66 protein-coding genes (2 of these 66 only partly in view) are annotated in these 53,169 nt (G+C 53.1%); 22 read left to right on the top strand and 44 right to left on the bottom strand.

Annotated elements, in window-relative coordinates; all coding sequences use genetic code 11:
* Together Q9J80_RS02165 and Q9J80_RS02160 are read right to left on the bottom strand one after the other, a co-directional pair.
* Positions 1-716 carry the 5' portion of a phage replication initiator YdaU family protein gene (locus tag Q9J80_RS02165; protein ID WP_301673837.1) on the bottom strand. The gene continues 103 nt to the left of window position 1, outside the view, so only the first 716 of its 819 coding nucleotides appear in the window; the start codon lies at positions 714-716; its stop codon lies beyond the left edge, outside the window.
* Entirely contained in the window at positions 713-940 is a 228-nt protein-coding gene (locus tag Q9J80_RS02160) for a helix-turn-helix domain-containing protein (protein WP_301673838.1), read from the bottom strand. Before Q9J80_RS02160 ends, Q9J80_RS02165 begins: the two co-directional genes overlap by 4 nt.
* Before the next feature lie 166 nt (positions 941-1,106).
* On the opposite strand from Q9J80_RS02160, the gene Q9J80_RS02155 reads away from it, so the two are divergent.
* Entirely contained in the window at positions 1,107-1,295 is a 189-nt protein-coding gene (locus Q9J80_RS02155; RefSeq protein WP_301673839.1) for a hypothetical protein, read from the top strand.
* Here the strand turns inward: Q9J80_RS02155 and Q9J80_RS02150 are convergent.
* Together Q9J80_RS02150 and Q9J80_RS02145 are read right to left on the bottom strand one after the other, a co-directional pair.
* Complete coding sequence (locus tag Q9J80_RS02150; RefSeq protein ID WP_301673840.1) at positions 1,281-1,427, bottom strand: hypothetical protein; 147 nt, start codon at positions 1,425-1,427, stop codon at positions 1,281-1,283. The two genes, Q9J80_RS02155 and Q9J80_RS02150, sit on opposite strands and share 15 nt — an antisense overlap.
* Positions 1,428-1,515: 88 nt before the next feature.
* A complete protein-coding gene (locus tag Q9J80_RS02145; protein WP_002238713.1) occupies positions 1,516-1,701 on the bottom strand; it encodes a Cro/CI family transcriptional regulator in 186 nt (61 codons plus the stop codon).
* 136 nt (positions 1,702-1,837) lie between these two features.
* Here Q9J80_RS02145 and Q9J80_RS02140 point away from each other — a divergent pair, with 136 nt between their 5' ends.
* The 4 genes from Q9J80_RS02140 (at position 1,838) to Q9J80_RS02125 (ending at position 5,316) form a co-directional block, all read left to right on the top strand.
* A complete protein-coding gene (locus Q9J80_RS02140; RefSeq protein WP_301673841.1) occupies positions 1,838-2,599 on the top strand; it encodes a LexA family transcriptional regulator in 762 nt (253 codons plus the stop codon).
* An 86-nt stretch (positions 2,600-2,685) separates the two neighbouring features.
* The gene (locus Q9J80_RS02135; protein ID WP_301673842.1) at positions 2,686-3,519 is read left to right on the top strand and encodes a KilA-N domain-containing protein; all 834 of its coding nucleotides are present in this window, start codon (positions 2,686-2,688) and stop codon (positions 3,517-3,519) included.
* A gap of 283 nt (positions 3,520-3,802) precedes the next feature.
* Positions 3,803-4,501, top strand: coding sequence for a HipA family kinase (locus Q9J80_RS02130; protein ID WP_304674143.1), 699 nt, complete (start codon positions 3,803-3,805; stop codon positions 4,499-4,501).
* Positions 4,498-5,316, top strand: a complete 819-nt coding sequence (locus Q9J80_RS02125; RefSeq protein WP_301673844.1) for a DUF3037 domain-containing protein — start codon at positions 4,498-4,500, stop codon at positions 5,314-5,316. Before Q9J80_RS02130 ends, Q9J80_RS02125 begins: the two co-directional genes overlap by 4 nt.
* 98 nt (positions 5,317-5,414) lie before the next feature.
* Here Q9J80_RS02125 and Q9J80_RS02120 read toward each other — a convergent pair whose 3' ends face one another.
* Positions 5,415-6,176, bottom strand: a complete 762-nt coding sequence (locus Q9J80_RS02120) for a hypothetical protein (protein WP_012503753.1) — start codon at positions 6,174-6,176, stop codon at positions 5,415-5,417.
* A 340-nt stretch (positions 6,177-6,516) separates the two neighbouring features.
* On the opposite strand from Q9J80_RS02120, the gene Q9J80_RS02115 reads away from it, so the two are divergent.
* The 6 genes from Q9J80_RS02115 to Q9J80_RS02090 all read left to right on the top strand — a co-directional run bounded on the left by Q9J80_RS02115 (position 6,517) and on the right by Q9J80_RS02090 (position 11,075).
* A complete protein-coding gene (locus Q9J80_RS02115) occupies positions 6,517-6,837 on the top strand; it encodes a hypothetical protein (RefSeq protein ID WP_301673845.1) in 321 nt (106 codons plus the stop codon).
* Between the two features lie 136 nt (positions 6,838-6,973).
* Positions 6,974-7,237 (top strand): NGO1622 family putative holin, encoded by a 264-nt coding sequence (locus Q9J80_RS02110; protein ID WP_439652345.1) that lies wholly within the window; start codon positions 6,974-6,976, stop codon positions 7,235-7,237.
* Entirely contained in the window at positions 7,234-7,872 is a 639-nt protein-coding gene (locus tag Q9J80_RS02105; RefSeq protein WP_301673847.1) for a translocation protein TolB precursor, read from the top strand. Before Q9J80_RS02110 ends, Q9J80_RS02105 begins: the two co-directional genes overlap by 4 nt.
* An 11-nt stretch (positions 7,873-7,883) precedes the next feature.
* Positions 7,884-8,729, top strand: a complete 846-nt coding sequence (gene bet, locus Q9J80_RS02100) for a phage recombination protein Bet (RefSeq protein ID WP_301673848.1) — start codon at positions 7,884-7,886, stop codon at positions 8,727-8,729.
* A 560-nt stretch (positions 8,730-9,289) separates the two neighbouring features.
* Positions 9,290-10,174 (top strand): KilA-N domain-containing protein, encoded by an 885-nt coding sequence (locus Q9J80_RS02095; protein WP_301673849.1) that lies wholly within the window; start codon positions 9,290-9,292, stop codon positions 10,172-10,174.
* Positions 10,175-10,418: 244 nt separating this feature from the next.
* Complete coding sequence (locus Q9J80_RS02090; protein WP_301673850.1) at positions 10,419-11,075, top strand: DUF3800 domain-containing protein; 657 nt, start codon at positions 10,419-10,421, stop codon at positions 11,073-11,075.
* Between the two features lie 216 nt (positions 11,076-11,291).
* Here Q9J80_RS02090 and Q9J80_RS02085 read toward each other — a convergent pair whose 3' ends face one another.
* The 9 genes from Q9J80_RS02085 to Q9J80_RS02045 form a co-directional block, all read right to left on the bottom strand.
* Complete coding sequence (locus Q9J80_RS02085; protein WP_301673851.1) at positions 11,292-11,831, bottom strand: NlpC/P60 family protein; 540 nt, start codon at positions 11,829-11,831, stop codon at positions 11,292-11,294.
* Positions 11,832-11,896: 65 nt separating this feature from the next.
* The gene (locus Q9J80_RS02080) at positions 11,897-12,160 is read right to left on the bottom strand and encodes a hypothetical protein (RefSeq protein WP_304678511.1); all 264 of its coding nucleotides are present in this window, start codon (positions 12,158-12,160) and stop codon (positions 11,897-11,899) included.
* Positions 12,161-12,164: 4 nt separating this feature from the next.
* The gene (locus Q9J80_RS02075; RefSeq protein WP_301673853.1) at positions 12,165-12,539 is read right to left on the bottom strand and encodes a hypothetical protein; all 375 of its coding nucleotides are present in this window, start codon (positions 12,537-12,539) and stop codon (positions 12,165-12,167) included.
* A gap of 19 nt (positions 12,540-12,558) precedes the next feature.
* Positions 12,559-13,032, bottom strand: a complete 474-nt coding sequence (locus Q9J80_RS02070; protein ID WP_301673854.1) for a hypothetical protein — start codon at positions 13,030-13,032, stop codon at positions 12,559-12,561.
* Positions 13,033-13,309: 277 nt separating this feature from the next.
* Positions 13,310-13,897 (bottom strand): DUF4376 domain-containing protein, encoded by a 588-nt coding sequence (locus Q9J80_RS02065; protein ID WP_304672845.1) that lies wholly within the window; start codon positions 13,895-13,897, stop codon positions 13,310-13,312.
* 189 nt (positions 13,898-14,086) lie between these two features.
* Positions 14,087-15,832 carry a phage tail protein gene (locus tag Q9J80_RS02060; protein WP_304674141.1) on the bottom strand — a complete coding sequence of 582 codons (1,746 nt, stop codon included), beginning with the start codon at positions 15,830-15,832 and terminating at the stop codon, positions 14,087-14,089.
* Between the two features lie 3 nt (positions 15,833-15,835).
* Positions 15,836-16,468 carry a DUF2612 domain-containing protein gene (locus tag Q9J80_RS02055; RefSeq protein ID WP_304674140.1) on the bottom strand — a complete coding sequence of 211 codons (633 nt, stop codon included), beginning with the start codon at positions 16,466-16,468 and terminating at the stop codon, positions 15,836-15,838.
* A complete protein-coding gene (locus Q9J80_RS02050) occupies positions 16,461-17,648 on the bottom strand; it encodes a baseplate J/gp47 family protein (protein WP_304674139.1) in 1,188 nt (395 codons plus the stop codon). Before Q9J80_RS02050 ends, Q9J80_RS02055 begins: the two co-directional genes overlap by 8 nt.
* Positions 17,645-17,998, bottom strand: a complete 354-nt coding sequence (locus tag Q9J80_RS02045) for a contractile injection system sheath initiator (protein WP_301673727.1) — start codon at positions 17,996-17,998, stop codon at positions 17,645-17,647. Before Q9J80_RS02045 ends, Q9J80_RS02050 begins: the two co-directional genes overlap by 4 nt.
* A gap of 510 nt (positions 17,999-18,508) precedes the next feature.
* Here Q9J80_RS02045 and Q9J80_RS02040 point away from each other — a divergent pair.
* On the top strand, positions 18,509-19,354 hold the full coding sequence (locus tag Q9J80_RS02040) for a BRO-N domain-containing protein (RefSeq protein WP_301673726.1): 846 nt from the start codon (positions 18,509-18,511) through the stop codon (positions 19,352-19,354).
* Between the two features lie 151 nt (positions 19,355-19,505).
* Here the strand turns inward: Q9J80_RS02040 and Q9J80_RS02035 are convergent, their stop codons facing one another.
* From Q9J80_RS02035 to Q9J80_RS01910, 26 genes are all read right to left on the bottom strand, one after another.
* Positions 19,506-20,210, bottom strand: coding sequence for a Gp138 family membrane-puncturing spike protein (locus tag Q9J80_RS02035; protein ID WP_301673725.1), 705 nt, complete (start codon positions 20,208-20,210; stop codon positions 19,506-19,508).
* Positions 20,191-21,075 (bottom strand): baseplate hub protein, encoded by an 885-nt coding sequence (locus Q9J80_RS02030; RefSeq protein WP_301673724.1) that lies wholly within the window; start codon positions 21,073-21,075, stop codon positions 20,191-20,193. The genes Q9J80_RS02035 and Q9J80_RS02030 overlap by 20 nt, the downstream gene beginning before the upstream one ends.
* The gene (locus tag Q9J80_RS02025) at positions 21,065-21,361 is read right to left on the bottom strand and encodes a phage baseplate plug family protein (RefSeq protein WP_301673723.1); all 297 of its coding nucleotides are present in this window, start codon (positions 21,359-21,361) and stop codon (positions 21,065-21,067) included. The genes Q9J80_RS02030 and Q9J80_RS02025 overlap by 11 nt, the downstream gene beginning before the upstream one ends.
* Positions 21,362-21,372: 11 nt before the next feature.
* Positions 21,373-21,537 carry a hypothetical protein gene (locus tag Q9J80_RS02020; RefSeq protein WP_200163827.1) on the bottom strand — a complete coding sequence of 55 codons (165 nt, stop codon included), beginning with the start codon at positions 21,535-21,537 and terminating at the stop codon, positions 21,373-21,375.
* A gap of 80 nt (positions 21,538-21,617) precedes the next feature.
* Complete coding sequence (locus tag Q9J80_RS02015) at positions 21,618-22,244, bottom strand: phage baseplate protein (RefSeq protein WP_301673722.1); 627 nt, start codon at positions 22,242-22,244, stop codon at positions 21,618-21,620.
* A gap of 199 nt (positions 22,245-22,443) precedes the next feature.
* A complete protein-coding gene (locus Q9J80_RS02010; protein ID WP_301673721.1) occupies positions 22,444-23,097 on the bottom strand; it encodes a BRO-N domain-containing protein in 654 nt (217 codons plus the stop codon).
* 36 nt (positions 23,098-23,133) lie between these two features.
* Entirely contained in the window at positions 23,134-23,313 is a 180-nt protein-coding gene (locus Q9J80_RS02005) for a BRO-N domain-containing protein (protein WP_301673720.1), read from the bottom strand.
* 400 nt (positions 23,314-23,713) lie between these two features.
* Entirely contained in the window at positions 23,714-24,067 is a 354-nt protein-coding gene (locus Q9J80_RS02000; RefSeq protein ID WP_301673719.1) for a HEPN domain-containing protein, read from the bottom strand.
* Positions 24,064-24,837, bottom strand: coding sequence for a hypothetical protein (locus Q9J80_RS01995; protein ID WP_301673718.1), 774 nt, complete (start codon positions 24,835-24,837; stop codon positions 24,064-24,066). Before Q9J80_RS01995 ends, Q9J80_RS02000 begins: the two co-directional genes overlap by 4 nt.
* Before the next feature lie 86 nt (positions 24,838-24,923).
* Positions 24,924-27,263 carry a hypothetical protein gene (locus Q9J80_RS01990; protein WP_304671762.1) on the bottom strand — a complete coding sequence of 780 codons (2,340 nt, stop codon included), beginning with the start codon at positions 27,261-27,263 and terminating at the stop codon, positions 24,924-24,926.
* 102 nt (positions 27,264-27,365) lie between these two features.
* Entirely contained in the window at positions 27,366-27,488 is a 123-nt protein-coding gene (locus tag Q9J80_RS01985; protein WP_301673716.1) for a hypothetical protein, read from the bottom strand.
* 273 nt (positions 27,489-27,761) lie between these two features.
* Positions 27,762-28,205: a hypothetical protein gene (locus tag Q9J80_RS01980; protein WP_301673715.1), complete on the bottom strand. Its 444-nt coding sequence runs from the start codon at positions 28,203-28,205 to the stop codon at positions 27,762-27,764.
* Position 28,206: 1 nt separating this feature from the next.
* Entirely contained in the window at positions 28,207-28,647 is a 441-nt protein-coding gene (locus Q9J80_RS01975) for a phage tail fiber protein (protein WP_301673714.1), read from the bottom strand.
* Between the two features lie 100 nt (positions 28,648-28,747).
* The gene (locus Q9J80_RS01970; protein ID WP_301673713.1) at positions 28,748-29,530 is read right to left on the bottom strand and encodes a KilA-N domain-containing protein; all 783 of its coding nucleotides are present in this window, start codon (positions 29,528-29,530) and stop codon (positions 28,748-28,750) included.
* A gap of 247 nt (positions 29,531-29,777) precedes the next feature.
* On the bottom strand, positions 29,778-30,086 hold the full coding sequence (locus Q9J80_RS01965) for a hypothetical protein (protein WP_301673712.1): 309 nt from the start codon (positions 30,084-30,086) through the stop codon (positions 29,778-29,780).
* Positions 30,087-30,130: 44 nt separating this feature from the next.
* On the bottom strand, positions 30,131-31,606 hold the full coding sequence (locus Q9J80_RS01960) for a DUF3383 domain-containing protein (RefSeq protein WP_301673711.1): 1,476 nt from the start codon (positions 31,604-31,606) through the stop codon (positions 30,131-30,133).
* An 11-nt stretch (positions 31,607-31,617) separates the two neighbouring features.
* Positions 31,618-32,097, bottom strand: a complete 480-nt coding sequence (locus Q9J80_RS01955; protein WP_407075245.1) for a phage neck terminator protein — start codon at positions 32,095-32,097, stop codon at positions 31,618-31,620.
* Entirely contained in the window at positions 32,082-32,462 is a 381-nt protein-coding gene (locus tag Q9J80_RS01950; RefSeq protein WP_118814041.1) for a hypothetical protein, read from the bottom strand. The genes Q9J80_RS01955 and Q9J80_RS01950 overlap by 16 nt, the downstream gene beginning before the upstream one ends.
* A gap of 149 nt (positions 32,463-32,611) precedes the next feature.
* Positions 32,612-33,190 carry an LPD3 domain-containing protein gene (locus tag Q9J80_RS01945; protein ID WP_304671764.1) on the bottom strand — a complete coding sequence of 193 codons (579 nt, stop codon included), beginning with the start codon at positions 33,188-33,190 and terminating at the stop codon, positions 32,612-32,614.
* Positions 33,183-33,620, bottom strand: coding sequence for a hypothetical protein (locus tag Q9J80_RS01940; protein WP_304671765.1), 438 nt, complete (start codon positions 33,618-33,620; stop codon positions 33,183-33,185). The genes Q9J80_RS01945 and Q9J80_RS01940 overlap by 8 nt, the downstream gene beginning before the upstream one ends.
* On the bottom strand, positions 33,604-34,002 hold the full coding sequence (locus Q9J80_RS01935; RefSeq protein ID WP_304671766.1) for a DUF4054 domain-containing protein: 399 nt from the start codon (positions 34,000-34,002) through the stop codon (positions 33,604-33,606). The genes Q9J80_RS01940 and Q9J80_RS01935 overlap by 17 nt, the downstream gene beginning before the upstream one ends.
* A gap of 1 nt (position 34,003) precedes the next feature.
* Entirely contained in the window at positions 34,004-34,336 is a 333-nt protein-coding gene (locus Q9J80_RS01930; RefSeq protein ID WP_304671767.1) for a hypothetical protein, read from the bottom strand.
* A gap of 58 nt (positions 34,337-34,394) precedes the next feature.
* The gene (locus Q9J80_RS01925) at positions 34,395-34,697 is read right to left on the bottom strand and encodes a hypothetical protein (RefSeq protein ID WP_301667728.1); all 303 of its coding nucleotides are present in this window, start codon (positions 34,695-34,697) and stop codon (positions 34,395-34,397) included.
* 17 nt (positions 34,698-34,714) lie between these two features.
* On the bottom strand, positions 34,715-34,963 hold the full coding sequence (locus tag Q9J80_RS01920; protein WP_304674138.1) for a hypothetical protein: 249 nt from the start codon (positions 34,961-34,963) through the stop codon (positions 34,715-34,717).
* A gap of 23 nt (positions 34,964-34,986) precedes the next feature.
* Entirely contained in the window at positions 34,987-35,229 is a 243-nt protein-coding gene (locus tag Q9J80_RS01915) for a hypothetical protein (RefSeq protein WP_045750109.1), read from the bottom strand.
* A gap of 17 nt (positions 35,230-35,246) precedes the next feature.
* Positions 35,247-35,597 carry a hypothetical protein gene (locus tag Q9J80_RS01910; RefSeq protein ID WP_301673704.1) on the bottom strand — a complete coding sequence of 117 codons (351 nt, stop codon included), beginning with the start codon at positions 35,595-35,597 and terminating at the stop codon, positions 35,247-35,249.
* A 419-nt stretch (positions 35,598-36,016) separates the two neighbouring features.
* Here Q9J80_RS01910 and Q9J80_RS01905 point away from each other — a divergent pair, with 419 nt between their 5' ends.
* The 6 genes from Q9J80_RS01905 to Q9J80_RS01880 all read left to right on the top strand — a co-directional run bounded on the left by Q9J80_RS01905 (position 36,017) and on the right by Q9J80_RS01880 (position 41,345).
* Entirely contained in the window at positions 36,017-36,688 is a 672-nt protein-coding gene (locus tag Q9J80_RS01905) for a CsgG/HfaB family protein (protein ID WP_301673703.1), read from the top strand.
* A 9-nt stretch (positions 36,689-36,697) separates the two neighbouring features.
* Positions 36,698-37,066: a DUF4810 domain-containing protein gene (locus Q9J80_RS01900; protein ID WP_301673758.1), complete on the top strand. Its 369-nt coding sequence runs from the start codon at positions 36,698-36,700 to the stop codon at positions 37,064-37,066.
* Complete coding sequence (locus Q9J80_RS01895) at positions 37,063-37,710, top strand: DUF799 domain-containing protein (RefSeq protein ID WP_301673702.1); 648 nt, start codon at positions 37,063-37,065, stop codon at positions 37,708-37,710. Before Q9J80_RS01900 ends, Q9J80_RS01895 begins: the two co-directional genes overlap by 4 nt.
* 288 nt (positions 37,711-37,998) lie before the next feature.
* Entirely contained in the window at positions 37,999-39,768 is a 1,770-nt protein-coding gene (locus tag Q9J80_RS01890) for an ABC transporter ATP-binding protein/permease (RefSeq protein ID WP_301673701.1), read from the top strand.
* Between the two features lie 104 nt (positions 39,769-39,872).
* Positions 39,873-40,565 carry a DnaA regulatory inactivator Hda gene (hda, locus tag Q9J80_RS01885; protein WP_107819344.1) on the top strand — a complete coding sequence of 231 codons (693 nt, stop codon included), beginning with the start codon at positions 39,873-39,875 and terminating at the stop codon, positions 40,563-40,565.
* Positions 40,566-40,676: 111 nt separating this feature from the next.
* Positions 40,677-41,345, top strand: a complete 669-nt coding sequence (locus tag Q9J80_RS01880; protein ID WP_301673700.1) for a histidinol-phosphatase — start codon at positions 40,677-40,679, stop codon at positions 41,343-41,345.
* 672 nt (positions 41,346-42,017) lie between these two features.
* Here Q9J80_RS01880 and argB read toward each other — a convergent pair.
* Entirely contained in the window at positions 42,018-42,914 is an 897-nt protein-coding gene (gene argB, locus Q9J80_RS01875) for an acetylglutamate kinase (RefSeq protein WP_301673698.1), read from the bottom strand.
* Positions 42,915-43,082: 168 nt separating this feature from the next.
* Here argB and Q9J80_RS01870 point away from each other — a divergent pair, with 168 nt between their 5' ends.
* A complete protein-coding gene (locus Q9J80_RS01870) occupies positions 43,083-44,213 on the top strand; it encodes a M14 family metallopeptidase (protein WP_301673697.1) in 1,131 nt (376 codons plus the stop codon).
* Positions 44,214-44,284: 71 nt separating this feature from the next.
* A complete protein-coding gene (gene lgt, locus Q9J80_RS01865; RefSeq protein ID WP_301673696.1) occupies positions 44,285-45,133 on the top strand; it encodes a prolipoprotein diacylglyceryl transferase in 849 nt (282 codons plus the stop codon).
* Between the two features lie 69 nt (positions 45,134-45,202).
* On the opposite strand, the gene Q9J80_RS01860 is transcribed toward lgt, so the two are convergent.
* Together Q9J80_RS01860 and Q9J80_RS01855 are read right to left on the bottom strand one after the other, a co-directional pair.
* Positions 45,203-45,865 (bottom strand): YecA/YgfB family protein, encoded by a 663-nt coding sequence (locus Q9J80_RS01860; RefSeq protein ID WP_301673757.1) that lies wholly within the window; start codon positions 45,863-45,865, stop codon positions 45,203-45,205.
* Between the two features lie 97 nt (positions 45,866-45,962).
* Entirely contained in the window at positions 45,963-47,756 is a 1,794-nt protein-coding gene (locus Q9J80_RS01855; protein ID WP_304671718.1) for a 2-isopropylmalate synthase, read from the bottom strand.
* 238 nt (positions 47,757-47,994) lie between these two features.
* On the opposite strand from Q9J80_RS01855, the gene proB reads away from it, so the two are divergent.
* Entirely contained in the window at positions 47,995-49,104 is a 1,110-nt protein-coding gene (gene proB / locus Q9J80_RS01850; RefSeq protein WP_301673694.1) for a glutamate 5-kinase, read from the top strand.
* 12 nt (positions 49,105-49,116) lie between these two features.
* The gene (locus tag Q9J80_RS01845; RefSeq protein WP_301673693.1) at positions 49,117-50,379 is read left to right on the top strand and encodes a glutamate-5-semialdehyde dehydrogenase; all 1,263 of its coding nucleotides are present in this window, start codon (positions 49,117-49,119) and stop codon (positions 50,377-50,379) included.
* Positions 50,380-50,449: 70 nt separating this feature from the next.
* Here the strand turns inward: Q9J80_RS01845 and Q9J80_RS01840 are convergent, their stop codons facing one another.
* Positions 50,450-53,169: the 3' portion of a DNA translocase FtsK gene (locus Q9J80_RS01840; RefSeq protein WP_301673692.1), read on the bottom strand. 325 nt of this gene lie beyond the right edge of the window; the window shows 2,720 of its 3,045 coding nt (coding positions 326-3,045); the start codon falls outside the window, past its right edge; it ends in the stop codon at positions 50,450-50,452.

Below are 53,169 nucleotides of genomic sequence, written 5' to 3'. Positions count from 1 at the left end.
TTGTTTTGCAGCCAGTCGGCGCGGAAGCTGGCCCAGCCGCTGGCGATGGCGTATTCCACCGCCTGCAGCGCCGTCATCCCGCATTTCTCCGCATCGGCGGCAAGCAGCTTCATCGCCGTTTCCGTCAGCGGCTGCCGTTTTGCTTTGCGGATTGTCAAAAAGTCTTCAGCGATTTGCCCGGCTATCCCATGCTCCGCCAACAGTGCCAAATCGGCTTCATGCTTGGTCGGTTTTTTCGCTGTTTTTTCGTGCGCTGTATTAATATCTACGTTAGTAGATATTTGTTTTTTGTATTTTGTATTTATGTGCCCCCCGTTTTTTGGGGGTGGTCCTACCCCATTTTTTGGGGGTGGTGTTACCCCTTTTTTCGGGGGTACCCCGTTTTCAGGGGGTACCCCGTTTTTTGGGGGTGGTGTTACCCCTTTTTTCGGGTCTGAAGTTAAAAAATATTCGTTCGGCAATCCGATCCTGCTTTGCTTGCCAATCAGCCCTAATTCGACCAGTTCGTTAATGGCTTTCTGAACCGTTTCTTCTTTCCTGATTCCGGTAAATTTTTGAATCTGAGAAATTGAGAGACTGTCATGCGTTTTCTGCCAACCCCTTGTTTTTCGGACAATCAAGACGTAGCATTTCCACGCGTTGCCGCTCATCTTCGACAGGTATTCATCGACAACCGAGTTTGCAATCTGAAAACTGTTTGGGATAAATTCATTCATGGTTTGATTCCTGACCTTGCTATCGAGTAATGGGCGACCGGATTTTTACAGTTGCCGACCTTGAATTTAGGCTTGTTGAAAACAAAGCCCCTGCTTTCCAAATCGGTTATTCGTGCCGCAAGCCGCGTTATCTTCAGATTCTGATAAGCCTCAAAGGATGTGATGTATCCCTTTTTACGGATGTAATCGACAATTTGTTTGCATTGGGTATTTTTATCGTTCATAATCTCGACTCCTTCAACGTGGCTAGAACAGCCACATTCCGCCCGTCATTTCCCGACGGGTTTTTCTTTATCGCTCGCCCGTCTGTCCGGGCAGTCAACCGTCTTTCCGATTTGTCATCACTCCGTTACAATCGAGTTTCCACACAACGACCGACGGAGTAAAAAAATGTCGTCCAACTTATCCTTCATACTCACCAAAGAGCTTATCCGCAGCGGTTCTATCCGCTTAAAAGGCAGTACGGCCAAAGGACAAGCCGAAGAATTGGCGGTATTCATCCAAACACTTCATCAAAAACTCGAAGAATCGGAGCTAAATACCGATAACGGCCATTTGATCGAGCTACTTTCCAAGTAATTTAAAGCCATCTTTCAAACCCAGCGCGATACTGTAAACATCATCGCTGCCTTTGGCGGCGGCTTTCAGCATCGCCTTTTTAATCAGCCGTCTGTCTTTCTTTGACAGGCGGTTTCTGTTCTGTTTCTTCATTTTTTTCCTTTCCGGTAAATTGCGAATGACTTCCGCTTCAATTCGGTTATATCAATTAACATCTGACCCGACGGGCTTTTTATTTGGGTTACAGACGTGTTGAGGGGAAAGCCCGCACTTCCTCTGCCTTCACTCTTTTGCCGTCTGAAAATAAAAAAATTGCCCGTCCAGACCTCAGTGCTTTTGAAATTGCTCCTTGGGTTACGCCGATTTCTTTGGCTGTTTTAGCCTGTCCGTGCTGTTCAACATACTCATTTAGCGGAATTTTTTTCATAAATTACTCCAAATAATAGACATATTATTACCGCAAGTAATCTAAAAGTAAATACTTGCGGTTATTTGATTATTATTACTTACAGTAATATATTTAAATTATTTAATATGTTTAAATTATTGAAGGAGGCGGCAAAATGAAAAAAAGAGAATTAAGTGAAATTGAGACGGCTGAATGTGCTGAACTAAAAAGAATTTTTAACTCAAAAAAAGAAGAACTTAAGCTAACTCAATACAAGCTGGCGGAAGCTGTAGGAGTTACTCAAAGCGCGGTGAACCATTATTTAAACGGCATCAACGCCTTAAACGCCTCCATTGCAAGCCAGTTTTCTAAAATCCTGCAAATCCCTGTTTCAGATTTCAGTCTCAGACTTGCCGAAGAAATAAGTAATATGTCCATCGGCATTGATGGAGATAAATTGCTGGCACTGCAAGCAGACAATCTCAACACCAACACCAACACCATTACCCTCAACCTATACGACGTGTCCGCCAGTTGCGGCCATGGGGTAGTCAACCCCGACTATCCGCAACTGCTGCGCTCGATTGAGATTCCCAATGACGCGCTATTCGAGCTTTTAGGGACAAACAATCTGACAAACGTGCAGCTTATGCCGCCGGACGGCGACAGCATGGAGCCGACCATCCCGCAAAAATCAATAACACTAATCAAAACGGATATTGGCGAGTTTCAGACCGGCGGCATCTACCTGTTTACCTTTGACGGCTATACCTACATCAAACGCCTATCCAGAGGCAAAGGAGGCGCGATACACGCTACCAGCGACAACAGGCATTACGCCCCGTCGGATTTCCTGATAAAGCCTGAAGAAGCCGACAAATTCCACGTTCACGGCAAATTTTGGAAAGTTTTGCCACTTGATTTTTTAGACCTTTGACCGCCCCTTTAGACAACCTGACCGTTATCGGTAGGGTATTTTGGTGGGGCGTGCTGGATTGAAATTAATTTGAAAAGAGAAAAAGAATGGGTAATGAAATGATTACCGTCCAAGGTACGGACATCAAAATTACGACCGTCAATCAAGAGGATTACATCAGCCTCACCGATATGGTTGCAAATTTTGAAGGCGGTAGCAGCCTTATTGAAGCTTGGTTAAGAAACAAAAATACCATTGACTTTTTAGGCGTTTGGGAGCGCATCAACAACCCGGATTTTAATTCCCCCGATTTCGAGGGAATTAAAAACCAAGCCGGCCTGAACCGATTTTCGCTGTCGGTCAAGCAATGGGCGCAGAAAGTAAACGGCATCGGCATTATTGCAAAACCGGGGAGATATGGCGGCACATATGCGCACAAAGACATCGCTTTCGAGTTTGGCGCATGGTTGAGCCCGGAATTTAAACTCTATCTGATTAAAGAGTTCCAACGCCTGAAAGAAGCCGAATCCAAATCGGCCAAGGCGGAATGGGATGTACGGCGCACATTGGCAAAAGCGCAATACAGGATTCACACCGATGCCATCAAAAACAACCTGATACCCGCCGAAATCAATGGCAGACAAGCAGGCATTATTTACGCAACCGAAGCCGACATACTCAATAAAGCCCTGTTCGGCTGTACGGCAAAGGAATGGAAGGCGGCAAATCCTGATAAAGCGGGCAATATCCGAGACTATGCCTCTATCGAACAGCTTGTCGTCTTGGCAAGCCTGGAAAGCCAAAACGCCTTATTGATTGAATTGGGGCAAACCCAACAACAACGGCTTGTAACACTGAATCAACAAGCACGCCGACAAATACAGTCCATTTTAAACAACCGGAGCATTCAACAGCTGGATTCGCCCTTATTGGATAAATAGGCCGACCGTAATCGGCCCGGTCTTCCGGCAGGGCGTACCGGATTGACAAATTCCTCCCGGGAAATATCAAAAAGTCAGATTTATAGATTTACACAAAGTGTAAATTTCATCGTATTTCCTTTTTGGTTGAAACCCCGCCCTTCAGGGCGGCAGGATCAGACTTTATTTGGGAGGGGGAGTAACCCCTTCCGAATCAGGGCAACACATAGGGCGGTGCTTTATGTGCCGTCCTGTGTGTTGAAACATAGGATAAAGAAAAGAAATGTTGCAGATACAGACAATAATGGACCGTGCGGAACAAGGCATTACCTCGCCATTCATCTGTATGGCGGAGAATAGTCTGGAATATTTCGTCAAAGGGCTGCACGCCACCCGCGCGAGCCAAATAAACGAATGGATAGGTGGAAACATGGCGCAGGCTTTAGGCTTGCCCGTTGCCCCGTTTGACCTGTTGGAAGTCGGAGAAGAGCTGTACGAAGAATTACCCGCAAGGATGAAGGAAATCGGCAAAGGCATCTGTTTCGGCTCGCAGGCACAAAAAGGCTACGCGTTGCTCGAGCCGGCGGACATCCCCCGAATCGATATAGTTATGCAGCGTCAAATCGCCGCTTTCGATTGGTTTATCCGCAATGAAGACAGAACAATCGGCAACCCTAACCTTTTGTATAGAAATTGCAACAATTCCTTGATTGTTATTGATCATAACTGCGCCTTCGACACCGGCTTCAATCCAAAAAACTTCCTGCAAAATCATATTTTCTCATCGGCATTTAAACAGGTTTTGGAAGACTGGGTGCTTCAGGAAGAGATGGAATTATGGCTGAAAAGCGCATTGCCAGCCTACAGAAAAGCGTGTGATAATCTGCCGCCGGAGTGGGCATGGGCAAACGAAGAGCGCGACCTGCCCGCCGCCTATAACCGCAGCCACACCGACGAAACCGTCCGCCGCATTGATAACGGAACACTTTGGAGCATCTCATGAACCAATATGCCATGCGTTTTGCCGTCATACGGTTTATGCCCTATGTCCAAACGCGCGAATTTGCCAACATCGGCATCATCATAACCCACCCACAAAGCGGCTACTTCGACTTTAAAATCGAACATCGCTACAGCAGATTGAGCCGTTTTTTCCGCCACTTCGAGCCATCCGTCTATAAAGCGGCAACCAATGCCTTTGAAAAAGAATTGCAGCGGATTAGAAACCTGGTGGCACACTCCGCGCCCGATCAGATACGCGCCATACTCGACCATCTAACCCGCCCGCGCGAAGCCCTGATTATGGCCACCCAACCGGGCGTAACCCTCGCCCCCGACAGGGAGCAGGAACTGAACCGCCTGTTTGATTATTTTGTCGCCCACAGCTTTGCTAAAAGCCAACCCGAAGCAGAGCTTACCCGCCAAATACAGGCAATGTTAAAGCCGCTTCAGACGGCATACCCCTTCAAAGAAAGCACAATCGGCGACCCGTCAGGCTTTCACGCCTCCATCCCCTTGGTGCAAAAGGCGGAAAACGGCGAAATACGGAAAATCATCAAACCGATATATTTCGGACAAAAAGACCCTGCCGACATCTATCACAAGTCGGATAAGTGGATTGCCAGCATAAACCGCTTGCGGCGCGGCGGATACATCGACCGCTCCGAAATATTGTTTGCCTACGAGCCCCCGGAGTATCCCGACAAGGCACAAGAAAAGGCACTGCTTGACGTATTGGGCGACCTGAAGGAGCAGAGCATACAGCTTGCCGATAACCGAAACGACGGCAAAATCATCATAAACTTTGCCTGCGGCTGACAGCCCTCAAGACCGCCCGCATAATGCGGGCTTTTTTCACGCCCCGCCAAACCTAAAAAACAACACAAAACCGACAAAGCCGCCTTAATAGGCGGTTTTTAATCGTCCCCATCGACTACCCCGTGATACCCGGTAACCTTATAGAGCCTGGGCTTGCCGCGTGCCGTCTGTACGCTGACGTCAACAATATAATATTTTTCAAAGGGATAAGGCTCTGCAAACATTTCACGCTTGATGTGTTCGGGAATCAGGATTTTGACCGGACGGCTGTATATCCCTTCAATAACCGCCTGATTGGTTTCCTTTGTCGGCGCGGCTTGTACGAAATACATCACCATCTGCCCGTAATCCCCTGATTCGGACGCTTCCGCCCGTTCGCCCAGTATCCGCCTTGCCTGATTCTGCACCGTGTTTGCCGCGAAATAGTTGTAGGTAATATTATTGACGACAGATCCGTTGTTGTCGTTCACGTTTATTTCAATCGACCCGTTTTTATCCGATGCGGCAGGCTGCATGATATTTGCAATATTGCGGATTTGGCTGTCCGTTACCCCTGCGGGTTCTTTGCCTTTACCCATCAGCCAATCGGTAATCTCAATGAAATTCTTGGCGTACGCCAATATCTGCCCCGCGCCTTCGAAAAGCGTACCCGCCAAAGGCAAGAGGGGTGCAAGCTCGGCAATAATGCTGCCCTGCCTGATTTCCTTAATATACAGCCGCGCATGACTGCCCGCGCTGCCGCACATAGATTCGTAATCATCGGCAAGGCTCATCATAGACTGCGCAAATACCGACAATTCCACCGGCTCGCTGTTTCTGACAACCACTGTCAATGTCTGTTTGTCCAATTGCATTTCCATAATAAGCCTCCTTAATTTCATCTGATTTTAATACGCCGCCCGAAATATCGGGCGGTTTTTTTGTGCCTGCAAAATCTCAAAAATAAATTCTTTTGAAAATCAAAGATAAATATAAATTACCGTAAATAATATTACTAGCGGTATTGCAATAATAGATTACTGGCGGTAATATACACCCATCGAAACAAACAACCCTTTGGAAAACAAACCGCCCGAAAGCTATATCTGCCAAGACGGGGATAGCACAAAGCGATGAAGTATCGAACTTCAAAGTGGGGCAACGGCACGGCGAAACAGTGAATGCTACGGGCGGTTTTCTCAAACAAAAAGGATGAAGCAAATGGGCATTATCGGTTACAGCTGCCCCGATTGGGGGATGGGCGGATATTACGCACGGGAGGATATGCGGCAGGCTTGGGACGATTGGGAAGCGGAAAACCGAAGCCTGCACGAATCTGAGTTGCTTGAGATTGCCAAGAAATCGGCACGGGAATTTATAAGAGATGCGGACGGAGAGCCTTATAAGCAGGAGGATTGGGAAACATATCTTAAGGAAGATTCCTGTTTCGATAAGGATACGAAGGCAGCGATGAATTACGCCATAGATGAAAAAGAATGGTTCACACGGGCGGAATATATAGACAGTTTGGCTAATGCCTGATAGCAGCCGCGCCGTTAGTCGGAGAGTGGGCGCGGCGGCGGTTTCCCAGATTTCAGCCGCAAATAACCCCGACAGCGCACGGCCTGCCCCATCCTTGGCAGGCGCGGTGCGCACCACACGGAGACATGACATGAAGATGATGAAGAACACAGCATTTGCCGTAATCGTAGCAGTGGCAATCGCAGCAGCTTATGCCTACGGTGCAAATACCGGAGACAAGGCGACAGAGCCGAAACACGACGAAATCACCGCCATGAGGCTGGAAGCGGCGAAGAAACAGGCGGAGCTTGAAGAGTTGAACGCACTTATCAGCCTGGAGGAACGTCAACGCATAGCTGAGGAAGAAGCCGATTACCGATGGGTACACGGCGATGCGGAAGTGCCGGAGGGGGAAGAATGAGAATCCGATGTTCTTCCATCGCCGACATTATCGGCAAACCTAAAACCAAAGGCGAGACCGTCACGGAAACCGCCAAATCGAAACTGATTGAAATGGCGAAGCGCGAACTGTTCGGCTTCGAGGCTTTCGAGGGAAACGCCTTCACCGAAAAGGGCGACCTGATGGAAGAGACCGCCGTCAAATACAGCGGCCTGGTTCGCGGCAGGGAGTACAGGAAAAACATCGAGCGGCGCGTCAACGACTGGCTGACGGGCGAATGCGATATTTACGATTCCGACAACCGCCTGATTGTTGACACGAAGTGTTCTTGGGACATCGGCACGCATCCGTTTTTCCGCGAAGAAGCCGAAAAGAAAGCCGCCAAAGCAGGCTACGACTGGCAAATGCAAGGCTATATGTGGCTGTTCGATTGCGACCGCGCCGATATTGATTTTTGGCTGCTGCCCACGCCCGAGGATTTGCTCAAGCCGTGGGAAGACCGTGAGAAATACATCGGGCTTGTGGAAGACATCCCGATTGAGAAGCGCATCACGACCGTAACCGTCATGCGCGACGACGAGAAAATCGAACTCATCAAAGAACGCGTAACAGCCTGCCAAGCCTATTACGAAACACTTTTAAACCAATACAGATAAGGAATTTAAAAATGAGTATCGCCCAAAACCAAGCAGTAGCCCTTGCCAAACAGTTCAACATCCAAGGCGACCCGCAGGAGTTGGTGCAGACGCTGAAGGCAACCGCATTTAGAGGCAATGCGACAGACGCGCAATTTAACGCCCTGATGATTGTATCGACGCAATACGGTTTGAACCCGTTTACCAGGGAGATTTACGCGTTTCCCGATAAGAACAACGGCATCACGCCTGTCGTGGGCGTGGACGGCTGGGCAAGAATCATCAACAGCCATCCGCAATTCGACGGTATGGAGTTTGCCGCCGACGCAGAAAGCTGCACCTGCAAAATCTACCGCAAAGACCGCAACCATCCGACAACCGTAACCGAGTATCTGGAAGAGTGCCGGCGCAATACGCAACCTTGGAACAGCCACCCGCGCCGTATGCTCCGCCATAAGGCAATGATTCAAGCCGCGCGCTTGGCGTTCGGTTTCGGCGGCATCTACGACGAGGACGAGGCGCAGCGCATCCAAACAACCGAAACGCCCAAAGAAGCAAAGGCAGACCCCGAACAAGACAAGCTGGTTGCCGAAGGCGAAGCGGCGGCGAACAAAGGCATCGAAGCATACAAAAAATGGTTTGCACAAATCGGCGCGGCAGGCCGTCTGAAACTTGGCAGCGAAAATCACGAACGGTTCAAACAAATCTCGGCAAACACCATCGAAGCCGAAACCGCAGAAACATCAAAGCCCGCGCCGACGGAAGAACAGTTCGCGGCATTGGTTGAAGCAATATCGACAGGTGTGAAAGAAGTTGCCGAAGTCTTGGAAGAATACGCGCTGACCGAAGAGCAGGCAGCGGAAATCAACGCGCTTTAATAACTATCATGAATGCTGTCCAAGTTTTAAACTTTCAACAAAGCTCCGTCCGTGCTTCCGCCCAAAATATTGACGCAATAGCGGAATAATAGTAAAGTTTGGTTCACGAGGTGTAGCAACCTCTTCAAAGACGGCAATCACTCCGTTAACGTGATTTTTTCATGTCTAAAGTTTCCTTTAGGTTGTTTGTTTCGATAGCACAACCGAAGTTTACTTTTGACCGCGAGGGCTGCGAATACAATACCTGTTCAACAGGGAATAAGCACAGCCTGTTTGTAGAAGGCTTACGAACCTCGCGGTCGCCCGTTTCGGGAAATTCTCTTGACACATTTCCATAACTCTATATAATCTTTTCCACGGTGCTTGAAAACACCTGACAAACAGCGTATATCCAACACGATAGAGTGGAATTTTTTACGTCTATACGTATCAAATCGATTTACTCCTATGTGGGGGTGCGCCTACCCGTAAGGCTGGCGGCACGTCTGTTTGCGTGTTTTCAACACCCCCGCGCCCGCGCTTGAAATCGCGGTTTTAAATCTCTCAAACAGGAGTAAATCATGTCTATTCAAACTTTCTCTTTCAACCAATTTTCTGTTTCTTTCCAAGAAAACGGCTATCTGAACGCCACTGCAATTGCCGAACAATATGACAAACGTGTCGGCAACTATCTCCGTAACGAACGCACACAGGAATATATTACCGCTTTGACCGAAAGGTTGTTTAATCCCGAAACGCGAAATCGCGCAACGGCAGAAAATCAGTTAGTTATCATCAAAAAAGGCGGGAACGACAAAAAATCACAAGGTACATGGCTGCATCCCAAACTTGCCGTAGATTTCGCCCGTTGGCTTAATCCGAAATTTGCGGTTTGGTGCGATGAGCAGATTGAAATTTTACTTAACGGCAAAGTTTCAGACGGCATCAAGCCCCCCAAAACCACCGCCGACGACCGCACCGGATTGCGTCAAGCCGTTGCCGCGCTTGTCGGACGCAAAGGCATAGACTACTCCTCCGCGTACAGTATGATACACCAACGCTTCAACGTCGAAGCCATCGAAGACATCCCTGCCGAGAAGCTGCCCGAAGCCGTCGCCTATGCCCACGCATTGACACTGCACACAGGCTTGACGGGCGAAGTGTTGGACGCACAGCCCAAAGCCGAGCCGAAACTGCCCATCGACGGCAACTCTTTAGCCGACATTGCCGCTATGCTTTATTACGGCACATGGATGATTGAATTGGGCAAAGACGTTTCCGCGCCGCTCAAGCAGCTCGGCTGCAAACAGGCGGTTACGATGTGGACGGTTTGGCACGAAACCCGTTCACGCCTGAAAAGAGCCGTCGCAGCCCTCGAAGTGTTGCGGGAATATGCGGACAAAGACACCTCCGACCGCATAGCCTTATGTCTTGAAGGCATTTACAGCAAGGCTACGGTAAGGTAAACAGAAAATGCCGTCTGAAAGGTTCAGACGGCATATCTTTGCCGATACCGGATTTTAAAATTACCCTTGCGCAAAAATAAAGGCCGGTATAGAATTTGCCTAGGCAGGTAAATCCTGAACTACCCGCGAAGCCGAAAGGTATCGTAAGCGTATGCGAAGTACGTCGGATTCAGGGGCTGCCATATATTCAAAGCCGCCAATTTTATGATAAATTGGCGGCTTGTTTCATTTGAAGGCAATATTGATGGATATAACGGTTTATTTGGACGAAAGCGGAGATTTAGGCTGGAAATTCGACGCCCCGTACCGATCCGGCGGTTCAAGCCGTTACCTTACCATTGCCGCCATTGCCGTCGCCCATGAAAAACGGCACCTGTTGAAACGGCTGATGCGTAAATTGTATGAGAAAAATAAAATCCCGACATCCGATGAGGCAAAATGGGCGCATATGAGCCACGAACAACGCATACGGATTGCAGGGCAGTTGGCGGCATTCAAATCAAAACACGGCAACGACATACATTATTACAGCATCAGCGTCCGCAAAGAAAAGGTTATGCCGCACATCCGCCAAGATGCAAACAAGCTTTACAACTATATGATAAAGCTTATGCTTTCTCAAAAGATTGCGGCGCATGACAAAGTTTATTTAAATGTTGACCAGCGTTCCATCAAAGTGGAAAGCGGACGCTCCCTGCATGACTATCTGCAAACCACCGTTTGGTTTGAACACGGCGCGCAAACAGTCTTGGAAACGATGCAATGCAACAGCAAAAACCATCTTGGCGTACAACTTGCCGATATTTTATCAGGTATTGTGCAAAGCAGTTTTGAAGATGGAAAATCAGAACCTTACAACATCATTGCCCCTTGCAGCCATATCAAAAAGCTATATTTTTAATATCCAGACAACAACAATGCCGTCTGAAATTCAGACGGCATTGCTGTTCGGCAGTTGTTGCAAAAAATGCAACCGCTGCCCCCTTCGTGCAAACAAAACGGCAAAAATTTATCACGCCTCGCCCAATATGTAAAAAATCGGGGAAATTTTGACACCCCCCCGATGCAACAGTTAACCAAAAGTTGACGGTTCGGTTATTAAGTTTTATTAAATAACTCACGCCTCACTTGCGCCTTGTCCCGCCGTCGCCGCAACGTCCGTCAGGTGGTAACGCCCGTCGGCAGGAAACGACGGCACGGGTTTGCCATCAATTAGTTTTGACGGCCAGAAGTAGCCGTCGATGTCGGCAGGGTTGAACGGCACGATAGACACGGTGTTGCCCTGATTGCCGCCCAGTCCCAAGATTCTGCCTTTCGCATCCCTGCCCACGACAAAGAAAACGTGTCCGCCGCCTTGCCTTGATTTGACGGCGATGCAACCGTAGGCGGGGGCTTTGAGTTTGGTCAAGCCCGACATTGACCAGGCTTTGGCGCGGTACCAGTCTTTGATGACCGCACGTCCCGCTTTGCCCAAGCAGTGTCCGACAAACAAGCCGCACCACGGCGTTTCGTCCTCAAAATACCAAGACTTCGCCGCGCCGGGGAAGCTGCCCATTTCTTTCAGCCATTGTACAATCACAGGATTGTGTTTCGCGCCGACGATTTCTTTCAAGCCGATGTGTTTTCTGGCTTCGGCAAGCCACGGTAATTCCGTCATTTTTAATCCTTTCTGTAAAAGACGGGTTGCAAACTTTCGGTTTGCACCTCAAGCCTTTCAAAGTATTACCAATCTTTCGCGTCCAGATGGCGCAGCCGCCATGTCTGCGCCATAAAGTAGGCTGCGATGCTTACGTTTAAAAGAACCTCGGGCGGGGTGCGTATCTGCCCCGACAGGCAGGATGCGGCTTCGCCGATTGATGCGGCCAGCAGCATGGCGTGTATCCATAACTCGGGCTGCTTTATCTTCCATTGCTGCACGCTCAGGCGGCAACCGCAATGGGCAATAATCGCCAACGATGCAAGTATGTTGATACTGCTCATAAACATAGATTCATCCCTCCGTTTTCTTCTTGACCCACGACAGCGCGTAATCGCGCAGCAGCGGAATCAGCCACGGCCAGCAGCCGCCGATGGCGACGGGAAACAGCGGGCGCAGCAGTTCCTCGCCGCCGTCCGACAGAACGATGTGTTTCGCCGTCCAGTCCATCAACAGGGGGGTAAGCGCGCCCGCCAACAGCATAGACAGCATAATGGAAAAAAAGCCCGCGCGGCGGGTGGATACGGGGCGCAAACCCTGCACCACGGCACCCGTCAGACCGCCCAATATCAGCGCGTCCAGCGGCAGGCCGAACAGCGTACCGGCGATGCCGATCACACCGATATTGACCAAGTAGCCGCCGACGGCGGCAGATGTCTCAAACGGCATAGTTTCCTCCGTAAAAAAATTACATTTTGCCCGCGCTCTTTGCCGACGCGACGGCGGCGAGGTCGTTGGGCGAAAACCGCCAGCCGTCGGGGATGCCCATTACCGCCGCGCAAAATTCGCTGCAAAACCATTTGTCGGGGCGTTGGCGGATTTTTAAAACCGTGCCGATTGCGCCCGCCCAGTCGTAGCGTTTGCCTTGCGTCCGTTGCCAGACGGCGGCGAGGTCGTCGGCGGTAACGCCGTGCAGCGGTATCAAATCCCACTTTTCAGACGGCAGATCCATTTTTTTGGCGCGCACGCCGCCGTCGCGGATGGAGGACGAGTAGCAAATGCAGCCGCCGTTGGCGCACGGGTCGGCGATTTCGCAATGGGAATAAATCCCGCGCGTGATTTTGCGCGTGATCCAGTCGCCGAATCGGGCTTTGAGGGCGGCGGGCGCATAGCCTTGGCGGTTGCCTTTGTATAGGGCGAGGTATAGGTTTTTTTGGGTCATTGGGTTTCCTTTGGTTCGGCGGGCTGAATCCCGCCTTTTGATGCCTCCCCCCTGCGGGCAGGCTTCGCATTCTTAAGGGGTCGGCGGGGGTTTGCGCGGTTGTTCCCGCCTTTCGTTGTTCCCACCCCCTTTCGTCATTCCCGCGCAGGCGGGAATCCAGTCCGTTCGGTTTCAGCCGTTTCCGATAAATTCCTGCCGCGTCAGGGGTTTTGGGTTCCCGCTTGCGCGGGAATGACGGAAAGCGGCGGGATTGGCGGGAAGCGGCGGGAATTGCCCCCTATTGGTCGGGGTAGTTTTCCGTCCAGCCGTCGGAATAGTCGTAATGTTCGGGGTCGTCCGACTGTTCCATCAAAACGCGGTGGCGTTCGGCGTTGGCGAAGTTCTGCTGTTCGTCGGCCAGAAGCTTGAGGCTCAATTCGTCCAAGAGGGCGCGCGTGAGTTTGACGAATCCGCCGTCCATCGTCTTCCACTGCAAATCGGGCGGCAGTTGGGGGAGCGTGCGCATAAAGGTGTATTGCTGCCGGGCTTCGTCGGTGTTGTGAAACCATTTGCCGACAGACTCGACATACACGCCGCCGCGTAAGTTCCGGTGGCGTTTTTGTTTGATTTGTTCCCATACGGCGGCGGCTTCGGCTTTTTTGCGCGCGGCATCGGCTTTGCTGATTTTCCATTTTTTGCCGTCCCATTCGTGATATTCCGACGGGCGTGGCGGGGATATGGTCAAATCGTCGGATACGATGCAGCCGGAATTGAGGGCGGCGAGCAGCGCGACGTGTTGTTCGGGCGTAATGGGGCGCGCGCCTTCGGGGGCTTGTTCGCGGGTGTCCGCGTCGTAAAAGGCGCGGTCTTTGTAGTAAATGGTCATCGGGTTTCCTTTCGGGTCGGTGTTGCGGATTGGCGGCGGTTTCGGTCATTTCCGATAGATTCCTGCCGCGTCGGGGGGTCTGGATTCCCGCCTGCGCGGGAATGACGGGGTTGGCGGTTTCGGGGTTCCGGATTCCCGCTTTCGTGGGAATGGCGGGGTTTCAGACGGCATTGCGGGTCGGCGGCGGCGTTATCGGAAGCCGCGGGCGGCGAGGCTTCTGATTTCATTTAGCGCGTCTTCATTAATTCCCCTTAGCGTTTCTTCATCGATTCCTGGGACTGTCGAGAGAGAGCTGGCGGCGTTTCCCGAGGCGGCTTTGCCTATTGCCATCCAGTCGCAACTGCCTTCGTACCAGTTGGTAATAATGGCGGCGGCGTGGTTTTTGGCGCGGATAAACAGCCAGTTGTATTGCCTTTCGCCGTTGGCGCGCCCCGAATGGCGTTCGGATACGAAGCAGCGGACGTTGCCGTCGGCAAAGGCGATGGGGAAGACAACTTCGTTTTCTATGGCGCCGCCGCTTCTTGTAAACCTGTAGCTGCCGGTCTGTATCATTGTGCCGTCGGGGAATCTGACAATATCCACGCCGCCGATGGTTTGGCGTGTGAATTGCGCGGCAACGGCGGTGCTGATTTTTTCATCCAGCCCTTGGATTTGGGCGGCGGTGTGGGTGTGGTCGCGGTCGGCTTTTTCCTGCAAACCCTGCGCCAGCCTCGACGCGTCCAGCGCGCCTGCGTTGACGGTTTCGCCGTGGGACTTTATCCAGAACACGGCTTCGCCCAAGGTGTCGGCGGCTTTGATGCACAGTTTCAAAACCAGTGCTTTGGGGCGGTTTTCGTCGGCGGTGGGGACGACGCGGGATGCGTCGAATGTGAGGGCGGACGGGCGGTCGTTGCCGCCGTCGCCTGCGTCGTATGTCCAGTTTTTTCGGGCTTTGTCGATGCCGAACGCGCCCTCGGGGATGGCGGTGTCGAAAAGTTGCTCGGTGCTTCGGTTGCCGCTGTCGATTTTGCCGGTAATGTTGCGGATTGCGTCTTCCTGCACCTGTCCGACTGCCAAGCCGTTGCCCGCGTTGCGGATAAAGCGGTCGGCGGCTTTGGGGACGTTTTGGATGCTGCCGTATTTGGCAACCAGCAGGCGGTAAAGTTCGGGATAAGCCGATTCGGTTACGCGCGTGCGGATGTCGTCGAACGCCAGCCAGCCGGTCGGGATTCGGTCGGACGGAAACCACGCGGTGATGCCGATGTCGGTACGGCTCAAATCGGGCAGGCGGTTGCTGTTGCCCAGTGCGCGGTACAAATCGGGGAAGGTGTTTTGTGCAAAGGTCGTGCCGTCTGCCCTTAAATAGCCTGCGGGGTTTTGGACGGCTTTGGGAAAGGACACGATCGCGCCGACGGGGATGCCTTTGCCTGCGGACTCGACTGCCTTGTCGTAGGCGGCCTTAACCGCTTTCGGGGTGGCTGCCATATCTTCGCTGTTGCTGCCTGTGGCGGATGAGAGTTGCACAATGCCTGCCTGCGTGGTGTCGGCTTTCAGCCCTTTGCCTGCGTGTATTGCCCATTTTCCTGTGTTGCCGCCGTTGTTCGGGTTGTGGGTGTTGGCATCTACCAGGCTGATGTATTCGGTGTCCAGCGTGTCGTTGATGAGCACCGCGCCCTTCGGGTAGCCGCCGACGGCGTCGCAAAAGGCTTGGTCGAAGCGGTAACGCCCGCCTTGGTTTTGCCAAACGGTGTGTGCGCTGATTTCATACAGCACGCCGTTCATATCTTTCCCGCTGGGCGGTTTGCCGCCCGTCGAGATCGGCGTCATCGTGATACTTGGGAAACCGTCGGCATAGGTCGCCCCTTCCTGCGGCATCCCGCTGTTACGAGTATTTGGAATGCTGTTTTTCAGGCCGTCTGAAGCCCAGGCTTTGCTTAACAATTTTGGTTGTGGCATGGTTTAAACTCCCATAAAAAAAGCACCCTCTCCGAAGGGTGCGAGATTGGCTTCGATATAGCCGAAGGATTTATCTACCTCTGGTTCGTAAAAATCCAGTAATACCCCACTAGGGCGGGGCAATAAATCGCTTTGCCGGATAATCGCCCGCTCCGTCGGCAGTAAGAAAAATTCAAAAACATAACGGGCGGCCATTGTGCCGTTTTTGACAAAATATGCCCTCCCGCGTTTCTCAAACATGATACTGAGCAGCCGGTTGATATTGGGGGCGGAAGCGTAAGTGATATTGCTCATGGCTTTAAGCATAATCACGCGGCGGTAGGCATCGTCGTCCAAGCGGTATCGCCGCTCCAAACCTTCTCCTACACTCCATACGCCGTTGTCAAACGGAGTGCAGCCCTGCGCGAAGCCGATGTATTCGTCTTGCGCACTGATCATCACTTCTCGTCCGATACCGACTATCCGCCCCCAAATATCCAAGCCGTAACCCTTTGCTGTTTCGATGTCCCAAATATCACGATAAAACTCCATCACATCAGCCTGCGGGTCAATACACTGGTTAAACCGCTCAATCATCCCGCAAATAATCGGGCTGTTGGCGTATTGGCTGATGATGGTTTGCTGAAGATTACGCATCTGTTACAACCTCTATATTCTCTGCCGCGACAGTCGGATACTGATGGATTCCGACTTGTGCGCTATTGCCCATACTGTCCCTTGACAGCCCGACCTCTATATCGATTACCTGTGCCGATGTTAAGGCGCTGGCAATGTGGCAGACATAACGCATCGCATAAATCTTCCCGCCGATACCCGCCTTTTCCGCTCCGTCAAATGCTTCTATAACGGCCTTTCTGACGACATCCTGATAGCCGATGGTTGCATCTTTCCCGACTCTGACGCGGAAATAGACAGGCACGGGGGCGGGACGTGTAAAACTGACCTCGTAAGCCGGTTTCGGGTCTGTGTATGTTTCATCATACACGGTCAGGGTCGTATTGCCTGTGAAATCACATCCGCAACCTGCAAAGCGCAAGATGGTTTCGGCTATCTGCCTGTCGTCGCCGCCGACAACCGCAACATAAATACTGTGGGGCTTAATGGTCTGCCCGTTGTGCGTTTCCGATACCGGTTTCGGGTTGTCGACCACATACACATCACTTACACCATCAAGCTGTGCGACGTTGGAATACACGGACTGCGGCGTTCCGTGTGCGTTTGCGGCCACCGACTGCTGCCGGCGGCGGCGGAAATCCGCGCGGCTTTCCAATTCCCTTCCCGGGACGGCGGGACGCGGATTATTGACGCGGTCAAGCCCGGTAATTGTCCTGACAGGCCGGTTTACCGTATTGGCGGCGGCAGACACCACGCCGGCGGCGGTAAAAATACCCACCCCCCTGCCGCCTTCCAAAATGGATGATTCATCCCTCAATATCCATTGCACGCCTTGTGTGTCCAATACTGCGTAACCTTTAGGGACGATTGTTCCGGCAAGGCCGACAAATTCACATTCGACTGACGAATCCACGGCTTTTTTCCGCTCCAAAAAATAGATTTTGGCAATCGCGTCCTGCATGATGCCGTCTGCGTAATCGGGGTGGATTTGATTGGCCAGCTCGGCGATCAAATCATTTTTGTCGGCAATCACGGCGGCCAGCGACGAAGCAAGCTGCCCTTGCGGCGTTTCCAGGCTTTCGGTATTCAGCCCGCCGCCGAACGCGGCATTGATGTCGGCCAGCACGCCCGATAAAATTTCCTGATGGGTCGGCAGCTTCAGGCCGCTGTCGGTAATCTGTATTTTAGGTACGTTCGTCATAGCGTTATCTCATATTGTTTCTGCGTGTCGTCGGTAAATTTCAGACGGCCCGACAGGACGCGGCCATTCATCTGCTCCATCTCCACGTCTGCCGCCACCACGCCGGGAACAGTCGTTGCCGCCTGTATCAGGCGGTGCCGGTACAGCGCGAACGACTGCTTTTTGCCCAGCGTTTCTTCAAAATAGGGGATGCCCTTTTCGGTGTCGTAATACAGTTCGCCCGCAAACAGGCGGCACGCCGAGGCCGCATCCTGCGCCTTGGCGTAGGGGTCTTTCGCCATCGCGATATTGCCTGCCGCGTCTAAAACCAAATCCCAGCTTTGCGGGTCGAGATAAAGGGTATTCATCATTGTTCCTCACCGGTTGAAACCCCGCCCTTTAGGGGGGATAATCAGACTTTATTTGGGAGGGGGCGTAACCCCTTCCGAATCAGGGCAACACATAGGGCGGTGTTTTATGTGTCGTCCTGTGTGTTGAAACTACTTAATCAAGTTTGAATCCTTTGGTCAGAAAGGGTTTGAATACAGAAACCCCGCAAGGTTGCCGCCCTGCGGGGTTTCGCTTCGGTTTCAAAGATAAAACCCCTTGCATGTGCAGGGGGTTTGTTTTATATTCCCACTCACGAGGCGTCGAAAACCTCTTCAAAGCGGAATCGCACCGTTACTGCGATATTTTTACGTCCATAGTTTCCTTGCCTGGTTGTTTGTTTCGATAGCACAACCGAAGTTTCCTATGGCCGCGAGGGCTGCGAATACAATACCTGTTCAACAGGGAATAAGCACGGCTCGCTTTGGAGAGTTTTCGAACCTCGCGGTCGCCCATTTGGGCAAACTTCGAAATTATCCAAAGGAAACTTCACAATGACTCTCTCAATTTTCCAATTTCAAGCTGAACAATCTGTACGTGTTGAGTTTCAGAATAATGAGCCGCTTTTCTGTTTAACAGACGTAGCAAGAATACTCGAAATTTCAAACGCAAACCCCTTGAGATTCAACATGAAAAGAGACGGTGTACATAAAATGTACAGCGTCGATACAAAGGGTAGGAAGAATGAAATCACGTACATCAACGAACCCAATCTGTACCGCGTGATTTTTCGAAGTAACAAACCTGAAGCGGTAAAATTCCAAGACTGGATTTTTGAAGAAGTGATTCCGCAAATCCGCAAAACAGGCGGCTACCAAGTCGGACAAAAAACCACCGCCGACGACCGTACCGGATTGCGCCAAGCCGTTGCCGCGCTTGTCGGACGCAAAGGCATAGACTACTCCTCCGCGTACAGTATGATTCACCAACGCTTCAACGTCGAAGCCATCGAAGACATCCCCGCCGACAAACTGCCCGAAGCCGTCGCCTATGCCCACGCGCTGACCCTGCACACAGGCTTGACAGGCGAAGTCCTCGACCGCGAACCGCTGCCCGCGCCGCAACCTGCCCTGCCCATCAGCGGCAACGCCCTATACGACCTCGCCGTCGCCGTCAGATACGGCGCGTGGGCCATCCAAATGGGCAAAGACGTTTCCCTGCCGCTGAAGCAGCTCGGCTGCAAACAGGCGGTAACGATGTGGACGGTCTGGGCGGAAACGCGCAGCCGCCTCAAAGCCGCCGCAAACGCCCTCGAAGCCCTAAGCGCACACGCCGACGCGGAACACGCGGCAAAAATCCGCCCGATGCTGCCCGAAATCCGCAACCTGTCGTCGGTTTGACGCTCGGGTAACAACAATGCCGTCTGAAGTTCAGACGGCATCAATGCTGTAATACAGTCAACCGTCAACCCGAAGTTGACGGTTCAGTTATGAGGACAATATGATTCCGTGTTTGGCGCATCAGGGTTGATGCGGGGGTATTTCAGGCAGCCTATACGGGCTGCCCCGTGTTGCCGCCGCCGGGCTGCACGCCTTTGTGGACGTGGTGCATCAGGCTGACATCGCCCGCCCTCACATCGCCGTCGGCAGCAATCCCGCCGCCGCCCGTGAATTGCGCCTCGGCTTGGGTATTGGCCTGAAAGGTTTGCGAGGTGCTGCTCACGCCGCCTTGCGCTTTCAGGCGGATATTCGCCGCCTCCATTTCAATATCGCCGGGCGAAAACAGTTTGATGCCGCCTTTGGAAAACATGATGTATTGATTGGGCGTGCCGTTCAGGAAGCCGCCGAAATACAGGCCGTCTGAAAAATCAAAACGCCGCAGGCTTTGCGGCGCGGACGGCGTTTTATTCTGTTTGACGGCGGAAATATCCCTGCTGCAAAAGCCGCACATTCCTATATCCCCCGGCTCGGGGTCGATAATCACAGCGTTGCCGCCGCCTTGCAGGCGGAAATACGGGATATTGTAGATAATGCCGTGCGGCGTAATTTCCCCACCGCCGCTGATTTGGGCAACCAAGGGCTGTACGTCAACCAGCCCGACGGGGGCAAGTCCGCCCGCTTTGGTTTTGACCACGCGCACCAGCGTGACGGTTTGGATGCGCGAGACGATGCCGGAGACGATTGCGCCGATTTCGCCCGCGCCGCCCTGCGCCTGTTCCGCGCCGTATTGCGCCCAGTTATTTTGCGACTTTGACATTCATGTCCTCCACATCGGCGGCTTTGATGTCGGCAAACCATTTGCCGTTCGGCGTTTTGCACTCCAAATCGAGCGACATGCCGAAAACGCGCCATTTGCCGTTGCAGCTTTCTATCTGGCTGCCTTCGACTTCCAATAAGCCGCCGAAACGCAAAGCCTTGTCGTACAGGCAGCGCAGTTTGATGCCCTGCAAATCGGGTACGGGATAGCCTATCAGCCCCGTTTTCGGTCTTAAAACCGGCACATCAATCATTCGGGGCTGCCCCTTCGGCGCAATCGCAATCGTCTCATTGTCGATATAAACGTCTACTCCCGCATGTGCTGCAATCTGGCGTATTTTGTCCAACTCCGTGCCGCTCAAATACTGATTGCTGATTTTCGCGTTTACGCCGTTGTTTTCAAATTTCCGCCCCATTTTCACGCACAATGATTCAATCACGGCGGCAACATCGGTTTCCCCTTCGTTGCTGACTGCTTCGGCAGGTTTCAGCTGCCACAAAACGGCGGTATGGCTCTCGATCACCAAGGCAACATCGGGCGCGCCGGCCATATCGGGGTAGGCAAACGTGATGTTGCCGGTATAAACCACGCTCAGGTTGTCCTGCTCCCCTGCTTCGACCTGCACCAAGTTCATCATTGCCTGCTCCGTATTCCAGCGCACACGCAACAACTTCATCATCGTTTCCAGCCTCAAGCCGTAAACCTTGATTCTCGCCGACGGCATCAGCGAGCCGTTGCCGTAATTGATTTGGCAGGACGCGCGCAAACCTTCCGCAACCAGCGTATCGCTGCCTTTCGCATCCCACACGTCCTTTTCCTGCCCGAGCTTGATGCTGATCCGCAGGATTTTTTCCTTAATGCCCATCGTGATACACCAAAATAAAGCGGCCGCCCAACTCCTGCCATTGCGGGTCTTCCGCGCCCTGCCTGTCGATAAAGTACAAATCGCCGGGCAGTCCGCGCCAAACCTCGTTCACCAGCGGCACGCCGTCCAGGCAGACGCGGTTTTGAACCAAATACTCCCCGTCCGCCTTCACGTCCGCATACAGACGGCCGAGCCGCAGCCGAACGGCCACCGTAATCTCCCGCCCTCCGATGCCGACGGCCGTTTGCTGGGAGGGGGCGGGTTTTAAAGGAATTTCATAAATCATTTTCAGACAGCCTATTTCAAAACACTGGCCAAAGGCGCGGCCATCAGGGCGAACAATCCCGCCGACACCATCAGAATGGCAATGCCGATACACGCCCGCACAAACGGGCTGGCGTAAATTTCCACTTTCATTCCCTCCTTCGGGTGCATTTCCAATTTGGTTTTGCTATACTTCATACATTGTTTAATCCTTGCCCGTTAAGGGTTAAATACAGAAACCCCGCAGAGTTGCCGCCCTGCGGGGTTTCGCCTTTTCTTCAATTTAATTCTAAGCCTTTTTTGACCGTGTCGGCAATTATCGACAAAACGGATTCGTTGTTTTGTATCGGCTTCGCCGCCTGCTTGCCGTTATCCTGCATCTCCTGCGCTTCCGGTGCTTTGGTTTTGGTGTACTTCACCTTAACCTGACGCACTTCCGCAAGATGGATATTGACCTTCAACAGACGCGCCCCGTCCGAAGCCTCGCGGGCGTAGTCATAGCCCGTAACCGCCATATTCGGATAGACGGCCTCCGGCGTAATCACCATATACAGGCCGTTGCTTTTTGCCAGCACGTCCACCAGGGCGAGAAACGCGCCGCGCATCACGACGCCGCCGCTGCCTTTGGTCATCTGCACGGTCATTTCGAACGGGTCGTCCACCTTGTTGTAAGCGGCAAACGACCCTTGTTCTACGGGCGCATTGGCCACTTTGGAGGAGGCAGTGTGTTTGATGGCGGTTACATTGTCCGCCAACAGCAGCGGGATGCCGTTTTGACCGAATATCCCCCAATAATTGCCGAAAACGGCGTTAATCAATGCCGCACCGCCGAACTGTATCAGCGCACCGCTTATATTCGTCGGCAGTTTGGGGATATTCGGTATGCCGATTGAGTTCCAAGCCATAATCAACCTTCCTGTTGTTTTTCCGGCACAAAGGCCGCCGAACCTTGCGGCGCGGCGGTCTGACTGCCATTTCGGCAGTATTGCGGGGGTTAAAAATTATTCTGATGCGCGAGGCACGGAATCAGGCTGTCTTCGTGCGGGAAAGTGGCGTAGCTGACGAGATGGCGCCCGCCCTGCGGTTTCAGACGGCATTTTCTGTTTACCTTACCGTAGCCTTGCTGTAAATGCCTTCAAGACATACGGCTATGCGGTCGGAGGTGTCTTTGTCCGCATATTTCCGCAACACTTCGAGGGCTGCGACGGCTCTTTTCAGGCGTGAACGGGTTTCGTGCCAAACCGTCCACATCGTTACCGCCTGCCTGTTGCCAAGCTGTTTGAGCGGCGCGGAAACGTCTTTGCCCAATTCAATCATCCATGTACCGTAATAAACCATAGCGGCAATGTCGGCTAAAGAGTTGTCGTCGATGGGCAGTTTCGGCTCGGCTTTGGGCGGTGCGTCCAACACTTCGCCGGTCAAGCCTGAGTGCAGGGTCAGCGCGTGGACGTAGGCGACGGCTTCGGGCAGCTTCTCGGCGGGGATGTCTTCGATGGCTTCGACGTTGAAGCGTTGGTGAATCATACTGTAAGCGGATGAGTAGTCTATGCCTTTGCGTCCGACAAGCGCGGCGACGGCCTGCCGCAACGGTGTGCGGTCGTCGGCGGTGGTTTTGGCGGACTTGATGCCGTCTGAAATTTTGCCGTTAAGTAAAGTTTCTTCCAATACATCCAGCACCCAACGGCGGAACTCCTTGGCTACTTTGGTGCGAGCCAACATGCCGAGCAGGTGGCAGCCGCGCAGGCTGAATACGCGCACCTGCTGTTTGCCGCCTGCGGTGGGTAGTTCGATAACTTAGGTCATGCTGTCGGTAAATTCGTCAGCGTTGCGGTCATAAAGTTTTGCGATTGCAACAGCACCGTCTGAATATTCCAAGGCATTACCAATTTGGTAACCCCTTAACCAAGGCTGGCCGTGAATATCTGTAATATCAAAATCGACGTTGTGAAAAGACAAAGAGAAATTAGTGTTCATGATGGTTTCCTGTAGGTTGTTTTCGAAGTTGCCCGAAACGGGCGGCCGCGAGGTTCGAAAACTCCCTACAAGAGCCGTGCTTATTCCCTGTTGAACAGGTATTGTATTCACAGCCCTCGCGGCCATAGGAAACCAGTTCGGATATATCGAAACAAACAACCAAACAAGAAAACTTATGGACGTAAAAAATTCACGCTGACGGGGTGAATGCCGTGTAGGAAGAGGTTTTCGACGCCTCGTGAGTGGGAATATAAAACAAAACCCCTGCAAATGCAAGGGGTTTCCCAAAAACCGTAGGCGGCGAACCGAAAGGCCGCCGTGTAAGCAAACTATAACCATGTGTACGATACTCAAATAAAGAAAGCTCCGAGAATCCGGAGCTTTTATCGGTTAGAACCTGTTATTCCAATTCATTGAATATGGTTTCGGCACATTTTAACGCCTGCACTGCCTCATTTGAATAAATATTCCTATCTAAATGGTAATCTGCCTGGGTACGTTTACGCTTCAGTTTCTTCAGTAGGTCGGCAACCACCAATAAAGCCTCGCCGCCTTGCTGCTCGAAATAGAGAATCAGGTTGCTATGCGTACCGCCGGCTTCTTTATGGTCGTATTGGTAGCCACTCTCTACCGCATACTTCAAGGCTTTATGCATGGCCGCGTAATAGGCGCGGCCGATACATACCCGGTCATCCGTCTCGTTATCGCGCGGCAGGGAGCGGGCGAAGTCAAGAAAATCCTGCGCCTGTATCATAAATTTGCACCCGCCAATTCACAGCCGATAACCAGTTTGGATAAATCCAAGCCATGCTTCAGCGCATAGCGCACTTTGGCGCGCGAGATTGCGATGTCGCAATCTGCCACCGCTTCAGGATCAGAATCAGGAATAGCCAGCAGTGTTAGGTAGGCGATATCATCGTCAGTATCTATTATGTTGGCGGAATAAAACAGATTAAATTGCTTCATAACGCGCCCGGCCTCTACCAGAAGCCCCTTCAGATGTTCCTCATCAACCCCGGATTCAGATAACGCCATAAATGTTTCACGTTCTTTTTTTACATCTTTCCCTAATTTTTCCAAACGATCAGTAATTCTGCCCATCAGGTTCAGCTGTCCGGTAAAAAGGCTACGGTTGAAGCAGGCATACAACCGTTCCGGCATATCACCGGCCAACCTGAAAAGGCGTTCCGCTAGTTCATAAGTTTGTTCACGCCGATGCAGTCTGGCGAGCGAATTAAAAAGAAACACATCCACCGCATAAGCATCATGTGGGTATTGTCGGGCAATATCAAACTTTTTCTCCGCTGCCGATAATTTCTCATCATCTGTCAACAAATTATCGTCAAACACAGCCAATGCGCCTAAGGTAACGTAACCAAAATAGGCTTCAGGTGTATTAAACAATTTTTTTGCTTCAACAGTCAGACGTGCGAGCTTGAAAGGTTTTAGATGCGGAATATAATAGGCTGCATCTAACTGCTCGCCTAAATAGGAAGCGATAGTTTGTGGCTGGATAATCTTCATGTACCGTATTCTAGCACTTGCTAACCACGACACGCAAAATCATTCAGCACCGCCTGCTGCTGATTTTCGTTTTTTTCAGACGGCTGTTACACCATCGCCGGCATAATCTGCACCAGCCTGTTACGGGCGGCGGCAGAAGCATCCTCCATCGTGCCGTCTATAGTGCCGGCGGAAGACTGCACATGGATGCCGCCGTTAATGGAAACCTGCGTGGTGCGTTGGTTGTTGTTGGTGACGTTTTGGGCGCGTACCGCCTCGCCCTGCCGCATAGACTGCATCCCGCGCTGCGCGCCTGCGGCAACGTCATCCAAATGCCTGATTTGCCCGGCCTTCCACCCCTCAACCTCACGCATTGCCTGCATGATGCCCTGCCGCTCATCGGCGGTATAGTCGCGCATCTTCTTATTGCGCCCGCCGACCGCTTTCAGAATCCGCTGCTGATATGCGCGGGTATTGTTTTCTCCGGACGGGGCGTATGCGGCTATCATCTGCAACAGCGTTTTATCGCGGTAGCCGATGCCTTTACCGTAATCCAGCGGATTATTGGCCAGGTACTTCCCGCCGTTGCCCTCGAAAATCAGCGCCTCTTTCGCCCGCCGCCCCGTTTCTTCATCGGGGAAGATGGCGAATCGCCCATCCGTGCCGATTGCACCGTGTGCTTTGGCAAATTTGCCAAATTCCAGATTGCCTTCGTTGTTGTTGCGCCAGGCGCGCGAGCCTCCGACTTTCTGAAAGCTGCCCCGTGCGGTGCGGTAGGTGCGGATGTTGCCCTTGCCGGAAGCACTGCCCGCCTTGCTGCCGCCGTAATCGGCCGCCAATGCGGAAGGATTCCCCCCGCCGTTTTTACGCGCAATGGTTACGGCTGCGGCTGCCGTACCGCCTATCATCTGCTTTGCGGCGCCGGTTGCCTGCCTGACCTGTGATTGCAGGCTGCCTTCCGCGTCCGGGTCGTGGCCGGTGGCGGTATCTATCACGCCTGCCGCGTGTCCCGCCGCCTTGCCGGCAGCGTCGATAACGATGTTCCCTACCTCCTTGAACATCCTCCCGGCACTTTTTTTCATTCCCTCCCAATCGCCGTTCATCATCGCGGTAAAGGTATCGCCCACAGCGTTGAAAAGCGGCATCAGGTAGTTTTTGATTTCCAGATAGAGGTTGCGGAATCCTTCTTTCAGGCTTTTAACCGACAAACCGTTCTCGTCGATAAAGCCTTTCAGCCTGAGCCAGTCCAGCATTCCGTTGGCGGCATCCGCCCACGATTTGTAGCTTGTGAGCAGGTACACAAACGAACTGCCCAGGCTGTCTGTCGAGATTTTCGACGTTTTGATGTAGTTGTCGAAAGCTTTCCAATCCAGCAGGCTTTTCCCGCCTTCCGCCCATGTTTTGTAGTCGTCGTACAGCAGCAGGAAGGCCGCGCCCAGTGCGCCGACGGTAAGGATGAATGGGGCGAAGGGGGCGATAAAGGCCAGCAGGGAGGCTGAGGCGGCGATAAAGGCGGGAACCAATACCGCGCCCAGCACGAATGCCAAGCCTTCGAAAACGTGCTTCATACTGTTTTCGTGCTTCATCAGGTAATCGACGAAACCGCTGACCATTTTGATGATTTTCAGCAGTACGGGGGCGAGCGCGTCTGCCAGCATGGCTTTCAGGCTGTCCCATTGCGCGTTCAAATAGCCCCGCGCCTGCGTCAGTTCGCGGCTGACCTGTATTTCCTTTTCGCCGGAACGGTAAAGGTTGCGCTGCATCTCCAGCATCTTTTCCATTTCGGCACGGCCGAGCATCAAGGTATTGATCGTGCCGTCGTCCAAGCCCATGCTTTTGGCCAAATTGTAGGCCTGCACCCTGTCCATTTTGGAAAAGCGGTCGGACAAATCCAGCATAATGCTGTCGAGATTGCGCGCTTTGCCGTCCGCGTTGAGCAATGCCACGCCGAAGGCATTGAAAAACGGCACCATGGAGGTATCGCCCATAGTCGTCAGGCGCGTAATGCCCATACTCAGACCGGCAAGGCTGCCTTTCATCCCTTCCGCGCTGCCGCCCGCCATTTCCGCCATTCCGCCCCATGCTTGGAGTTGGTTGCGGCTCATGCCGATATTGCGCGACAGGTTGTCCAGTTCGACGTTTGCCTGCGCACCTTCCCGAATCAGTTTATCCAGTGCGTTTGAACCCATCACCAAGGCGGTGAAGGCGGCAAAGCCCTTTGCCAGCGAGCCGACCGCCTGCGTCAGGCTTTTTGCCTGTTTGGTGCTTTTGGCGGACTGCGCGGCCTGCTTTTCCAGTCCTTTTGAGGATTTGGCCGCGCTTTTTTCCGCCCTGCCGAATGAGGCGGACATGCGGTCAAGCCTGTTTTCGGCCTCTTTGGCCTCCCGGCTGAATTTGGACGAATCAATGCCCAATTCCATAAACAGGGTATCGATTACGGTTGCCATAGTATTTTTCCTTTAAAAATCAGCCTGCACTTGGTTTTCCGATGTGCAGGCTGCTTTTGCCGCATCGGATGGGTCGGACGGCTTCGCGGCCGTCTGAAACGCTTACTTCAGCAGCAGTTCGACCACTGCAAAGGTTTTCCATACGGCAATCGGCGCCGTCAGGCATAAAGTCGCGCAAACCGGCGTTTTACGCGTTTCGGCAGGTGAGAAATTTTCCGTTTCCATTTGAAACGTCCCTGGGATTTTGATAAAGGTTTTGTTATACTTCTTTCCATTCATTAGCTTACTTCCGATAAGTTAATGTCAGAAACCCCGAAAAGATTCGCGCCTTTTCGGGGTTTCGCCTTGTCCGTCTTCAGACGGCCTTGCTGCGGTTGAAGGCATCGGTATTGACGACCTCCAAAAGGTTGAAGGCATCTTCCAGCCCGTACACCGTCTGCAACTCGTGCAGCGTGCAGATGCGGGAAGACACCAGTGCGCCTATGGTTTGGGTCAGGTTCAGGTAGTCCAGGCTGCCGCCCCTTCCCCTTCCGACTCCGTAGTCTTGCCAAAGGCGTGTTGCAAAAAATCGGTATGCAATGCGAACACCTCCTTCCGCAACCGCCACAGGGTGGTAAAGTCTTCCACGTCGTTGAAGTCCATATTCAACGGGCGCGGCTGTCCGCCTTCGGGGATGATTTGCACGCAGTCCAAAAGCTCGTTCAAGAGCGGGATGGCGTCTTCCGGTTTGACTTTGCCCAATGCGCCAAGCGTCGCCCCCGCCATGCCGATCATCCCCTGTTGCGGGGCGATGCCGCCCAAATCCACGCCGCTGTTGGCCAATGCCAAAAGGGCGCGCATCGCCCAGTTGTCGGCGTGCGCGGCGGACATTTCGGTGATCAGGAACACGCGGCCTTTGTCCCGCCCGTTTTCAATCGTGATTTGCCGGGTTTTCAGAGCCATATCAGATTTCCTCCGGTTTCACCACGATGCGGAACGAGTAGGTTACGGATTCCAGCGTTTTCTTGGCTGTTGTGCCGCCCGGAATTTCCACCAAGAAGCCGGTGGCGGTGTAGCGTTTCTTCACGGCGGGAATCTCTACCGAAAATTCCACCATTCGCGTTTCCTGACGTTGCAGGATGTCGTTGGTGAATTGGTCGAAGTAGTCGCGCGATTTGCTGGTAGGGGCAAGCTGGATGTTGAAGTCCACTTCGTAGGGCGTAAAGCCGCCGGACTGTTGGCCGTCCACGCCCATCATGGTTTCGCCGATTTTGCCTTGCCCGAAGTCGAAGGCATTGTCGGCGGCGTAGCCTTCAATCTGTACGAAGTTGTCGTTAAAGCCTTTCACGCGCATCAGCAGGATGCTGTTGGCAGCGGTTAGGGTGCGGTCTGATACGGTTTGCATCTTTGGGTTCTCCAATAAAAAAGCCCGCAGATGCGGGCAGGACTAAGGCCGCCGAACCTTGCGGCGCGGCGGTCAGGCTGCGGTCAGGCAGCATTAGGGGTTAAAAATCATTCTGATGCGCCAAGCACGGAATCATTCTGTCTTCACGCGGAGACGTGATGTAGCTGACGAGATGGCGGTAGATTTTGCCGCCCTTCACCGTAACGGCGTAGTGGGCGTTGCGGTTCAGGTTGAATGGGATATTGGCCTGATTGGCGAACAGCTTCGGCACGGTTTCCAGATTTACGGTTTCGGCTTCGCGGTATTGCGCCCCTTTTTCCACCGCCACCCGCGCCATCAGGCTCAATACTTCGGGAAACTGTTCGGGCGGCACGTCTTTGTAACCGACTTTGAATTTCGACTTGACCGCGCTCCATAACGTAATCGCCAAGGCCTTCTGCTTCTCGAACGGCACGGACTGGAGCAGGATATTGTGCAGGGCTTTGACTTCCGCCTGTTGTTCGTGGGTTAAACCTGACGGCAAGGCTTGGCGCGGGGCTTGCGGTTTCAGACGGCCTGATATTACAGCATCGAAGGTGCGGATAACCTGTAAAAAGAATTTGGCACTAATCCATGTGGCGTAGGCATACACCAATTCTTTGCAGGCGTAAGTGCCGCGTTTGTTGCCGCCTTTAACAACTTGGATAACTTGTTGATTTTCTTCCAAAGACGGATTTCCGTCTTTGGAGAGTTCTTCAATCAATTCAGTAGTTTGCTGATTTTGAAGCCAACGGCGCGGCGCGTGCCTGTCTTCGCCGCCGCTGGCTTTGTGCAAGTCATTCAAATTGTAAAGGTTGTTTTCGGTTTGGCGGATAGCCACATTAGAGATTGCGATTGCGTTCATGATGATTTCCTTTTCTATCTACGATTAAGCCCGAATGGGCGGCCAAGAGGTTCGTAGCCCTGAAAAGTAAGGGTGGACTTATTCCCCTTGCGGGTATTGTATTAGTCACCCTCTCGGCCATAGATAAAGACTACTGGGAAACGGAAATCTATGGACGCAAAAAATCACGATTACCGCCGTGATGCGGCTTTTCAAGGAGGCTACGACACCTCATAGCATCGCACTATACTAAAAGGCTACCTGAAAATCAAGCCTGCTCCCGCCCAAAATTCAGCTTCGCCTTTCCGCATTGTTCCGCATTGGTATTGGCGGTGCGTGTCCAGCGGCATGCTTCCTGCCAAAGCTCCTGCAGGCGGCGGTTTGCGGTGTCGATTTTTTCCATTTCGGCCACGGGGTCTAATTTCGGTACCGGCTGCCCGCCTGCCAGTTCGTCCAAAACAAACGGCAGTTGTTCGGCGGCGGCTCTAACCGTTCCCGCGTGCTGTTTCATCTCACGCAGCAGCGGTTGCAGTTTTTCGCAGGCTTCGGTATAGCGGCCTAATGCTTCGTAGTTCATTGCGTTTCCTTTTCAATAATGGTTAAAGTGCCGCCTGCACGGGTTTACTGAACGTTGATCGAGCCGAGGTTGATGTTGTGCACGCTGCCGCCGTCGGTGTACCACAGCTTCATCGGCATAGACTGGCGGTTGCCGCGCGTCTGCGCCGAAGCGTTCTGGATCAGCAGGAAGTAGCCGGTGCTTTCAATCTTGGCGGCGGCATCGGCGCGCGCCTCGTTGTTAATCAAGGCGCGTTGCTGTTCGCCCAACGGCACGCCCGGCCGGATGCTGCCGAAGTTCAAGGCCTCGTTAATCGGGTCTTGGCAGGCGGCGCGTTGCAGGGCGATACCGACGGCGTTGTACGGCACTGCCTTGGCCGAGGTGAACAGGGTCATCAGGGCAAGCTGCAACTGGCTGTTGAGGCGGATTTGGTTCACATAGGCATCAATCCATTTCCATTTGCCGGGCATTTGTCCGGGATAAAGGAAGGTAAAGCGGTCGTTGGCAGTCGCCCACGCGCCGTAATAGTTGTAGCCGTTCTCTTTCAGGTTGTCGGCATCGGCGGCGTTGTCCACGTCCACACTCAAGCCGGATTGGTTTTTAAACGCCAGCGTGATGCGGCCTTGCGTTTCGGTGAAATCAATGGAAGCAATCGCGCCGCACAGGAAAGCGGCTTTATCCAGCCCGCCGTAAATCGGGGCAGTACCGTCATAGGCGGCGGCTTTCAGTTGCGCGCCGAAGCAGGTTGTGTTACCGGTTTGCAGCGCGGCGGCTTCTTTGCCCCAAGCGGCATAGAGGAAGCGGTTGTTTTGCGCGTTGCTCCATTTTGCCAAAGCCAGCTTGTCGGCCAGTTCCGGCTCGAACACGGTGGTAAAGGTGGCGAAATTCAAGGTGGACTGAATCACGCCTTCCATCACGGTTTCCGCGCTGTCGCCGTCGTTGCCTTTGGAAATGATTGCGCCCTTGGCTTCGGTCAGGTTCAGGGCTTCGGCCAGCGTGCCGGAGGCAAAGCCGATTTCGGAAGCCCTGCCTTGGGTGGCGGAAACGATTTCAAACGCCTGCAACTGCTCGTCAAACTGCACGGCGGCACTGATGGCTGTACCGATTTTGTCGGCGGCATCGGAAAAGCTGGTGGCGGTCGCCAAGCTGATGTTTTCGCCGTTCTTGTCGCTGCCGTCGATGTTCACTTTCAGATTGCCCGAAAGTTTCTTCAGGGCGGCAAGGCTCATGCTTTTCACGCTTGCGCCGCGCAGATAGGCGGCTTCTTTGCCGACGTTGTAGGGGTAGAAATACAGCGTGCCGGGTTTGATGTGCGAGTTGTCGAAGCCTTTAAAGTACACTTGCGCGGCTTTGAACTCTTCGCTTGCCAAGCCGAAAAACTCGCCGACCGCCGAAGCATCGGGGAACGCGGTGTGTCTGCCGGTGGGCAGGTTTTCGTTTTTGCTCAAAAAGACGGCGTTCATCGACAGGGGAGAACCGCCGGAACTGAGCACGGCGGGGTTTACGCTGACAATTTTACTTGCCGGAATAGATTGGAACATAGATATATCCTTTACGGTTGGATCAGGGTTAAATCAAAAGCGTTGACAAACTGTTGCGGGTGTTCCGCCTGCGGCGCGTAGGCCAGATGGACGGTGGTCATCCAGCGTTCTTCATATTCGCTCTCTTCATTGGTGAGCGGCATGAAGCGTGCGGGGTCGGCATACAGCGGCTGGCAGGATTTCAGCCGTTCGCAGGCGTAGAAATCGCGCCACAGCAAAACGGTTTTCTGCGCCATCTGCCCGGCTTCTGCGCCGTAGAAATCAAGCTGCATCTGTATTTCGGATTGGCGCGAGACGGCGGCGGTTTTATCTGCCACGGCGTAAGCGTGTTCGTTCGTGGCGGCGGCGGTTTCGTTCAAGATGTTCATCACCACGAACGGCGGCTTGGGCAACGGAACATTGTTGCCGTATCCGCGCACCGCTTCGCACGAAAAAAGCCCGAGCAGCATTGCCCGGACTTCGGTATAAATATCGTCTAATGTTGCCGCCATAACAGCACCTTGCACCAATCCGGCCAGCTTTCCACCACCTGCTTCACCAGCCATTCGGTTGTTTCGGTTTCGCCGTAGGCTGCGAACACCAGCTTGTCCGCACCTTTGCCGCTCTGCCGCCGCAAGCCGCGGAATTGTCCGGTTACATAGGCATAAAGCAACGTTCCCTGCTGCGCCAACCCCTCAAACAAGGACAAATCCTGTGTGCTAAGGGTTTGGGTCTGTACGGTTACGGGATGCTCGCTGTAGCCTGATTTCCGTTTTCCCGTGGCATCGGTGGTGTAGCCGTCATTGAGTTTCAACACGGCGGGCAGGTTGGGATTGACGGATGTAACCGCGCCGTTGGCAATGGCTCTAAGATTCATCGTATTTCCTTTATTTATTCCGGGTGTTTGCCTTCGGCAGGCGGGCGGCATATAATGAAATCAAGCGGTATTTGTACAGGCAAAGAGGTGGCGTAATATGAACGCGCTAAGGTGCTGGTCTGAAGCAAATGCCGCTGTTTTCATGCTCATCACTCTTTCAGGTAGCCGTGGTCGTAATACCGCCTACCGTCTCTGCAATGTTTCACTGTCATCACGACTTCTTTATCCAAACTCCCAACCCGTACTTTTGCCTGATAGATTTCTACAGCAATGATATTCGGGTCGTTGTGCTTGTCCTCTTTGGTAGCAACCAGCCGTGAGCTTTGGATGATTTTCGGGATGGCGGGGATGGTTTTAATCAAACTATCCGCCGCCCCTGCCAAAGTGTGTTTCACTCCACTCATCGGAACTTCAATTTCATTGCCGGTACTGCGATTGACAAACTTTTTGCCTACAAACCTTTTGGCATAATCTTTGGCCTTATTTCGCAGTTCCTTCATGCTTGACCACAAGCCCAGTTCGTTGCCCTTAATTTCGGGTATCTCTGCTTGGGGTTGGCCGTCTTGTTTTTCAGGCTGCGCGTTTCCTGCACCGAACCGCCCGTTATCCGCACGCGGGTGTTTGCTCTCATCCCATTCTGCATCCGCCGCCAACAGCTTGTAGGCGCGGTGCAGGATTAACAGGTTTTGCGCCCGTTTCAGGATAGCTGCCGACCTGTATTCATTCATCGGCAACCTCGTAATCAATACTCCGCCACAATGTTCCCGTGTCAATCAGCGGCTTATCGAAGCCTTTTTGCTTCACGGTTGCGGCGGCGTTTGGCGGTTCGCGGAAGTCTTGGATGGTCATCTTAATCTGTCCTTTCACGACTTCGCCCATATCCGCCAAGGCCTGCCGCACATCGCCGCCATTGGCTTCCAGCATCTCAGCAGCCTGCTTCGGCCATTCGTCCTTGTGTTCGGCAATGGTGTTGCGGAAAAACGGGCGTGGGGGAACGGTTGCCGTGCCGTATTCGTTCCAAAAGGCAACCTGTGCCACGCTTTCGCCGTCCGAGCCGTCGTAGTTCGCCTGTTCGATGATGCCGACGCGCACCTTGGTCGTTGCCGCCCGCGCCGCCAGTTCGGACAGATGCCGTCTGAACCTATCGCCGCCGCGCATAACAGCCTCCCGATACATATCGGAAGCGGCGGTATTTGGCGGTAAGCTGCCAGTAGGTCGCGCCGTGAGGCGTTTGCAGATACCAGGCGGCATTGCTGCCCACCGCGCCCATATCCGCGCTCACGGACACGCTGCCTTCGGCAGCCGAAGCAATGCGCCCCACCAATCCGCCCTGTGCGGCACGTTCGTTCAGCGCGGCGAAGTGGCGTACCAACAGGAACAGCAGCATTTCGCGCTCTTCCAGCTTTTTAACGATGCTGTGGTCGGTGTTGTCCAGCAGGCTTTCGGCTTGCGTGAACCACATGGCGAACTGGGCATCGCCTGCCTGTACTTCGGGATAGGCCGTCTGAAAGCGCGCTTTATCGAAGACGACGGCGGGCATATCAGTCTTCCTTGGCGGTGCTTACGCCGTTAGCCTTGTCATCGGGCTTGATGGCTTCCAACTTGGTCTCGTTGCCGGTTTTTTCCTGTGCTTCGGCTTTGGTGTCCTTGGCATTTTCGTGGGCGAAAACGAAGCCGTTTTTGACCATATCGCGGTCTTGGTGCGCTTTCATCCAAGCATTGAACAGGTCGGCATCTACGTTGTAGGTAATGCCGTGGCCGCCGATGACGTTGGAGGCGTTTGCGCCGTTCAGTTCGACGGATTGGCCGCCGACTTCGATAATCAGTCCGTTGGGCAGTTTGCAGCCGACGGTTACAGTTTTTTGTTTTGCCATTTGGGTTCTCCAATAAAAAAGCAGCCTGAAAGATTTCAGGCTGCTTATATGCAGGTTACTATTTCTTTTCGGGCGGATCGGGCGGAATGAAAAGAAAAACCGCACCGAGAATAAGGGGAAGCAGAAATCGGGTATAGGGATACAACGGATGATCGACATGCCAATGGCTGTATCTCCCTTCAGGAATAATGTCGTATTCGTAAGTAGCGGGGAAGAAGTTGATCCATACTGTCACAATTACCCAGATAGTGAGCTTTCTATGGTTGGCTACCCACCGCGCCGGCTTGCTGTTGCGGATGCTTTCCGGTACCACTTTTTCCCATATCCAATGCAAAAACAGCAGAGTCCACTTACCCCTCATACCTGCCCCCCCTGCGGTTACAAGCCCAGCAGTTCGATTTCGACTTTTGAACGCCAACGGGCTTGTGCCGTAACAATACACATTCTTAATTTTCGGTCTGCCGCGCTGTATTTAATCCGGCTTTCAATAAAAGCCTTCAATACTTTGAGCGCGTTGTTAAGGCCGACTGCTTTATTGTACCATAGGGCTTCCTTTCCAAGGGATAAAGTAAAAGCAGCCTGAAAGCCGGTTTGGACGGTTTCAGGCTGCCTTAAAAGGTTTTGCAAGTAATGACGATCAAGGGACGCGTTTACCAATTCTTGTCCCTGTAATGCTCGGACAGGGCAATCAGCATTATCCACAGGAGGCTGACAAATCCGCTGACGCCGGCTGCCATAAACAGGATTTTTTCCCAAGCGTTCATAGGGGGCATAGGCGTTCGGCTGCCCTCAGTGGTCGGCCCGTCAAGCAAAATATAGATGATGACGGTAACAACATACAAAAGTACCGGTTTGCGATACAGCATCCAAATATGTTTCAGCCTGTCCGACATACCCCCTCCCGGACGAATCAAAGATCGAGAAAAGCCAGCTCCAAACGCGATCGGTAGTTGAGTGCGGCGGTATTCACGCAGGCGGCATACTGCCGCCGATCGCGCAGCACCTTGATCCAACCGATATAGGTGGCAAGCGGATTGCGCTTATCATCATAGCATAGGTTTGCAATCATATCGGCAGCCATACCCTCAATCACTTCCCAAATCGTACCGGGGGCAGTATAGAGAAAGTTATAGGTAATATCTACTGCCAACAGACGCTTGGAGCAGGTTTTGATTTGGTTTACCGCATCGCTTACTACGGCAGCCACTTCCGGAGTAATGTTCTCGGGGCGGTTTGATGCGACACCGTCACCCCAAATCATCCTTGATGATGCCACTAATTGTTACACGAATATCGTGATCGGTAAAGGTTTTATTCTTCATATTTCAATATCCTGACAGAACAAAAAAACTGCCTGCTGGCGGCAGAAACACACCTTTTCAGGTGCAGGGAAAGCCGCCTGTTTCAGACGGCCTCGTTTACGGTCGGCCTAGCTCACCGTCATGGAAGCGATGCAGAACGGGCGGTAGATAATCGCGCCCCATGTGCCCTGCGATCAAAGGGCAGGTCCCACACCCGCCCTTCTTTTCAGACGGCATCAAAAAGCACGCCATATCCGCCAATATGCCGACACAGGCAAATCTTTCGACACCCCGACAGACAAAAACACCTTGACTAAAAATTACATGCAAATAATAATAACAACCTCTTTATTCCTCTAACAATTTTGGAGTAGTTTTCATGAAGAAAATTTCCGCCGCCATCGCTTTTGCCGCCGCTGCCGTTTCACTGACCGGCTGTGCGACCGAATCCTCACGCAGCCTCGAGGTAGCAAAAGTCGCCTCCTACAATACGCAATATCACGGTGTTCGCACCCCGATTTCCGTTGGAACATTCGACAACCGCTCCAGTTTCCAAAAAGGCATTTTCTCCGACGGGGAAGACCGTTTGGGCAGCCAGGCGAAAACCATTCTGGTAACGCACCTGCAACAAACCAACCGCTTCAACGTACTGAACCGCACCAACCTTAGCGCATTGAAACAGGAATCCGGCATTTCCGGCAAAATGCAAAACCTGAAAGGCGCAGATTATGTCGTTACCGGCGATGTAACCGAATTCGGACGCAAAGATGTCGGCGATCATCAGCTCTTCGGCATTTTGGGTCGCGGCAAATCGCAAATCGCCTATGCAAAAGTGGCTCTGAATATCGTCAACGTCAATACTTCCGAAATCGTCTATTCCACACAGGGCGCGGGCGAATACGCACTTTCCAACCGTGAAATCATCGGTTTCGGCGGCACTTCCGGCTACGATGCGACTTTGAACGGCAAAGTTTTGGACTTGGCAATCCGCGAAGCCGTCAACAATCTGGTTCAGGCTGTCGACAACGGCGTATGGCAACCCAACCGTTAAGGACAAATGATGAATCTGAAAACCTTGAGCCGTTTGTCGCTGTGTGCGGCGGTCTTGGCTCTGACCGCCTGCGGCGGCAACGGGCAAAAATCCCTGTATTATTACGGCGGCTATCCCGACACCGTCTATGAAGGTTTGAAAAACGACGACACTTCGTTGGGCAAGCAGACCGAAAAGATGGAAAAATACTTTGTGGAAGCCGGCAACAAAAAAATGAATGCCGCCCCGGGTGCGCACGCCCATCTGGGACTGCTGCTTTCCCGTTCGGGAGACAAAGAGGGCGCGTTCCGCCAGTTTGAAGAAGAGAAAAGGCTGTTTCCCGAATCGGGCGTATTTATGGACTTCCTGATGAAAACTAGTAAAGGAGGCAAGCGATGAAACCTTTGATTTTAGGGCTTGCCGCCGTGTTGGCACTGTCTGCCTGCCAAGTTCAAAAAGCGCCCGATTTCGACTACACGTCATTCAAGGAAAGCAAACCGGCTTCAATTTTGGTGGTTCCGCCGCTGAACGAGTCGCCCGATGTCAACGGCACTTGGGGGATGCTGGCTTCGACCGCCGAGCCGCTTTCCGAAGCCGGCTATTACGTCTTCCCCGCCGCAGTCGTAGAGGAAACCTTCAAACAAAACGGCTTGACCAATGCCGCCGATATTCACGCCGTCCGTCCGGAAAAACTGCATCAGATTTTCGGCAATGATGCGGTTTTGTACATTACGGTTACCGAATACGGCACTTCATATCAAATTTTAGACAGCGTAACCACCGTATCCGCCATAGCACGGCTGGTCGATTCCCGCAACGGGAAAGAGTTGTGGTCGGGTTCGGTCAGCATCCGCGAAGGCAGCAACAACAGCAACAGCGGCCTATTGGGGGCTTTGGTCGGCGCAGTGGTCAATCAGATTGCCAACAGCCTGACCGACCGCGGTTATCAGGTTTCCAAAACCGCCGCATACAACCTGCTGTCGCCCTATTCCCACAACGGCATCCTGAAAGGCCCGAGATTCGTCGAAGAGCAGCCCAAATAAGCATATGCCGTCTGAACCTCTCCGAGCTTCAGACGGCATATGCGAATCTTGATACTTGCAAGCCGTACCGCCCAAAATCGGGCGGCCGGTTTCAATATCCGAACAAGGTTCGGGTTCTGTATTTTGCAGAACCCGAACCTTTTATTCAAATTTAAACTTAATTCCGGAGTGGTTGTATGGTAAATTAACACGCAATGTACCCTGACCGGCAAAACTTCCCCAAATTTCATCAAAAAATCAACTGTACCCGTCTTTTTCAGACGGCATTGATACCGTAAGAGATTTCCCATGCAAAAATGGCAAACCGAGCTTTATTCCACACCGCTTTGGCTTTTACAGACTCTCTTGATAGTTTCCGCCGCTTCGGCGGTGATTCTGTTTTTAACACGGAAAACGCGTTTCGGGCGCGAGTTTGCCTATATCCTGCGCCTTTGCCTGACACCGAAAAGCGCGGTCAAAGTCTTACTGCTGATTACGGCGATGATTACGCTGCTGTTAACCGAAGTGCGGCTGAATGTATTGAGTACCTTTATGTCCAAAGGGCTTTACGACTCGATGCAGGATTTGAATGCTTCGGCATTTTGGATGTTTGCCGCGATGAACGCGGGCGTGGTGCTGATACGGGCGTTTAACAATGTCGTCAACGACTTCCTCGATCAAGGCTTGGCGATTAAATGGTCGGAGCGGCTCAATGAAGTTTTGACTTCACGCTGGCTTGCCGACAAAAACTACTACCGCCTGCAAATGCGCCGCCATGCGCCGGACAACATCGACCAGCGTATCCAACAGGACGCGCAGGAATTTATCGCCTCAACCATAGAATTTGTGCGCGGTATGATCAATTCGGTCGTTACCTCGCTGGAATTTGCCGTTGTTTTGTGGGGCTTGGCAGGCATCCTGACCGTGTTCGGCTTCGACATTCCGCACGGCATCGTTTGGTTTGTCTATATATTTGTGATTTTGGCAACCTTTATCGCCATGTGGATAGGCAACCCTTTGATTCGTTACAACTATGAAAACGAAAAACTCAACGGCGACTACCGTTATTCCCTCATCCGCGTACGCGACCACGCCGAAAGCGTGGCGTTTTACAGCGGCGAACAACACGAACACGGCCGGCTTTCCGACCGCTTCAAAGCCATTATCCGCAACCGTTGGCGCATTGCGCGGCAAAGCGTCTGCTTAAGCGGCTTTAACGATATGTTCACCAACGGCATCAAACTCTTCCCGATTATTTTGCAAGCTCCGCGCCTGTTTGCCGGACAAATCAAAATCGGCGACATCCAGCAGACCGTCCAAGCCTTCGCGCGACTGCAAAACGCGCTGTCTTTCTTCCGAATGTTCTACAACAAATTCACCGCCTACCGCGCCCGATTGGAGCGTCTGTACGGCTTTTTGCTGAGTACCGAAGAACAACACAGCGCGCAGCAACCCGAGATTAGCGAAGTTTCAGACGGCATTGCACTGGAAAACGTCGCCCTGTTCCGCCACAACGGCGAAGTTTTATTAGACGGTATCAATATCAACCTCAAAAGCGGTGATTCCCTGCTGATACGCGGCCCGAGCGGTTGCGGTAAAACCTCGCTGCTGCGCGCGCTGGCTGGGCTTTGGCCGTTTGGCAGCAGCGGCAAAGTCAGCCATCCGCCTCATCAAGACATCCTCTTCCTGCCGCAACGCCCGTACACGGCGCAAGGCAGCCTGCGCGACGCGGTTTGTTACCCCGATATCGACAAACAGCATCCCGAGTTAGCCGAAGCCATGAACACCTGCCGTTTGGGTTATCTGATTGACAAATTGGACAAAACAGACGACTGGCAGCACAAGCTCTCCCCGGGCGAACTGCAACGCGTCGCCTTCGTCCGCGCCCTGCTTTCCAAGCCCAAAATCGTCCTGCTCGACGAAGCCACCGCCGCCTTGGACGAACCGGCCGAAGCCGCGCTATACCGCGCCTTAAAGCAAAAACTGCCCGACAGCATCATCATCAGCATCGGACACCGAAGCACGCTCAATGCGTTCCACAATATGCACCTCGATGTCGGCAACGTTGCCTGCGGCTGAACGATGCCGTCTGAAGCCGTTTTCAGACGGCATCGTTCAAATTGGAAAGGCGCGCGAAAACAACGTACAATAAACCCGTTTACCACCCCTCGGAATGCCGAACCGTGAACCAGCTTATTTTCGACTTTGCCGCACACGACTATCCGAGTTTCGACAAATTCCTCGGCACGGAAAACGCGGAACTGGTCTATGTCCTCCGACACAAACACGGACAATTCATCTATGTTTGGGGCGAGGAAGGCGCGGGCAAAAGCCATCTGTTGCAGGCGTGGGTCGCACAGGCGCTCGAAGCCGGCAAAAACGCCGCCTATATCGATGCTGCCTCCATGCCGCTGACCGATGCCGCGTTTGAGGCGGAATACCTCGCCGTCGATCAAGTCGAAAAACTGGGCAACGAAGAACAAGCCCTGCTTTTTTCCATCTTCAACCGCTTCCGCAACAGCGGCAAAGGCTTTTTGCTGCTCGGTTCAGAATACACGCCCCAGCAGCTTGTCATCCGCGAAGATTTGCGGACGCGTATGGCATACTGCCTCGTTTACGAAGTCAAACCCTTAACCGACCAAGAAAAAATCGACGCGCTCGCCAGTATGGCGGCGGCACGCCAAGTAACCGTCGATTCCGAAATTTTCGAATACCTGCTCAAACACTGGCGGCGCGATATGGACAGCCTGATGATGATGCTCGACACGCTGGACAACTACGCCGTAACCATGGGCAAACGCATCACCCTGCCGCTGCTTCGCCAGCTTTTGAAACAACAGGAAACCCAATGTTCCAACACACAGGACGACACATAAAGCGTCGTCCTATATGTTGCCCTGATTTCACCCTTCCCAAACAAAGTCTACTCCTGCCGCCACGAAGGACGGATGTCCGAGTGTCAGGGTTTCAACCATTAAGGAAATACGATGAACAACCTCGCCATCTTCGACCTCGACAACACCCTCATCAACACCGATTCCGACCACGCCTGGCCGCAATACCTCATCAAAAAAGGGCTGGTTGACGCTGCCGAAACCGAAGCGCAAAACGAAAAATTCTACCGAGACTACCAAAACGGCTGCCTCGACATCGACGCATTCCTCAAATTCCACCTCGCCCCGCTCGCCCGTTACAGCAAAGAAGAGCTGGCGGAGTTTCACCGCGAATTTATGGCGGAATACATCATCCCCCACATCTCGCCTATGCAGCGTATGCTGGTGCAGAGCCACCAAATGGCAGGCGATGAAACCCTCGTGATTTCCTCAACCAACGAGTTTATCATCACGCCCGTCTGCCACCTTTTCGGCATCACCAACATCATCGGCACGCAACTCGAAACCGGTGCCGACGGCCGCTACACCGGCAACTACATCGGCACGCCCAGCCTCAAAGAAGGCAAAATTACCCGCCTGAACCAATGGCTTGCCGAACGCGGCGAAACGCTCCAAAGCTACGGCAAAACCTATTTTTACAGCGACTCCAAAAACGACCTGCCGCTGCTGCACCTCGTCAGCGAACCCGTCGCCGTCAACCCCGATGCCGAGCTGGAAAAAGAAGCCAAAGAAAAAGGCTGGCCGGTTTTGAATTTCAAATGACGCAATGCCGTCTGAAGCCCGATTCGGCGTTCAGACGGCATTGAGGCTGAAATCCCCAAAACTCAAAGCCACAGGAATTTATCCGGAAAAACAAAAAACACAGGAATTTATCCGGAAAAACAAAAAACACAGGAATTCATCCGGAAAAACAAAAAACACAGGAATTCATCGGGAAAAACAACAATCTTTCCACCGTCATTCCCACGAAAGTGGGAATCTAGGACGTATAGTGGATTAACAAAAATCAGGACAAGGCGACGAAGCCGCAGACAGTACAGATAGTACGGAACCGATTCACTTGGTGCTTCAGCACCTTAGAGAATCGTTCTCTTTGAGCTGAGGCGAGGCAACGCCGTACTGGTTTTTGTTAATCCACTATAAAATCTAAAGAAACCTTTTTTCCCGATAAGTTTCCGTGCCGACAGGTCTGGATTCCCGCCTGCGCGGGAATGACGAAATTTCAAAGTTACGGCGTTATCGAAAAACAGAAAATCAAAGCCGCGAGAATTTATCCGAAACAACCGGATTTCAAAAAAACATATTCCCGGCGGGAATGACGGATTTTAGGTTTCTGTTTTCTCGGGAAGAACAACTTAGAAATTGCCCGAAACCCCAAAAACAGAAACCGGACAAACGGGTTTTCCGCCAAAGCCGGCATTTTCCGACTTTGCTTCAGGCATCGTCCCCTCCGCCCAAAATCATCGACCCGATACCGGCATCGGTAAAGATTTCCAGCAAAAGCGCGTTGGGCAACCTGCCGTCGATGATGTGCGTGGCTTTCACACCGTTGACGGCGGCTTCGACCGCAGAAGCGATTTTCGGCAGCATACCGCCATACAGCGTGCCGTCGGCAATCAGTTCGTCAATCCGTTTCGGCGTGAGTTTGGTCAGCAGATTGCCCGTTTTGTCCATCACACCGGCGATATTCGTCATCATCAAAAGTTTTTCGGCGTTCAATTCTTCCGCCAATTTGCCTGCCACCAAATCGGCGTTGATATTGAACGCTTCGCCTTTTTCACCTACGCCGACGGGGGCGACGACGGGAATGCAGCCGCGTTCTATCAGCCCTTTAACCAAACCGGTATCGATGCTTTCCACCGTACCGACCTGTCCGATGTCCACGCCATTCTGTTCGGGCGTATCGACCAAAAGTTTCTTCGCCTTAATGAAATGGTCGTCGCGCCCGCTCACGCCGACCGCGTGCCCGCCATATGTGTTAATCATCGACACGATTTCCTTGTTGACGTGCCCGCCCAACACCATTTCGACAATATCCATCGTCTCTTTGTCGGTTACGCGCATCCCTTGGACAAACTCGCCCTTTTTGCCGACTTTTTCAAGCATCGCATTGATTTGCGGCCCGCCGCCGTGAACGATGACGGGATGAATGCCGACCAGCTTCAAAAGCACGACATCGCGGGCAAACCCTTCTTTCAAGGCAGGTTCGGTCATGGCGTTGCCGCCGTACTTGATAACGGCGACCGAACCGGAAAACCGGCGGATGTAAGGCAGTGCTTCGGCAAGGATGCGTGCCTTGTCGGCGGCGGAAATAATGTTTTCAAACGCCATAACGGCTCCATATTGTTGACAATTTCGGCTTATGTTAACGCCAAATGCCGTCTGAAACAATCTTCAGACGGCGTTTGGCACACCTTCGGGCAGGTTGAAGCCTTGCGATACGGGCGGTAAAATCACGGTTTATCCGGTTCGAGAAACCGGCGACAGCAAGGATTCCCCATGATTAAAATCAGCACCCGCTTCGATGCCGGCTCGGTCGTCGTCAAAGACCTGACCGACCCTTCCAACATCCGCCTCGCCCTGCGTCCCGACAACGCCTCCGATTTCGCACAATGGTTCTACTTCCGGCTGCAAGGCGCGGCCTATCAAAACTGCATCATGCATTTTGAAAACGCGGCAGAAGCCGCCTACCCGAAAGGTTGGGAAGGCTATCAGGCGTGTGCCTCATACGACCGCCGCAACTGGTTCCGCGTACCGACTTCCTACGAAAACGGCGTACTGACCATCAACCATACCCCGCTATCCAATAGCGTGTACTACGCCTATTTCGAACCTTACTCCGAAGAACAGCATTTAAACCTCCTCGGCGACGCGCAAGGCAGCGGCCTGTGCCATATCGATGATTTGGGCAGCACCGTGCAAGGTCGCGACATCAATCTGCTGACCATAGGCAATCAGGTCGAAAGTGATTTGAAAATCTGGATTACCGCCCGCCAGCATCCGGGTGAAACGATGGCGGAATGGTTTATCGAGGGGCTGCTCGGCAGACTGCTCGATCCGCAAGACCCGACAGCACGCACCCTGCTTGACCGCGCCACTTTCTACATCGTACCAAACATGAATCCCGACGGTTCGGCACTTGGCAACCTGCGTACCAACGCCGCCGGTGCGAACCTCAACCGCGAGTGGGAAAACCCGACTTTGGAAAAAAGCCCCGAAGTGTTCTTCGTGCGCGAAAAAATGCTGGAAACCGGCGTAGATTTGTTTTTGGACATCCACGGCGATGAAGGTCTGCCCTTTGTCTTTGTTGCAGGTACGGAAGGCGTGCCGAACTACAATCCGCGCATTGCCGCGCTGGAAGCGCAGTTCAAAACCGCCCTTTTGAACGCCAGCCCCGATTTCCAAGACGAATACGGTTACGAAAAAGACGCGCCAGGCGAAGCGAATATGACCTTGGCGACCAACTGGGTCGGCAACCGTTTCAACTGCCTTGCCTACACGCTGGAAATGCCGTTCAAAGACAATGCCAACCTGCCCGACGACGACTTCGGATGGAACGGCCAGCGTTCGCTGCGTTTGGGCGAAGCCGCGTTGTCCGCCATCCTCAACGTCATCGGCGATTTGCGCTGACATTTCCCCTCCCCGAAAATGCCGTCTGAAGCCTTCCGCCTTTCAGACGGCATTTGAAATCAAGGAACATCATGATTACCCATCCCCAATTCGACCCCGTCCTCATCAGTATCGGCCCGCTTGCCGTCCGCTGGTATGCCCTAAGCTACATCCTCGGATTTATTCTTTTTACCTTTCTCGGCAGAAGGCGCATCGCGCAAGGCTTGTCCGTTTTTACCAAAGAATCGCTTGACGACTTCCTCACTTGGGGCATTTTGGGCGTGATTTTAGGCGGGCGTTTGGGTTACGTCCTGTTTTACAAGTTTTCCGACTACCTTGCCCATCCGCTTGATATTTTCAAGGTATGGGAAGGCGGAATGTCGTTCCACGGCGGCTTTTTGGGTGTAGTTATTGCCATGTGGTTGTTCAGCCGCAAGCACGGCATCGGCTTCCTCAAACTGATGGACACGGTCGCACCGCTCGTTCCGCTGGGTCTCGCTTCGGGACGCATCGGCAACTTCATCAACGGAGAACTTTGGGGACGCGTTACCGACATTAACGCATTTTGGGCAATGGGCTTCCCGCAGGCGCATTACGAAGACCTCGAAGCCGCCGCGCACAATCCGCTTTGGACAGAATGGTTGCAGCAATACCATATGCTGCCGCGCCATCCCTCGCAGCTTTATCAATTTGCACTTGAAGGCATCTGCCTGTTTATCGCCGTGTGGCTGTTCTCGAAAAAACAGCGTCCGACCGGACAAGTGGCCTCACTCTTCCTAGGTGGCTATGGCGTATTCCGCTTTATTGCCGAATTTGCACGCCAACCCGACGACTATCTCGGGCTGCTGACCTTGGGGCTGTCGATGGGGCAATGGTTGAGCGTCCCCATGATTGTTTTGGGTGTAGTCGGCTTCATCTTTTTCGGCAGCAGGAAAAATTAAACCTTTCCGACAAAAATGCCGTCTGAAACGCAAACTACATTCAGACGGCATTTTATTCCGCTCGAACCATCAATTTTTACCGCAACACGCCTTGTATTTTCTGCCGCTGCCGCACGGACAGGGATCATTCCTGCCTGTTTTTTCTCCTTCCCTGCGGACGGTTTGCGGTTTATTGATGACTGCCTGCCAGTAGCGGTAGATATCCGCCAATGCATAAGGCAACTCGGATTCCAGCTCCGCTAGCTCGCCTTCTGTGAATTGCAGACGGATAGAGCCGTTGTCCTCTTCGTCGTAAATACCGCCCAATGCCATGATGGGATAAAACAACTCTTCAAACTCTTCATCATCGACGGCTTCAAACCAATCGGTCGGCACAATATCCAAACCGTAAAGATAAGCATTGCACCATGTGTAAAAATCGCTGCTGCCGTCTTCGTTTTCATACAGCCACAAATCGGGCAGTTTTTTATCCGACATTGCGGCGGTTGTTTCCATCGCCATTGCCAAAACCAGCCGTTCGATTTCGGAACGTTCAGCAGCGGTAAATTGCGATTCGTCGCCCAACACTTCAGGCAGCCAGTCAAGCGGTGTCAATTTGTCCGGCCCGCTCAACAGTGCCGTCATAAAACCTTGAACTTCGTCGCAACGCATGGTATTGCCCTGTTCGCTTTTGGCATCCAACAATTCGCTCAACCGCTGTTTGGACGCTTCGGTAAATTTTTGGGAATCCATCATTTAACCTTTTAAAATGGGTCGGATACCTAATTATAATCGCAATATGCCGTCTGAAGCGTTTTCTACTTCAGACGGCATAACTTTCGCCCAACCGTTAAATCGTACCGCTGCCTTGCGCTTTCGGTTTGGCAGAACCAAATTCCAGCTTGCTCAAAGCGGAAAGGTAGGCTTTGGCGGTGGCGACCAAAACGTCGGTATCCGCGCCCTGACCGTTGACGACGCGGTTGCCGCGCGCCAGACGGACGCTGGTTTCGCCCTGGCTTTCCGTGCCTTGCGTGACGGCGTTGACGGAATAAATCTGCAAAGCCGCGCCGCTTTGCGCCACGCTCTCAATCGCTTTGAAAATCGCATCGACGGGACCGGAACCGCTGGCCGAAGCGCGTTTTTCTTCACCTTTGATGCTGAACACGATGTCGGCGCGCGGTTCTTCTCCGGTTTCGGTGCTGATTTTTTGGGAAATGAATTTGTAGCTTTCGGTATTCATATTGCCCATTTCGTCCGACACCAGCGCGTGCAGGTCTTCATCGAAGATTTCGCGTTTTTTGTCGGCGAGTTCTTTGAAGCGTGCAAATGCCGCGTTCAGTGCCTCTTCACTTTCCAACTCGATGCCCAAATCCGCCAGTTTGCTGCGGAACGCGCTGCGACCGGACAATTTGCCCAAAGTCAGGCGGTTGGTTGACCAGCCGACCGATTCGGCAGTCATGATTTCATAGGTTTCGGGGTGTTTCAATACGCCGTCCTGATGGATGCCTGATTCGTGTGCAAAGGCATTTGCGCCGACTACCGCCTTGTTGGGCTGAATCGGATAACCGGTAATGGTGGACACCAGTTTGGATACCGGCACGATTTGCGTGGTATCAATGCCGGTTTCCAAGCCGAAAAGGTCGTGGCGCACTTTCAACGCCATCACAATTTCTTCAAGGCTGGCATTGCCTGCGCGTTCGCCCAAACCGTTGATGGTACATTCCACCTGGCGCACGCCTGCCTGAACAGCAGCCAGCGAGTTGGCAACCGCCATACCCAAGTCGTTGTGGCAGTGGGTCGACCAGACTACTTTATCGCCGTTGGACACGCTTTTGATAATGTTGCTGATACGCTCGTACCATACGGAAGGGATGGAGTAGCCGACAGTATCGGGAATATTGATGGTGGTCGCGCCTGCTTCGATAACCGCCGTAAAGATTTTGGCGAGAAAGTCCAAATCCGAACGCACGGCGTCTTCGGCAGAAAATTCCACATCGTCGGTGTATTCTTTGGCAATTTTCACCGCTTTGACCGCCGCATCGATGACCTGCTGCGGCTTCATTTTCAGTTTGTGCTCCATGTGGATGGGGCTGGTGGCGATAAAGGTATGAATACGTTTTTTCGGTGCGGGAGAAACAGCTTCGCCTGCCTTACGCACATCGTTTTCAACGGCACGCGCCAGCGAGCAGACTGTAGATTTGGTGATAATTTTGGCAATCGCATTGACCGACTCGAAATCGCCCGGGCTGGCGGCGGCAAAACCCGCCTCAATCACATCCACGCCCATTTTCTCCAACTGGCGGGCAATGCGGATTTTCTCCTCTTTGGTCATGGATGCACCGGGCGACTGCTCGCCGTCGCGCATGGTGGTGTCGAAAATAATTACGCGGTTAGTCTGTGTCATTTCTGTTCTCTCCAGAGATTCGTTTTTTTGTAAAAAAGCATTCAAATCCAGCGGTCTGCCTTGCGCTTCCGCCAGCGCGGTCAACTTTTGCAGCTGCGCCAAAGGCAGCGACCCGCGCGTGCGCCATTTGTAGATGGCGGCGGTTGTTGCGGCATTTTCGGGATCGTGCCGTTTCAACGCTTCGGCAAGCGCGTTCACGCCGCCGAAATAGGCGACCAGACGGTCTATATCTAATTGCATGGTAGTCCTTGTCTAAAATCAATCTGCCCGCAGCAGAAATATGGACAGGATTATACGCATTTTAGACAAAACGGCAATATCAATTTGAAAGAATCTCAATAACTCATCATAGATTTTATTAATTTTATACATTTTGTCTATTTTATTGCAGGCGCGCCGCAATTGTTGACAATTGCGGCAGAACAGGGCAAATTCGACAGCAACAAACCAAACGCTACAAACGCAAAGAACAGAAACAATGAAATACAAGAGAATCGTATTTAAAGTCGGCACATCTTCGATTACCCATTCGGACGGCAGCCTCTCGCGCGGCAAAATCCAAACCATTACCCGCCAGCTTGCCGCATTGCATCATGCGGGACACGAGCTGGTCTTGGTTTCATCCGGCGCGGTTGCGGCAGGGTTCGGTGCGCTGGGTTTCAAAAAACGTCCGGTCAAAATCGCCGACAAACAGGCTTCCGCCGCCGTCGGGCAGGGGCTGCTAATGGAAGAATATACGGCAAACCTGTCTTCAGACGGCATCGTGTCCGCGCAAATCCTGCTCAGCCGCGCCGACTTTGCCGACAAACGCCGCTACCAAAATGCCGGCGGCGCGCTTTCCGTGCTGCTGCAACGCCGCGCGATTCCCATCATCAATGAAAACGATACGGTTTCGGTTGAGGAGTTGAAAATCGGCGACAACGACACATTGAGTGCGCAAGTGGCGGCGATGATACAGGCAGACCTTTTGGTGCTGCTGACCGACATAGACGGGCTTTACACCGGCAACCCGAACAGCAATCCCGATGCCGTACGGCTGGACAGAATCGAACACATCAACCATGAAATCATCGAAATGGCAGGCGGCGCGGGCTCGTCAAACGGCACGGGCGGTATGCTGACCAAAATCAAAGCGGCGACGATTGCGACCGAGTCCGGCGTACCGGTCTATATCTGTTCCTCGCTCAAACCCGATGCACTTGCCGAAGCGGCAGATAATCAGGCGGACGGCTCGTTTTTCGTCCCACGCACCAAAGGTTTGCGGACGCAGAAGCAATGGCTGGCGTTCTATTCCGAAAGCCGGGGCGGCGTTTATGTGGACGAAGGTGCGGAACACGCTTTGTCCGAACAGGGAAAAAGCCTGCTGATGTCGGGCATTGCCGGAATCGAAGGGCATTTCTCCCGTATGGACACCGTAACCGTGTACAGCAGCGCAAGCAAACAGCCTTTGGGCAAAGGGCGCGTCCTGTTCGGCTCTGCCGCCGCCGAAGACCTGCTCAAATCGCGTAAGGCGAAAGGCGTATTCATCCATCGGGACGACTGGATTTCCATCACGCCCGAAATACTCCTGCTTCTGACCGAATTTTAGAAAAGGAAACCCATGTCAAACACACAAAAACAGCTTGCCCTTGCCAAAGCGGCAAAAAAATCCGCCAACACGGCGGATACGGCAGAAAAAAACCGCGCGCTGCTTGCTATGGCGGACAGTCTGGAAGCGGCGGCGGAAGATATTTTGGCGGCAAACCGTTTGGATTTGGAAGCGGCGGCAGGCAAAATTCCCGAAAGCATGACCGACCGCCTTTTGTTGGACGGCAAACGCATTTGTGCGATGGCGGACGGCATCAGGGCGGTTGCCGCGCTGCCCGACCCCGTGGGCGAAATACTGGAAACCTCGACTTTGCCCAACGGCTTGGAAATCGTTAAAAAGCGCGTGGCGATGGGCGTTATCGGCATTATTTACGAAAGCCGCCCGAACGTTACTTCCGATGCGGCGGCTTTGGCACTGAAAAGCGGCAGCGCGGTCGTACTCCGCAGCGGCAAAGATGCATTCCAATCCGCACGCGCCATCGTTGCCGCCCTGAAAACGGGGTTGGCGCAAACCCGCATCTCCCCCGACGCGCTCCAGTTGATTGAAGACACCGGGCGCGAGGGCAGTTACGAAATGATGAGGGCGAAAGATTATCTAGACCTGCTGATTCCGCGCGGCGGGACGGGGCTGATACGGGCGGTGGTTGAAAATGCCGTCGTGCCGGTCATTGAAACGGGGACGGGCATCGTCCACATTTATATCGACAAGGACGCGGATTGGGACAAGGCGCTCCGTATCGTGTACAACGCCAAAACCAGCCGTCCGTCCGTGTGCAACTCGATGGAAGTGCTGCTGGTGCATGAAGACATTGCTGCCGACTTCCTGCCCAAGCTCGAACGGCTGTTGGTTCGCGACCGTATAGAAGCCGGACTGCCGCCCGTCCGCTTCCGTTTGGATTCGCAGGCGGCGCGGCATATCGGCGGCGAAGCGGCGGGTGCAGACGATTTCGATACCGAGTTTTTAGACTACATCCTCGCCGTGAAAACCGTCGCTTCGGTCGAAGAGGCGGTCGGGCACATCGAAACGCACGGCACGCACCATTCAGACGGCATCGTTACCGAAAACCGCCACGCTGCGGACTATTTCACGACCCATATCGATTCTGCCGCCGTGTATGTCAACGCGTCCACGCGCTTTACCGACGGCGGCGAATTCGGCTTGGGTTGCGAAATGGGCATCTCCACGCAAAAACTCCACGCCCGGGGTCCGATGGGTTTGAAAGAGCTGACAAGCTATAAATACATCATTCGGGGCGTTGGGCAGGTCAGGGAATAATCCGCATTCAAACGTCCGATAAAAATGCCGTCTGAAACAGTCTTCAGACGGCATTTCCATTTGCAAAAAATCAAGCATTGTCCAAGGGGACGAGAATCGTACGGTTGCCGTTGTGTTCCGGTGCGGACACAATGCCTTCCGCCTCCATCTGGTCAATCAGACGCGCGGCGCGGTTGTAGCCGATACGCAAGGCGCGCTGTACGCCCGAAATGCTGGCTTTGCGCGTTTTCAGGACAACGGATACGGCCTCGTCGTACATCGGATCGGCTTCGCCGTCGCCGCTGCGCCCGATGCCGGGCAGCTCTTCGCTGCCGCCGCCGCTCAAAATATCGTCAACATAGTCCGGCTCGCCAAACTGCTTCAAATATTCGACCACGCGGTGCACCTCTTCATCCGAGGCAAACGCGCCGTGAACGCGTTGCGGATAGGCCGTACCCGGCGGCAGGAACAGCATATCGCCCTGACCGAGCAGGTTTTCCGCGCCCATTTGGTCGAGAATCGTGCGGCTGTCGATTTTGCTGGACACTTGGAACGCGATGCGCGTCGGGATGTTCGCCTTAATCAACCCTGTAATCACATCGACGCTGGGGCGTTGTGTGGCAAGAATCAGATGGATGCCTGCCGCGCGGGCTTTCTGGGCGAGGCGGGCAATCAGTTCTTCGATTTTCTTGCCCGCCGTCATCATCAAATCGGCAAACTCATCGACCACGACCACGATAAACGGCAGTTTTTCCAAAGGTTCGGGATCGTCGGGCGTGAGGCTGAACGGGTTGCCGATTTTTTCTCCCCTTGCTGCGGCTTCGGCGATTTTTTGGTTGAAGCCCGCAAGATTGCGCACGCCCATAAAGCTCATCAGGCGGTAGCGTTTTTCCATTTCGTTAACACACCAGTTCAGCGCGTTTGCCGCCAGCTTCATATCGGTAACGACAGGGGCAAGCAAGTGAGGGATGCCTTCGTAAATGCTCAATTCCAGCATTTTCGGATCGATCATAATCATACGCACGTCTTCCGGCGCGGCTTTGAAAAGCATAGACAGAATCATCGCGTTGACACCCACCGATTTGCCCGAACCGGTCGTGCCGGCAACCAGCAAATGCGGTGCTTTGCCCAAGTCGGTTACGACGGGCTGTCCGGTGATGTCCTGACCGAGCGCGAGCGTCAGCTTGGATTTGGATTCGGCAAACTCGGGCGAATTGAAGATTTCGCTCAGGCGTATCATTTGGCGTTTCGGGTTCGGAAGTTCCAAACCCATGCAGGTTTTGCCGGGGATGGTTTCGACAACGCGGATAGAAGCCACGCCGAGCGAACGCGCCAAATCTTTTTCCAGATTCAGAACCGAATTGCCGCGAACGCCGACATCCGGTTCGATTTCATAACGCGTAATCACGGGGCCGGAATAGGAATCGACAACCTTGACCTTGACTTTGAATTCCGCCAATTTTTCTTCGATGGTGATGCTGTTTTCCAACAGCTCTTCTTCGGTTTGCGTCGCCTCGGGATTGAACAGCGGAGGCAGAAGCAGGTCGGTTGTCGGCAGGTGTTCGGATTCCGCACCGGTTTCTTCCGATTTGAACGCCTCTTCATCCGCTTCCGTATCCGATGCCCGGCGGGACGGGCGTTCAGACGGCACATCTTCAAACGGACAAACCGCCCGACTGTCATGCCCGAACGCTCCGTCATCGGACAAATATTGCCCGCTTGACCGCTCTGCCACACCCTCACTGCCGTCATCCGCAATAGCGTCGGTTTCCTCTTGCCAACCTCCATTCAAAACATCATCGGCAAGATGGTCGGTTTCAGCAATGCGGCTGCGTTGTGCCTGCTCGAATCCTGCCGGCGGTTCATAGGTACGGTTGTAGATTTCCGATACGGGCGGCGGCGGCAGAATATCGATTTCGGGCGTGAAAACTTTCGGCATTTCGGGCGGCTCGACCACCCACGCATCCGGCGCGGCCGGCTCTTCAATATGGATATCGGCAGTTTCATCATAAACCGACCCCCCGTATCCCACAGACGAAACAGTTTCCGTGAAAACATTTTCGGTTTCAGACGGCATTTCGATATCCCGTTTCCCGACAACCGTCCGACTTTCCGGAATCAGGCGCGAAATCCGCGCCTCCGCAGAAACCGTTGCCTTGTTCGGTTCTTTCAAATTGACGGAAACGCGGCGGCAGGCATCGTGGACGGCTGTGCCGTCTGAAACGGACTGCCCTTGGGAAACATCCGGGGATTTTGCCTCCGCCTGCCCTTTCCCCTGCCCTGCATGACGGCGGAACGGCGCATTCCGTGCATTTTCGGCTTTGACTACAGAAAAGGCAGACGGATGCTGCTTCTCAAAATACGGCTCAAATCCGTAATCCGCAGACTCGGAAAACGCTTCTTTGTCCGCATCGAACATACGGGAATACGTGCGTTGAAGCACAGGGTCGTCCAAACCGATAATCTGCAGCCCTTCCATCGGGGTATCGGACACGCGGACTTTGGGGGCCGCTGTTTCGTTTTTCTCAAATGCATCGATATAGCGTTTTTTCGTTTCCCTTAAAGCCGCGCTGTTTAAAGCACGCGTTGCTTCTTCCAAAGTGATTTCTTTAAAAACCGGACGGACGGGCGAAGTTTCGCTTTCAGACGGCATCAACCCTTCAGCAATACTCCTGTCGAATGGGATGCGGCGGTTGTCGATTACGGCAGTTGCAATGTCTTCCGTATCGGCAGCCTCTTCCTCCGCAGTTTCTGCTGCTTCCGTTTCCGCTTCTTCCGTCCCGTTTCCGCTGTCTGAATACCCGTCGGATG

Origin of the sequence: Neisseria blantyrii, assembly GCF_962747855.1 — a bacterium.
In the GTDB taxonomy this organism is placed as follows: Bacteria; Pseudomonadota; Gammaproteobacteria; order Burkholderiales; family Neisseriaceae; genus Neisseria; species Neisseria viridiae.
This window is presented reverse-complemented; position numbering and strand designations above follow the sequence as displayed.

Excerpts from the sequence above, each read along its gene's own strand:
- Q9J80_RS01930 (WP_304671767.1), bottom strand. The coding sequence starts at position 34,336 with ATGGCAAAACAAAAAACTGTAACCGTCGGCTGCAAACTGCCCAACGGA.
- Q9J80_RS01965 (WP_301673712.1), bottom strand. The coding sequence starts at position 30,086 with ATGAACTACGAAGCATTAGGCCGCTATACCGAAGCCTGCGAAAAACTG.
- Q9J80_RS02060 (WP_304674141.1), bottom strand. The coding sequence starts at position 15,832 with ATGCCACAACCAAAATTGTTAAGCAAAGCCTGGGCTTCAGACGGCCTG.
- Q9J80_RS02080 (WP_304678511.1), bottom strand. The coding sequence starts at position 12,160 with ATGTTTATGAGCAGTATCAACATACTTGCATCGTTGGCGATTATTGCC.
- Q9J80_RS02105 (WP_301673847.1), top strand. The coding sequence starts at position 7,234 with ATGAGAATCCGATGTTCTTCCATCGCCGACATTATCGGCAAACCTAAA.
- Q9J80_RS01985 (WP_301673716.1), bottom strand. The coding sequence starts at position 27,488 with ATGGAAACGGAAAATTTCTCACCTGCCGAAACGCGTAAAACGCCGGTT.
- Q9J80_RS01915 (WP_045750109.1), bottom strand. The coding sequence starts at position 35,229 with ATGTCGGACAGGCTGAAACATATTTGGATGCTGTATCGCAAACCGGTA.
- Q9J80_RS01995 (WP_301673718.1), bottom strand. The coding sequence starts at position 24,837 with ATGAAGATTATCCAGCCACAAACTATCGCTTCCTATTTAGGCGAGCAG.
- Q9J80_RS02150 (WP_301673840.1), bottom strand. The coding sequence starts at position 1,427 with ATGAAGAAACAGAACAGAAACCGCCTGTCAAAGAAAGACAGACGGCTG.
- Q9J80_RS01940 (WP_304671765.1), bottom strand. The coding sequence starts at position 33,620 with ATGCGCGGCGGCGATAGGTTCAGACGGCATCTGTCCGAACTGGCGGCG.
- Q9J80_RS01970 (WP_301673713.1), bottom strand. The coding sequence starts at position 29,530 with ATGAACGCAATCGCAATCTCTAATGTGGCTATCCGCCAAACCGAAAAC.
- Q9J80_RS01900 (WP_301673758.1), top strand. The coding sequence starts at position 36,698 with ATGAATCTGAAAACCTTGAGCCGTTTGTCGCTGTGTGCGGCGGTCTTG.
- Q9J80_RS02055 (WP_304674140.1), bottom strand. The coding sequence starts at position 16,468 with ATGCGTAATCTTCAGCAAACCATCATCAGCCAATACGCCAACAGCCCG.
- Q9J80_RS01890 (WP_301673701.1), top strand. The coding sequence starts at position 37,999 with ATGCAAAAATGGCAAACCGAGCTTTATTCCACACCGCTTTGGCTTTTA.
- Q9J80_RS02130 (WP_304674143.1), top strand. The coding sequence starts at position 3,803 with ATGGACCGTGCGGAACAAGGCATTACCTCGCCATTCATCTGTATGGCG.
- Q9J80_RS02095 (WP_301673849.1), top strand. The coding sequence starts at position 9,290 with ATGTCTATTCAAACTTTCTCTTTCAACCAATTTTCTGTTTCTTTCCAA.
- Q9J80_RS02065 (WP_304672845.1), bottom strand. The coding sequence starts at position 13,897 with ATGACCATTTACTACAAAGACCGCGCCTTTTACGACGCGGACACCCGC.
- Q9J80_RS02000 (WP_301673719.1), bottom strand. The coding sequence starts at position 24,067 with ATGATACAGGCGCAGGATTTTCTTGACTTCGCCCGCTCCCTGCCGCGC.
- Q9J80_RS01895 (WP_301673702.1), top strand. The coding sequence starts at position 37,063 with ATGAAACCTTTGATTTTAGGGCTTGCCGCCGTGTTGGCACTGTCTGCC.
- Q9J80_RS02035 (WP_301673725.1), bottom strand. The coding sequence starts at position 20,210 with ATGTCAAAGTCGCAAAATAACTGGGCGCAATACGGCGCGGAACAGGCG.
- bet (WP_301673848.1), top strand. The coding sequence starts at position 7,884 with ATGAGTATCGCCCAAAACCAAGCAGTAGCCCTTGCCAAACAGTTCAAC.
- Q9J80_RS01905 (WP_301673703.1), top strand. The coding sequence starts at position 36,017 with ATGAAGAAAATTTCCGCCGCCATCGCTTTTGCCGCCGCTGCCGTTTCA.
- Q9J80_RS02015 (WP_301673722.1), bottom strand. The coding sequence starts at position 22,244 with ATGGCTTGGAACTCAATCGGCATACCGAATATCCCCAAACTGCCGACG.
- Q9J80_RS02045 (WP_301673727.1), bottom strand. The coding sequence starts at position 17,998 with ATGATGAATACCCTTTATCTCGACCCGCAAAGCTGGGATTTGGTTTTA.
- Q9J80_RS02090 (WP_301673850.1), top strand. The coding sequence starts at position 10,419 with ATGGATATAACGGTTTATTTGGACGAAAGCGGAGATTTAGGCTGGAAA.
- Q9J80_RS02050 (WP_304674139.1), bottom strand. The coding sequence starts at position 17,648 with ATGACGAACGTACCTAAAATACAGATTACCGACAGCGGCCTGAAGCTG.
- Q9J80_RS02155 (WP_301673839.1), top strand. The coding sequence starts at position 1,107 with ATGTCGTCCAACTTATCCTTCATACTCACCAAAGAGCTTATCCGCAGC.
- proB (WP_301673694.1), top strand. The coding sequence starts at position 47,995 with ATGAAATACAAGAGAATCGTATTTAAAGTCGGCACATCTTCGATTACC.
- Q9J80_RS01910 (WP_301673704.1), bottom strand. The coding sequence starts at position 35,597 with ATGATTTGGGGTGACGGTGTCGCATCAAACCGCCCCGAGAACATTACT.
- Q9J80_RS02040 (WP_301673726.1), top strand. The coding sequence starts at position 18,509 with ATGACTCTCTCAATTTTCCAATTTCAAGCTGAACAATCTGTACGTGTT.
- Q9J80_RS02070 (WP_301673854.1), bottom strand. The coding sequence starts at position 13,032 with ATGACCCAAAAAAACCTATACCTCGCCCTATACAAAGGCAACCGCCAA.
- Q9J80_RS01880 (WP_301673700.1), top strand. The coding sequence starts at position 40,677 with ATGAACAACCTCGCCATCTTCGACCTCGACAACACCCTCATCAACACC.
- Q9J80_RS02140 (WP_301673841.1), top strand. The coding sequence starts at position 1,838 with ATGAAAAAAAGAGAATTAAGTGAAATTGAGACGGCTGAATGTGCTGAA.
- Q9J80_RS02030 (WP_301673724.1), bottom strand. The coding sequence starts at position 21,075 with ATGGGCATTAAGGAAAAAATCCTGCGGATCAGCATCAAGCTCGGGCAG.
- Q9J80_RS02005 (WP_301673720.1), bottom strand. The coding sequence starts at position 23,313 with ATGAACACTAATTTCTCTTTGTCTTTTCACAACGTCGATTTTGATATT.
- Q9J80_RS01960 (WP_301673711.1), bottom strand. The coding sequence starts at position 31,606 with ATGTTCCAATCTATTCCGGCAAGTAAAATTGTCAGCGTAAACCCCGCC.
- Q9J80_RS01945 (WP_304671764.1), bottom strand. The coding sequence starts at position 33,190 with ATGAATGAATACAGGTCGGCAGCTATCCTGAAACGGGCGCAAAACCTG.
- Q9J80_RS01955 (WP_407075245.1), bottom strand. The coding sequence starts at position 32,097 with ATGGCGGCAACATTAGACGATATTTATACCGAAGTCCGGGCAATGCTG.
- Q9J80_RS02120 (WP_012503753.1), bottom strand. The coding sequence starts at position 6,176 with ATGGAAATGCAATTGGACAAACAGACATTGACAGTGGTTGTCAGAAAC.
- lgt (WP_301673696.1), top strand. The coding sequence starts at position 44,285 with ATGATTACCCATCCCCAATTCGACCCCGTCCTCATCAGTATCGGCCCG.
- Q9J80_RS01925 (WP_301667728.1), bottom strand. The coding sequence starts at position 34,697 with ATGAGGGGTAAGTGGACTCTGCTGTTTTTGCATTGGATATGGGAAAAA.
- Q9J80_RS01860 (WP_301673757.1), bottom strand. The coding sequence starts at position 45,865 with ATGGATTCCCAAAAATTTACCGAAGCGTCCAAACAGCGGTTGAGCGAA.
- Q9J80_RS02110 (WP_439652345.1), top strand. The coding sequence starts at position 6,974 with ATGATGAAGAACACAGCATTTGCCGTAATCGTAGCAGTGGCAATCGCA.
- Q9J80_RS02160 (WP_301673838.1), bottom strand. The coding sequence starts at position 940 with ATGAACGATAAAAATACCCAATGCAAACAAATTGTCGATTACATCCGT.
- Q9J80_RS01980 (WP_301673715.1), bottom strand. The coding sequence starts at position 28,205 with ATGGCTCTGAAAACCCGGCAAATCACGATTGAAAACGGGCGGGACAAA.
- Q9J80_RS01845 (WP_301673693.1), top strand. The coding sequence starts at position 49,117 with ATGTCAAACACACAAAAACAGCTTGCCCTTGCCAAAGCGGCAAAAAAA.
- Q9J80_RS02145 (WP_002238713.1), bottom strand. The coding sequence starts at position 1,701 with ATGAAAAAAATTCCGCTAAATGAGTATGTTGAACAGCACGGACAGGCT.
- Q9J80_RS01870 (WP_301673697.1), top strand. The coding sequence starts at position 43,083 with ATGATTAAAATCAGCACCCGCTTCGATGCCGGCTCGGTCGTCGTCAAA.
- argB (WP_301673698.1), bottom strand. The coding sequence starts at position 42,914 with ATGGCGTTTGAAAACATTATTTCCGCCGCCGACAAGGCACGCATCCTT.
- Q9J80_RS01975 (WP_301673714.1), bottom strand. The coding sequence starts at position 28,647 with ATGCAAACCGTATCAGACCGCACCCTAACCGCTGCCAACAGCATCCTG.
- Q9J80_RS02025 (WP_301673723.1), bottom strand. The coding sequence starts at position 21,361 with ATGATTTATGAAATTCCTTTAAAACCCGCCCCCTCCCAGCAAACGGCC.
- Q9J80_RS02115 (WP_301673845.1), top strand. The coding sequence starts at position 6,517 with ATGGGCATTATCGGTTACAGCTGCCCCGATTGGGGGATGGGCGGATAT.
- Q9J80_RS02085 (WP_301673851.1), bottom strand. The coding sequence starts at position 11,831 with ATGACGGAATTACCGTGGCTTGCCGAAGCCAGAAAACACATCGGCTTG.
- Q9J80_RS01935 (WP_304671766.1), bottom strand. The coding sequence starts at position 34,002 with ATGCCCGCCGTCGTCTTCGATAAAGCGCGCTTTCAGACGGCCTATCCC.
- Q9J80_RS02125 (WP_301673844.1), top strand. The coding sequence starts at position 4,498 with ATGAACCAATATGCCATGCGTTTTGCCGTCATACGGTTTATGCCCTAT.
- Q9J80_RS01990 (WP_304671762.1), bottom strand. The coding sequence starts at position 27,263 with ATGGCAACCGTAATCGATACCCTGTTTATGGAATTGGGCATTGATTCG.
- Q9J80_RS01855 (WP_304671718.1), bottom strand. The coding sequence starts at position 47,756 with ATGCAATTAGATATAGACCGTCTGGTCGCCTATTTCGGCGGCGTGAAC.
- Q9J80_RS02020 (WP_200163827.1), bottom strand. The coding sequence starts at position 21,537 with ATGAAGTATAGCAAAACCAAATTGGAAATGCACCCGAAGGAGGGAATG.
- Q9J80_RS01950 (WP_118814041.1), bottom strand. The coding sequence starts at position 32,462 with ATGAATCTTAGAGCCATTGCCAACGGCGCGGTTACATCCGTCAATCCC.
- Q9J80_RS02135 (WP_301673842.1), top strand. The coding sequence starts at position 2,686 with ATGGGTAATGAAATGATTACCGTCCAAGGTACGGACATCAAAATTACG.
- Q9J80_RS02075 (WP_301673853.1), bottom strand. The coding sequence starts at position 12,539 with ATGCCGTTTGAGACATCTGCCGCCGTCGGCGGCTACTTGGTCAATATC.